Here is a 57,502-nt window from a genome sequence, read left to right on the forward strand (position 1 = left end):
GGCTCGTTGCTGAAATCGCGGTAGATTTCCTCCACGTTGGTGCGCAGCGAGGCGGTGTCGCCCTCTTTTTGGTAGGCGTAAAGCAGGTCGATACGAGCGCGGGCGTTGCGGGGATTGGCGAGGGTGCGTACGAAGCTCTCCCGACGGGCCTCGTTGTCACGGCCAAGATCGCGCAGGTAGGTGATGGTGAGTGCGTAGATTTCGCCGTCATCGGGGCGTTCGGTGGCCAGTTTCTTGACCTGATCCAGCGCTAGATCCTTGGCTCCGCGATCCCAGTTGATTCGCGCCAGCAGTAGGCGACCATCACGGGATGAGTCGACTTGGTAGCGGCGCAGAATCGTCTCGGCCTCGTCGAAATTGCCGCGAAAGTAACAGGAGGAGGCGGCCGCCAGCGCGACCAATTGATTGCGCGGGGTCAGGGCTTCGTTGTTACCGAGAAGCTCGTGGTAGAACGTCAGGACTTGTTTGTCCTCTTGTTGTTGAAGAAGGAATGCAAAGAGGGTTTTGAGGTACTCGGAGTCTTCTTTGTGGTAGGTGAAGCCTTCGAGCAGAGTGGTGCGACTTAGGTCGGGGCGCTTCCTGAGGGCGTAAATCTGTGCGAGTAGCAGGCGGCCTTCTTTGTTGGCCGGGGATTTGATAAGACCTAGGCGTAGGCCGTCATAGGCTTCGCGGTAGTTTTGTTTTTTTAGATCGGCTTGGGCCTTGGCGATAAGGAAGTCGCCCCGTGAGACCTCGTAGGCATGCCAACGGGCGGGTAAAAGGAGCATGTCGGTAAACCGTACGTCAGTGAAGCCGCGGTTGTATTTCACGAAAAAGTAGGCGGCCGAGGCGGTTCCTATCCAGCCCAGCAGGCCGACGATTACCGTAAAAAGTGCGAAGCGCTTCCAGTAAATTTGAATCTGCCAGCCACGGTCATGGCGCCGGAACGAAAAGGGCGTAAAGCGGCGCATACCCTGCGCTTTGCTCGAGCTGGGTGATGAGGACAGCTTCAAACTGGAGGAGGATGTATCTTTTACGGACATGAGTGTGCGAGCTAGAAGCGAGCCTTCAACGGAGGCAATCGGGATATTGGGCTGATTTTTTGGGGGCTGCACGTCGGGGATAAACCGGATGCCGAAAAAGTTTCAGTACAAGACTTGCATTCGGCTTATTTTTAGGCTTTCAGCTTGTTTGATTGGTCTGATTCAAGCTGCGGAAGTAGCTCCCATTCAGGGTCTAGCCATTTAAGTTCTTAATTGCTTTAGTTTAAATATTATACATGAAAAAAACAGTACAACACCTTGTTATTCTTGGAGGTATGGGATCTGCTGTGTTTGCAGCTCCATTTTTGGCGATTGGTGACAACGCCGAACTTTTTGCCACCGCAAACTCCAGCGTCGCCTATAACGACAACTTGCTTCTGGGCCGTGATGGCTCTGAGCTCACCGACACCGTTTTTGTAGTCACTCCTGGTTTTGATCTGAAGTACGGCAAGGATTCCGCCGTGAGTGGCGATGTGTTCGCTAACTCCACGCTCTCCAGCTATGCCGACAACGTTAAGCTCAATAACCAGTTGTTCGCAACCGGTGCCACCGCCGCCTACGCTTCCGAGCGTGCTAAACTGAACGCCAATCTTTCGTTTGCCGAACTGGACCAGCCCACAGCCGATAACGCAGCCGCTACCGCGACTCAGGGTACGCTGCTTGAGCACCACGACACTGCCGCCGGCATCAATGGCGAGCTGCGTTACTCCGAGAAGATCAGCTTCGGCTCTGGCGTCAGCTACGCGAGCAACGATTACAAATCGAGCACTTCAACTGAGCAGAAGAGCTACTCGGTTCCGGTTAATGTCTATTACGAACTGACCCCCAAGGTGGACGTCAGCACCGGTCTGACCTACACCCATACCGAATTGTCAGGCAACATCGGTGCCGGTAATCCCGATCTCTTCGACGCCTACTACTATAACGTCGGTACTCGCGGTACCTTCACCCCCAAGCTGTCCGGTTCGTTCAGCGTCGGTTACAATACCCGCAACGGTAACGTCGGTCAGGATGAGGATGGTTCGGTCGGTAGCAAAGCCTCATTGGCCTACGCCTACTCGGAAAAAACCCAACTCACCCTGGGTTTTAACCGTGACTTCGCTAATTCAACCTCGGGCGGTAACTCTTACGAGACGACCGACCTCACCCTCGGTGCCAGCAGCGCGATCACGGTGGACTGGCGCCTGAGCGCTGGACTGACTTACCGCACCATGGAGTTTACCGACAGAACTAACGACTATGTCGAGGGTAAGCTCGGTGCTACCTACACGATTAACGAGTATCTTAGCGCTGGCATCGACTACGTGAAGCGCGCGCAGACCTCGGATAATGCGGCTTTTGAGTTCGCTGGTAACGTGGTCTCATTGTCCCTGTCCGCTCGTTACTAAGGAGAGTAGCTTGACCATTTACAAAGACGGAGGAGGATCGAATGATCTTCTTCCGTCTTTTTTTTTAAGCCCGAGCCTATGTTGTCCAATATCAAAATCACCCTTCTTGCAGGGTTTTCCCTGCTGATAGTATTTCCTGCGCAGGCTGAAGAGCCAAAGCCTTCAGCTGTTCCCGCCGCAGCGCTACTCGATTACTTGCTGCAGCCGTCGGATCTCCTTGATGTTCAGATTTTTCAGGAGGAAAACCTGAAGCGTGCAGTGCGGGTTTCGCAGGAGTATTCCATCACGTTGCCGCTCATCGGTAAGGTCGACGTCAAGGGCAAGTCCCTGCGCCAAGCCGAGGATCTCATTCGCGAGCTCTACGCCCGTGATTATCTGGTCAACCCGCAGATCAACGTGGTGGTGATCGAATACGCGAAGCGCTCGGTCAACGTGATCGGCCAAGTCAATCAACCCGGAGCGGTCTTGTTTCCCCAGGAGCAGGGTCTGACTCTGTTGGACGCGGTGTCGCGTGCGGGCGGATTTAGCCGTCTGGCTAACCGTACTCAAGTGAAGCTCACGCGGACGAATGCGGACGGTAAGTCCGATACGTACGTCATCGATGCGGACGACCTGATCAAAGGACGTTCCAGCAACACCTGGCCACTACTCGTTAACGACATTGTTTTTGTACCGGAGCGCATTCTCTAAAGTTAAAGTTTTTTTCCATGGATTCACATTCTAAGCAATCGTCAGGGCAACCAGGTGGCGGTTCGGGCGAACAGGGTTATGGCGGCGGGTACGGGGGCTACGACGCAGTCGGCTACGGTGGCGAAAGTTCGATGCAGCGCGGTTTTCAGGACTATGCTCTGATTCTGCGTGAGCGCATGTGGTACATCATCGTGGTGTTCCTCGTCGTGTTTTCTTCGGCGCTGGTTTACACGTTCAGCCAGACCAAGATTTATCAGTCTTCGGCCAGCGTACAGATCTTCCGCAGCGACCCGACCGTGATGAAAAACGTCGAGGCCGTGGTGGATAACACGGTTCGTGGTACCGAGGATCTTAATACGGTGGTCGAGGTGCTCAGCAGCGGTGCCATCATCCAGAAGGTGGCTGAACGCATCACTGGTGAAGACATGCGCCAATTCATGGCCCCTTATGAAAAGGGCAAGGGCAGTGATCCGGTTACGCCTTTGGAGGTTTTGGGCGACAATCGTAAAATCGTTCCCAAGCGCCTCAGCTTACTCATCAATGTCGTCTATCGGCACCCCGATCGTCTCATTGCGGCAAAAGTGGCCAATCTGTTCGTAGACGAATTCATCGCCTACAACGCCCGCGTTCGCATCGATGAGTCGATGAAGGCGGTCGAAGAGCTTAAAATTCGTGCCGAGCAGCAGGAGCGCACGGTTAAGGATTTGGCTAACGAGCTTCAGTCCTATCTCGAGCGCAACAACATGGTCTCGCTCGACCAGCGCAAAGACATCGTGACCGAAAAGCTCAAGGCGCTGAATCTTTACGTGACGTCGACGGACGCCAAATTCAAGGACGCAGGCATCCGGTGGAAACAAGTGCAGGAGCGACAAGCCGAAGGCGGCGATCTGACGCAACTATCCTTTATTGCTGCGCAACCGCTTATCAGCCAACTGCTCAATGATGTTTCGTCGAAGAAGATAGTGGTCGCCCAGCTGCGGGATCGTTACCGCGAGAAACACCCCATAATGATGGAGGCAATGAACTCGCTGGCACAGGCCGAGCGCGAGTTGAGCAAGGCCATCATCAATGCGGCCGCGACCATCGAGTCGGACTACCAAAGCGCACGCCGCAATGATGAGCAGGCGAGGGGCTCTTTGGCCACAGCCAGCACGGAGACGATGGCGTTGGATCGTGCCGCCGTTGAATACTCCGAGCGTTCACGCAAACTTGTTATCAACGAGCAGCTTCTCCAAAACATTATCGTGCGTATGCGCGATACCACTATGATCTCCACCATGGAGACGCAGAATGCACGCGTCGTGGACAAGGCGGCTCCCTCACAGGAAAGTGATTACGTTTCACCCAAAATCCCACTTAATCTCGGGCTTGGTTTTGTCGGTGGTCTCGGTCTCGGTTTGGCCTTCGCTTTCTTTGTCTCGTTTATCGATGACCGCGTTAAGAGTTCGTTTGATATCGAGTCGGTTGTCGGCCTTCCGCTGATCGGCATCATTCCGCAGATCAAAAAAATGGAGCAGCCGGATAAGGCGCAGATCGTCATTAACAATGCCGACCGCCAAGTCTGTGAGGCGTTTCTCACCTTGCATTCAAGCCTGCGGCTCAAGGATGAGAGCAAGAATGCCCAGTGTATTCTGGTCACAAGTACCATTCCGGGTGAGGGCAAGTCGTTCACCACAACGAACTTGGCGCTTACTTTTGCCGCGCATGGCGAGCGGGTTGCGATCATTGATTGCGACTTGCGAAAGCCCAACGTTCACAAGTCCTTCCGCTTGGAGAATCGCAAGGGGGTCATCGATATTTGCGCGGGAACGGCGACGATCGATGATGTGGTGGTTCGTGGCGTTCACCCCAATCTCGATGTGATCACGACGGGTGGTCGTGCCAAGAACCCGACCCAGATCCTCAACGGTAAGAATTTCGAGTCGATGATCGCCGATCTGCGTAAACGCTATGACCGCATCTTCTTTGATACGCCTCCGCTGGCTGCGGTGAGCGATGCGTTGATCGTTCTACCCTTGGTCGATGGTTCCGTCTTTACGGTTTTCTTTAATAAAGTCCGTCGTAAGGCAGCTCAGTTTAGCGCCAAGAAGCTGACTGAGTCCAACGTGCCGGTATTTGGTGCGGTCCTTAACGGTCTTAATCTTGCCGTGTCAGGGTATTACTATGCCCAATATTACGACAAGTCGTACAAGGATTACTATGTGGTGATGTCCAAGGAGGACGCCACCCCTGAGCGGTAAAACGCGGGTTTAATTAACCCGTTGGCAGTAAAAAAAGAGGCGGATCGCAATGATCCGCCTTTTTTGTGTCAGGCGAGTGCGCGCTTGGCGGCGGCGCGGCTGAGACGGTCGTTGATGGCAAGCGCCAGCGCGCTGTTGCCGGGCGCAAGTTCAGCATGGATTTGTTTCCATCCACCTGAATCCAGAATGCGCAGCTGATGGAAAAGGTTGTGAGCCGCCGTAATGAGCTCATCTCCATGATTCGCCAACCAGAAGACATTCGGGGCCGTTTGGCTGAGCTTGGGCTGATTGACAAATAGCACGGCCTCGTTGTTGGCCAGTTTACGCAGAAAGCCGGGTGCGAGTTTCTCGACCAATGTCAGCGGCGTACGGGGGCTATAGTGTCTCTCGAGCATCCCTGGTGCGGGGGCTGCGGTGTGGGCGGGCGTTTTCCTCGCATAGGCTGCGACTTTATGAACGAGCACCATTTCCAGTGCCTCTCTTGAAATGGATCCGGGCCGAAGGATGGCCGGTTTGCTGGGGTTACGAAGATCAATGATGGTGGATTCGACGCCGATTTCGGCTGGGCCGCCATCCAGGATGTACCTGATACTCTGGCCAAGCCCATCTCTTACATGGGCAGCCGTGGTGGGGCTGATGTAGCCAAAGGGGTTGGCGCTTGGTGCCGCTAGGGGGCAACCGCTGCGTTCGATGAGCTCGCGAAAAAGCGGGTGTGCGGGCATGCGTATCGCGACGCTATCTAATCCGGAGGTCACGATCGACGGAACTCCGGGCTGTTTGGGGAGCACCAGCGTGAGCGGGCCGGGCCAGAACGCTTTGGCAAGCAAGCGAGCGGCGTCGTTAATCGAGGCGACTTCACCAGCTTGGTCGAGCGAGTTAACGTGGACAATAAGAGGGTCGTTAGCCGGACGGCCCTTGGCGCGGAAAACGGCGCGGCACGCTTTAGCATTCCGGGCATCGGCCGCCAGTCCGTAGACGGTTTCAGTGGGGGCAGCGACGATGCCACCACCTGCGAGCACGTTGGCTAACAGGGCCAAATTGCGAGGGGTAGGGCGGTAGATACGGGCGGCAGGTGACGTGCGCATGGCATGAAAAAGGCCGGAGTGATTAGCTCCGGCCTGCGCTGCGATTTCTCAACAGTTCGCTTAGAGAGCGAGCAAGTTGTTACGAGACTGTTTGATGGTCTTCGTAACCGCGCGCTGCTGCTTGGCGGAAAGGTGAGTGTACTTGCGCGGCAAGATCTTGCCGGTGTCAGTTACGTAGTTGCGCAAAGCCTGCGGCGTGGTGAACGGAATCTGCTCAGGCGTAAGGCTCTGCTGGGTGTTTTCGGTCGTGCTCATTTGAAAAAGAGGATCAGAAAAACCGGTGAAGCCAAAGGTTGTCAACCTACAATCCAATCTCCACGTTGAAGATCGATGCAGGCAAAGGGTTCGTCTCCGTAGCTCAACTGGATAGAGCAGCGCTTTCCTAAAGCGCCTATCCCGGTTCAAGTCCGGGCGGGGGCACCATTTCTTTCGCGTCGCCTTTGCTCGGCCCCCTCGCAACTTGGCTCAGCATTCTTAGTCTTAACGTTTTTCCCATGCGTTCCTCCCTCCACAAATCCCTGCGCGCTTCCCAGCGTGCGTTTACCCTGCTCGAAATACTCGTGGTCCTGGCGATCATCGGCCTCCTTGTCGGCCTCGCCGTCACTAAGGTCGGCGGCATTTTTGGCGCCAAACAGGAGGACATCGCCCGGCTGTTTGTTAACTCCAGCATCAAGACTCCGCTCACCGCCTATCGCATCGACACCGGTGGTTATCCTTCAACCGCTGAGGGCTTGCAGGCGCTCGTCACCGCCCCGGCAACCCGGGCTGACTCATGGAAGGGCCCTTACATCGAAACGCCCGGTGGCAAGCTTCCGCTTGACCCTTGGCAGGAGTCCTACGTTTACCGCTTCCCCGGTGTGAAGAACAAGGACAGCTATGACCTTTTCTCCAAGGGCCCGGACAAAGCCGAGGGCACATCTGACGATATCGGCAACTGGTAGGACCGCCCCGTTCCGGCTAAACGGCGCGAGAACCTATGTCTGTATCCATTCCTCGAATAGCCGCTGGCCGGTCGGGCTTCACGCTGCTCGAAGTGTTGGTGACAATCGCCCTGATCGCCTTGCTCACCGGGGTGTTGGTGGTAGGAACTTCTCGGCTGCTCGGCGATCGCCCCAAGACCCCGGACGAGTTGTTTTGGTCGGCCGCTTCGGCCGCTCGCAAGGAGGCACTGCTCCAGAATCAATCGGTGCGTCTGAGCCTCGATGCGAAGTCGCGAAAATTTATCCTCGCCTCTTCGGCCGCAGAAACCCGCATGCCTTTCGTTCCCACTCAAATCGCGGAGATCGAGTTTCTCCCGCCGAAATCGCCGTCGACGTATTCGGCTATTCTCATCGCCGGTGAGCTCGTCGAAACGCGTACTCAACCCTTCGTGACGTTTTATGGGGACGGGACATGTTCGCCATTTCGGGTGCAATTGAAGAGCCGCACTCAAACTCGGGTGCTTGAAATCGACCCGTGGACATGCGCCCCCATGCTTGCGCCCTTAGCCGACCGATGAACCGCACGCCTCCCTCAGCTTTTACACTTCTGGAGGTACTGGTGGCCTTGGCGCTTTTCGCCATGGCCGCGGTGGTACTGGGGACGGGCTACGTCAACGTGCTCAACGGTTACCAGGTGGCGCGCCGGGCTACGGTGAGCGACCCCGAGGTTCAGTTTGCGAGGGCGCAGTTGCTCGCCCAGGCCGATGTGGAATTGGCGCGGCGGGGTGGGGATTTTGCGGCGGGGGACGGGCGGGCTGTACACTGGACGGCAACCATCGAGCCCACCTCACAGGCCGATCTCTTCGCCGTCACGTTCGATTGTGAAATCGCCGGTCAAGACACAATCAACAGCCAGAAAGTCCGTGAGGTTTTCCGGCTGCTACGGCCGACCTGGTCGGTGGCGACCGACCGCGCCACCCTGCGCACCGCCTCGCGCGATCGAATCCTTAAGCTGCAGGAGCGCGTCAACAAATGAAGCGGCGCGGATTCACTCTTTTGGAGACATTACTCGCGCTCGCCTTGGCCGGGCTGCTGATGGTGGGGCTCAACACGTTTGTTTTTTCGATGGGCGAATTATGGGGACGCAACACCGACCTGCGCCTCTTCGATCAGCACATTCGGGCGGTCACGAGGTTTATGCAGCATGAGCTGCGTGCCGCGGCTCGACCTCCGGCGGCTTCCGCCGATGCCCCCCCGTTTACCATGGCGGAGATTCGCACCCAGGCGGGCGTGACCGAGACGTTGCTCACATTTGAACTCTTCGAGGGCAGCCGCCTGTTCGTCTGGCCGGGGCAACCGCTGCCCGAAGTGGTGTGTTCGCTATCGGTGCGCGAGGGCGCAGGCCTTTTGTTGCTGTGGCATTCGCGGGTGGAAAAGGATTTTGCGGAACAACCCCCGCGCGAGACCGTGGTTTCGCCTTTGGTCACGGGCCTAGGGTACGATTATTACGACGCGGATTTCAAGAATTGGAAAAACGAAACCCAGCCTCGGCGCAACGCTCAGGGTGGGTATGACGCCCCGCAGCGGCTGCGCCTTAAGTTCACCTATCGCACCCGTTCGCAGGAAGTGTTGATTGTCTTGCCCGCAGGAACTCAGGGAATCCCTGCTTTTTAACATGCGTCGCTTCTCTCGATTTCCATCCCCTTGCCGACGCGGTTCCGTATTGCTCATCGTGCTCGTCACGCTGGTGTTCGCCACCTCGGCCCTGCTTCTGTTCATAGAAAAAGCGGGTACCGATCTGCTGGTGGATATCCGGGAAGCCGATGCCGCCCGCTTGCGGCAGGAAGCCTACTCCGCTCTCGAGACGACCCTCGCCGTGCTGGAGGACTTCCGCGTGGTCGGGGACGGGCTTCACGGTCCGGCCGAAGGCTGGGGTGACCCGCTCGGCTTTGCCGGTTACACGCCTGCCGAGGGACGTACGGTGGAGGTTTCACTGGAGGACGAGAGCGCCAAGTTGCCGCTTCCCTCTGTGAAGGCGGAGATGCTCATCGCGGTGTTCAAGTCCTGGCAGGTGCCCCAAACCGATGCCGAGCGCCTCACGGACTCACTGCTGGGTTGGATCAAAAAGGATCACACCGCGACTGCGATTGGCGCACCGACCTTAACGGATTACGAAAATACGGCACTGCCCTTTGTTCCTCCGGGACGGTCACTGCGCTCATTTGCCGAATTGGCTGCGATTGAGGGCGTGCGCCAGGTGTTTTTCGATGAAGTCACCGGTTTTCCGACAGAGATGTATCAACGCTTCACCGACACCTTTTCGCTTTATGATTTCGATTCGCCCAACCTGAACGGCAATCGGCTCGAGCCCCTGCTGGCACTTGAAACCATCGACGCGCAGCAGCAGCAGCGGGTGGCCGAATTCCTATCTGGCGCGGGCTCGTACCAAAGCCAAGGCCCAGGGTTTTTCAAAAGCGGGCGCAGCGTTGCCGCAGTCGCGGGAGGGCAACTCGCGAAACTGGGCTATGGGTACAAAGTGAGTGCGCTGCGGATTACCGTGACGGTTCGGCAGGGCTTGGCTTCTTTCCGCTTGATGGCGGTGGTGGCTCCGGAGGGCGGCGCCAAGGTCGCCCCGGCCAGCTCAGCCAGCAGCGTAGCGACCGAAGCGAGTCCAGCCGCGGTCAGTTCCAACAAAGCCGCCCAGAAGTCCGATCCCAGGCGTGCGCCCCCGGCAGATAAAACCTCCGGCCAGCCCGCCGATCTCAAATACCCGTTTACGTTTCTCGAAATCCGTGAAAACGATAGTGCTGTTCCGCCCCCTGCCTCTACCGCTGAACCGTCTGCATGAGCCTCACTTCGTTTAAACGCTTTTTACCCGCCGCACCACCTCGACACATTGTGCGGGTGGCCGACGCGTTGTTTTTTGTCCGTTCAGTTGCCGTGGCCGAGGGGACAAGCGCAGCCGACGTGGCGGCCCAAGCGGAGTTGGCCATCGAGGCCCTTGCGCCCTTTCCGGTGGCGCAACTTTACTACGGCCATTACTGGAAAGCGGGCGCGACGAGCGTGTTGATCTATGCCGCTTACCGGAAGCGTTTCACCGCCGACGAGGTTTCGACGTGGGCTGATGCCGAGGCGGTTTTACCGAACTTCGTTACGGTTCTTAATGGTAGTCCCGCTCCATTGTCCGCCACTGCAGTGGTGGTGCCGGGTGCGAGCAGTGTGACTGGACTTTATTTTGCCGATGCGAGCGGGGTTCCGTCGCAGGTGCGCGTCGAGCCGTTGCCCGTTGAGGCGACCGAGGCCGACCGTGAAGCGGCTCGTGCGGCCCTTCTAGGGGCGTTTCCCGAGAAACTGCACGTGGTGAAGCTGGAAGCAGAGCCGGTGTTCGACGCGGCGTCAGCACAAGAGCAGTTCGTTTTCCGCACGGGAGCGCAGGAATCGCGTTTTGGCGCCAACGAGGTCGCTCCGCTCGATGTGCGCGACAAGGGCGAGCTGGAATCCCGACGCCGTGCCCACGGCCGCGATGTGATCTTATGGCGCACGTTCTTGGGGTGCGCGGCGGCCATCGCGTTGTCTGCGCTCCTCGAACTGGGACTGGTGGGCACCTCGTTCTGGCAAAGCCGCCGCTTGGTGCTGGAGGCGCGGCAAAAGCCCGTGGTGGAGGCCATCATGACCTCGCAGGCTCTGGCGACGCGCATTGAAGAGCTTTCCAATAAGCGGCTGCTTCCTTTCGAGATGCTGGCGCTGGTTAATGGCGTTCGACCCGATTCGATTCAATTTATGCGTACGGTGACCAGCGGCCTTTATAAGCTGGAGGTCGAGGCTCAGACGAGTGCTTCGGGGGATATCGACGTGTTTCGCTCCGCGCTCAACAGGCTCGCCAGTTGTCAAAAGGCCGAGGTGGTTGACCCGCGCAGCCGTGACGGGGTTTCGACCTTCAAGCTAGTGGTGACCTTTCGTCCTGAGGCATTTAAAGAAACCGCACCGGATCCCGTGCCGGCGCCAACTGTTCCGGAGGTCACATCATGAAAGCTTTTTTCCTTAGTCGCCTCCTGCGCGAAAAAATCCTGCTGCTGGCGTTCACCCTGCTTGGTGCGGCTATCTGGCTGTCCGGAGTGGGCGAACGCGTGGCCGCTCAGGTGCGCGCGATTCGGGTGACCTCGACCGACTTGGATGTGCAGCAGCGCTGGTTATTGCAACGTGACCGTATCGAGAAGGAAGCTACGCTGGCCGTCGAGCATCTCGACCCGTCGCGGAGTTTTGACAGCGTGCGCCTGCAGGGGGAATTGAATATGCTGGCCCGTTCGGCAGGGCTTTCCAACTACGACGTCTCTGACAGTCGCACCGTGCGCTCCAGTCAGTTCGCGGTGCACTCGGTTCAGTTTTCGGCCCGCAATTCCGACATGGGGGCGCTGATTGCGTTTTATCAATCGCTGACTCAACGCGCGCCGTACTTGGGGCTTGAGCAGTTTTCCTTGGCCAGTAACCGGGCCAATGCCTCTCAATTATCCGCCTCGTGGCGCGTGACCTCCGTCGAGATCGCGCGGTGATCGATCTAGGCTTCGCGCCCAACTCACTGAACGGTTCAGGCGCGCAACGCGTATTGGTGGCAAAGCTTTGGCTTCTTGGGCTGATTTTAGTCGCTTAGCGAAGCGGTGAATAGGCGTTGGGCTACGGGTGTGGGGCGCGCAAAAACCGTGGCGCACCCCTCAGTGGCCGCCTTCGAGATCGCCGGGTTTGAGCAGGGCGGCGAAGGGCGGTTTGTTGGCCGCCTTGAGGTAGGCTTCCTTCGGCTCGATGCTGCCGTCTTGCACGCGGGCCAACAGGCTTTGGTCCATGGTAATCATGCCGTCGGCCCCGCCGCCTTCGATCAGGGCGCGGATGTTGTTGATCTGACCGCTGCGGATCGTGTTGGGCAGGGCTTCGTGCTGCATGAGGATCTCATGGACCGCGCAGCGGCCTTTGGGCACGCGTTTACAGAGCAACTGCGCCACCACGCCGGCGAGACAGCCGGCGAGCATCACACGGACCTGGTTTTGCTCCTGCGCGGGGAAGGCGTTGATGATGCGGTCGATGGTTTTTGGAGCGTTGTTGGTGTGTAGCGTGCCGAAGACGAGCATGCCCATGCTGGCGCAACTTAGTGCGAGCTTGATCGTTTCCAGCTCGCGCATCTCGCCGACGAGGATGATGTCGGGGTCGTGGCGCATCGCGCCTTTGAGGGCCGCACCGAAGGAGCGGGTGTGGTCGCCGACCTCGCGGTGGACGATGACCGACTTTTTGTTTTGGTGCACGAACTCGACTGGGTCCTCGATCGTGATGATGTGCCGCGCCGAGGTGTCGTTAATATAATCGATCATCGCGGCCAGCGTAGTGGATTTACCACTGCCGGTCGGGCCGGTCACCACCACCAGACCCTCGTTGAGATTACAGAGTTTTTTGAGCGCCGGGGGCAGCTTGAGGTCGTCGAAGGAGAGGATTTTCGAGGGGATCTGGCGGAAGACGGCGGCTTGCCCCCAGTGGTTATAGAGAAAATTGCCGCGGAAACGGGCCAGGCCGGGGATTTCGTGGGCGAGGTCGAGGTCGCGTTTTTCCAAAAACTGGGCCCAGCGTGCCGGCGGACAGATGCCTTGCAGCAGTTCGGTCATGTAAGCTGCGGTGACGGGCGTGTCGGCGAGCGGGATGAGGTTGCCGGAGATGCGGGATTTGGGGGGCAGTCCGACCGTGAGGTGCAGGTCGGAGCCGCCCTTTTCGAGCATGGTGCGGAGGAGTGAGTCGATGACGGCCATTTAAAAAAAAGATGAGGGGGCGGGGGCTTTAACTCGTTCTCTTACTCTTACTCCTACTCGTTCTCGATGTTGTGGCGCTTGGGCCAAAGAAGGAGAACTGAAAGGAGAACGAGTAAGATTAAGAGAACGAGAACGAGTTGGCGGAGGGGGAGGGCGCGAGGCTCAGGTGATTTTGGCCTGGAGCATGCGGGTGCTGATGTTTTTGCGGGCGGTTTCGGCGGTGATCTTGCCCTGTTCCCAGAGCTCGAAGACGACGTTTTCCATCAAATACATGCCTTCGCGTTTGCCGGTTTCGAGGACGTTGCGCAGGCCCTGCGTCTTGCCGTCGCGGATGAGCGCGATCACCGCGGAGTTGGCCACGAGGAGTTCGCCGGCCAGCACGAGGCCGCCGTCGGTTGTGGGCAGGAGGCGTTGGCAGAGGATGCCGCGCAGGCTCTCGGCCACGCTGGCGCGGATTTGCGCCTGCTGGGCGGGAGGGAAGACGTCGAGCAGGCGGTTGAGTGTGGTGGCGGCGTCACTGGTGTGCATGGTGCCGATCACTAAGTGGCCGGTTTCACTCGCCGTGATGGCCATCTCGATGGTTTCCAGGTCGCGCAGTTCGCCGATCACGATGACGTCGGGGTCTTCGCGCAGGGCTCCTTTAAGGGCAGAGGCGAAGCTGGCGGTGTGCGCGCCGACTTCGCGCTGGGTGAGGTTGCACTGCTGGGCGGGCTGGACCACCTCGATGGGGTCTTCGACGGTTATGATGTGGTCCTGCCGGCTGGCATTGAGCTCTGCAACGAGGGCGGCGAGGGTGGTGGTTTTGCCGGAGCCTACGGGGCCGGTGACCAGGATCAGGCCGTTGTGATAATTGAGCAGCTTTTTGACGTCGTCGAGGTTGCGCAGGCCGAGCTCTTCGAGGCGTGGGATGCGGGCGGGCACCATCCGGTACGAACCGGAGGCGCCACCTTTGTGAAACATCAGATTCACCCGGTAGCGGTTGCTGGCGTCGAGGGCCAGGGCGTAGTCGAAGTCGCGGATCTCCTGATACAGGGCGCGTTGTTCGGGGGTGAGCAGGGCGAGGTTGAGCCGCAGGGCTTCCTCGGCGGTGAGCCGGTGCTGGCCGAGCGTAACCAGTGCGCGGTTACGCCGCATAAACGGAACCATACCGGCGGAAAGGTGCAGGTCGCTGGCACCGTAGCGGGCGCAGTCGCGCAGGAGTTTATTCAACGCGGCGGCGAGGGCGGGTGCGTCCATCGAGCCAAGTTGCTCCCAGGCGAGCACGGGGAGTGACGCGGGGCCTGAGGCAGGGGGGGCGTCGGCAGGAGCCGGTGCGGCGGTTGCTGGCGGCGGCGTGGTTTTACGCAAGCTGAGGGTGGGCCCGGGTGCGGCGGCTGCCACCGTTGTGGCGAACGGGTCGTCGGCGGGCGGGCCGTCCTTTCCCTTGGTGAAAGCAAGGTCAAGGACCCGCTCCAGGGAGTCGAGCTGCTCGTCCGCCACATGGCCGTCGTCGATGAGTTTTTGGGCGAAATCCATCAACTCGACCTCGGTGCCGAGGGCCGCCTTAACGGCGAGGGCGTGGGCGCGGGTAAACAGGTTTTGATCGAGACCGATACGAACAAGCCAACGAATCTGATTTTGCATGGGGTGGGGCGGTGCCAGAGGCGGATCGTGAGTGTGTGAAGCGCAAGGACCGAGCCAAGCGCCAAAACCAAGCCCCACCGCCGATTCATTGAACAGCTAAACACCTGAATACTAACAAAGGAGCGGAATAAGCGGGACAAGCCCCAGGAAATCATTTTGGCTGGGTGAATGATGCCGGCCGAAACGAACCCGTCGAACCCCCAAGGGGAGGTGATTTCGCTGCGCCACTTGCAGGTGCAGGTGCTAGACAGCCCCGAGTTAAACGCCCGAGCGCAGGGGCTGCTTGAGGAGCATCACTATCTGGGCGCGGTGAAACCGGTGGGCGAGCGGCTGCTGTACGCGGTGAGCGATGCGCAGGGCACCTGGGTGGCGGTGCTGGTGTTTGCGGCGGCGGCGCTGCACCTGCGCGGCCGGGAGGCGTGGATTGGCTGGAGTGGAGAACAGCGCCGACGCCGATTGGCGCTGGTGGTCAACAACGTGCGGTTCCTGCTGCTGCCCAAGCCGGCGGTGCCCAACTTGGGCTCGGCGGTTTTGAGCCGGGTGCTCGGCCGGCTCAGTGCCGACTGGCAGTCGCGTTACGAGCACCCCGTGCTCGTCGGGGAAACCTTCGTCGACCCCGAGCGTTTTACGGGAAGTGTATACAAGGCATCCGGGTGGACCGAGTTGGGCCTGACCAAGGGCAACACGCGTAAGTCGCGCGATTACTACGAGCACCACGCCAAGCCCAAGCGCTTGTTTGTGCGCGAGCTGGAGCCCCGGGCCCGGAGAGCTCTTCAGGCAGGGCAGATCAAACCCTCGCTGGCTGCGGTGGAGGCGAAAGTTCCGGTGCGAAGTACCCTGAAGGCCCCCGATTTAATCAGCCTGGCGGAGGCCTTCCGGCAAGTGCCTGAATACCGCGCCTACATCGGGGCCTATCCCTTGCACGCGCTGCTGGCGATCACGGCGGCGGCCTATCTGGCCGGAGCACCCCGCGGCCAACGTGACCTGGCCGCTTTCGCCCGCCGGCTCTCCCCGGTCCAACGCCAAGCCCTCGGGGTGATCCGCCGCCGCGGCAAATACGGCGCTCCCAGCCAGCCCACCTTCAGCCGTCTGTTCGCCCGTGTGCAGGCCGCGCGCATCGAGGAGGTTTTACTCGCCCACCAACGCCAGGTGCGAGGCGAGCCTCCCGCCACCGAGATCGTGGTCATCGACGGCAAAGTCCCCAAGCACAGCGGCGGACAAAACGTCGTGACCGCGGTTACCTCGCCGAGCTTGTTTTATCTCGGCAGCGAGGTCGTCGCCGAAAAAAGTAACGAGATTCCCGCCGCCCGCGCCCTGTGTGAGAGACTCGATTTGGTCGATAAACTCGTGAGCCTTGATGCCCTGCATACCCAGGCGGACACCGCGCGGGCGATCGTACTGGAGCATGGCGGCGACTACCTGTTCACCGTCAAAGGCAATCAGCCCGGCTTGCAGAAAATCGTAGCAGCGCAAGTGCCCGATCCGGGCGCCCCTTTTTTGACCCGTTAAAAGATCCCGCTGCCGAGCAACGTACCACCCAGGAAAAGAAGCACCCCGTGACGCGCACCCTGGTGGCGCGCGAGTTGAGCGCGGAAAGCGCCTGCTTCCCCCTGGTGGCGCAAGCCGCGAGAATCTGCCGAAAACGCCACGGCAAGCCCACCGAGACCGTGGCGCTGATCACCAGTCGCCCCGCCGCCGAGTTGACTCCCGCCCAATGGCTGGAGGTCAACATTGCGCACTGGGGAATCAAGACCGGTTTGCATGCCCGCCTCGACGCCTCGCGCCAGGATGATCGCTGCCGATTACGCCGCCCGAACGCGGTGCGCATCCACGGCATGTTCAACCGCTGGGCCAACAGCCTGTTCATGCACTGGCGCGGTCAACGAACTAAAAAACGCCACCTTTATACCTCCGACTTTATCGCCCACATGTCCGAAAATCATGACCGTCGCGCGCTCCGCGCACTTACCTCGGTAAACTTCCCGCTATGAATCGGCGCTGACCAAGCCCGGGGCGGCCACATCGAAGGTTGCAAAGCCGGGGGTTTCGCTGACGCTGGCCGCTTCAACCCGTTCATTCATGTTAAGAAAGATCATCTCGAAGCTGCGCGCCACGTTCGCTCCTTCGGCCAAGGCCAAGCCCGAACTCAAGGGCGGCCATCCCGCTTACGACGTTAAACCCCGTCCCTCCAAACCTCACGCTCGCAGCGATAAGTCGCCTCACGAGCGCGGGCCTAAGTCCGAATTCAAGCCAGCGCACGCCAAGCCCAAACCCCAGGGCCAGCCTAACGCGCCTGCGCGCCTCGCCCGCGACGCCAACGAGAGTGCTTCTCGCCGCAACGCTCCCCGCCAGCCCGAGCGCGGTGAAAAACGCGAGCGTCCCGCCATCGACCAGTCCTTCGACGGTCCGACTCGCGCCCCGATCAAACCGGTCGCGCCCATCGAGATTCCCAAGCAGGACACCTCTTTCACCCAGCTCGGGCTAAACGACGCCATCGCCTTTGCGGTGGCCGAGATGGGGTATACCGAGCCGACTCCGATCCAGGCCCAGGCCGTCCCCGTGGTCCTCGCCGGCCAGGATGTGATCGGTTCGGCGCAAACCGGCACGGGTAAAACCGCCGCCTTTGCCCTGCCGCTCATGCACCGCCTCGGTTCGCATCAGAAAAAAACACGCTGCCTCGTGCTCGAGCCCACCCGCGAACTCGCGCTGCAAGTCGAAGAAGCGTTTCAGAAATACGCCAAGTACACCGACCTGACCGTGACTGTCGTTTATGGTGGAGTGGGTTATGGTAAACAACGCGATGACTTGGCCCGTGGCGTGGACGTGATCGCTGCCACCCCCGGCCGTCTGCTCGACCATATTGAGCAGGGCACCGCCAGCCTGGCCGACGTGGAAATTCTCGTGCTCGACGAGGTCGACCGCATGCTCGACATGGGCTTTTTGCCCGATGTGAAGCGTATCATCCAGCGCTGCCCGCAGGTGCGCCAGACCCTCTTTTTTAGCGCCACCATGCCGCCCGAACTGGCCCAGCTGGCTGGTTGGGCGCTCAAAGATCCGGTCGAAATCAAGATCGGCCAGCGCCGCTCGGCCGCCGAAACCGTTTCGCACGCGTTTTACCCGGTCGTCGCCAACCAGAAGTTCGACTTGCTCATCGAGCTGCTGCGCCGCACGGAGTTCAAGAGCATCATTATCTTCACGCGCACCAAGATGGGCGCCGACCGCATCGCCCACCGTCTGCTGGCCGAGAAACACACCGTCGGGGTGATCCACTCAGACCGCAGCCAACGCGAACGCGTCGAGGCGCTGCAGGGCTTTAAGGACGGCCGTTTCGAGGTGCTGGTCGCCACCGACATCGCCGCCCGCGGTTTGGACATCGCCGGCGTGTCGCATGTGATCAACTACGATGTGCCCGAGAACGCCGAGGATTACGTGCACCGCATCGGCCGCACCGGCCGCGCCCAGGCCACCGGCGACGCCTTTACCTTGGTGACCGAGGAAGACGTGCGCGACGCGCGGTCGATCGAGCGCTTCATCGGCGCGACCATTGAGCGCAAAAAACTGGAAGGATTCCCCTACGTTTATTCAGCCCTGTTTGACGAGAAGGCGATCGCCGAGGCCGCACCGCTGGCCAAGCCGAAGAGCCGCTTGATGCGCGGCTCGCGTTGAAGGGTGGATATGAAAAAGGCCGGACGAATTTCGTCCGGCCTTTTTTTGTTTCCTGAAGCTTGTAGCCCCGACCAGACGTCGAGGTGTTTCAGGATCGGTTTATTCGCCCTTGTCGTGGGTGGCCTTGAACGCCAAGGCCGCAACCGCGCCGCCGGCGAGATCGGCTGCCAGGTAGATCCATAGCTGGCTGATTTTCTCCAAGCCCATCACCACGACGCCCAGGCCCACCGCCGGGTTGAACGCGCCGCCCGAAACGCCACCGACAGCGACTGCGCCGGTCAGCACCGTGAAGCCGATGGCCAGGCCGTAGAACGAGTTACCCGAAGTGCCCTTGGCGGTGGCGGCGTTGAGCACCACCCAGGCCAGCGCGAAGGTGAAGAGGAATTCGACGATCAGCGAGGGGACGACCTCATGCGAGGCGGCGCCGAGCGTAGGCTGGCCCTTGAGGGCAACCACGATGAAACCGGCAGCCACGCCGGCGGCGAGCTGGGCCAGCCAGTAGGGGACGACGTCCTTGGTTTCGCACTTGCCGCGCAGCCAAACGGCGAGCGTGACCGCCGGGTTGAAGTGGCCGCCGGAAACGTGGCCGCCGGCAAAGATCATGACCATGAGGGCCGAGCCGATGGCCAGCGGGGCCAAGGGGCTGCCGCTCTGGACCGCCATGCCGACGGTGAACACGAGGAAGAAGGTGCCGATGAACTCGACGATGTATTTTTTCATAAGGGAAGGTAGCGAAGTGGGAGATTCGCCGAAGTTTGGCAATGCTCCACTCCGCCTTGTGACAATCAGGTGACGCCGTGGTTCGGGGCTTGATCTGTATTCCTTGGAAGGAATGTACTCGCGGAGTGAAACTCGTGGAGATTTACCAGTGCCTGTGCGACGAGACGAGGTTGCGTCTGTTGCACCTACTGCTCCGCGGCCCTCTGTGCGTGTGCCATTTTCAGGCCGTGCTCGGCGAGCCGCAGGTTAAAATCTCCAAACACCTCGGCTACCTTAAGGTCCGCGGATTGGTCACGGCGAGTCGGCAAGGCAGCTGGATGATTTACGCCCTCCCGCCCGCGGCGGAGCGCACGCCGGAGCTGGCGGCCAACCTGGCCTGTTTGCTGGACTGTGTGGCGGCGAACGAGGTGTTTAAGCGTGACCTGGCCAAGCTCGCCAAACAGGACCTCGCGTGCAGTCCCCTGGGCGGCGGGCGGGGTGCGGTAAAAAAACGCGGCTGCTCGTGTTAGCCCATTTTTAAGAAGGAAAAATCATGAAAAAGACACGTATTGCTATCAATGGATTCGGGCGCATCGGGCGCCTCACGTTTCGCGCGGCCGCCTTGTGGCCCGAGTTTGATTGGGTGTTAGTGAATGACCCCAAAGCTGACGCCGAGACCTGTGCGCATCTGTTGAACTTTGACTCGGTTCAGGGGCGTTGGGCACAGGAAGCGATCGCCGAGGGCGAGGGCTTTCGTGTTGGCGAAAACCGCGTGGTCTGCACCGCCCACAGCAAGCCGGGTGACGTGGATTGGGCAGCCCACGGCATCGACGTGGTGCTGGAGTGCTCGGGGAAGTTCCGCACCCCGGAGTCCCTCGCGCCGTATTTTGATCGAGGCGTGAAGAAAGTCATCGTTGCCGCGCCGGTGAAAGGTGGCGACGCGCTTAACATCGTGATGGGCGTGAACGACGGTCTCTATGAGCCGGCCAAACACCGCCTCCTCACCGCAGCCTCCTGCACGACCAACTGCCTGGCGCCGGTGGTCAAAGTGATCCATGAGCAACTCGGCATTGAGCACGGTGCGATCACCACGGTGCACGACGCCACCAACACCCAGACGATCATCGATGCGCCGCACAAAGACCTGCGCCGCGCCCGGGCCGCCGGCTTATCGCTGATACCCACGACGACCGGTTCGGCCACCGCGATTGCACTCATTTACCCTGAACTGGCCGGAAAACTCAACGGCCACGCCGTACGCGTTCCACTGCTCACCGGCTCGCTTACCGACTGCGTTTTTCAGGTCAAACGCGACACCACCGTGGAGGAGGTGAATGCGCTGCTCAAGGCCGCCAGCGAGACTGCGCCGCTAAAAGGTATCCTCGGTTTCGAGACGCGCCCGCTGGTGTCGATCGATTTCAAGGGCAACCCGGCATCGAGCACCATCGACGCTCTTTCCACGATGGTGGTGAACAAACGCATGGTGAAGCTCTACGCTTGGTATGACAACGAGTGGGGTTACTCCAATCGCATGGCCGAGCTGGCGCGCAAAGTGGCGGACAGCCTAAGCCGTCAGTAGGGGATCAGGAATAAGCCAAAATGCCGGTTGGGCTCTCAGGCCTTGAACCGTGCTTCAGCACGGACGACACGGAGGTCGTCCCGCCGAGGGAGGGGGCTCCGCGGTGGGGACTTACCCGCGCACAGGCTTTGACAGCCACGGGTGGGTTACTTCTTGCTGCTGGTTTTCGCGCTTCGGCCCGAGCCCATTTTTTAAACCACCATGTCCAACGTTCGCGTTCGTTTTGCTCCCAGTCCCACCGGTTTTTTCCACATCGGCAGCGCCCGCACCGCGCTGTTTAACTGGCTTTATGCCCGTCACACCGGCGGCACGTTTATCCTCCGCATCGAGGACACGGATCAGGCCCGTAACAGCGAGGAATTCCTCAACGTTATCTACGACAGCCTGACCTGGCTGGGCATGACCTGGGACGAGGGCCCTAAGGTCGGCGGCGCCTTTGGCCCCTATCGCCAAAGCGAGCGCGGCGAAATCTATAAGGAGTATCTGGCCAAGCTCACCGCCGCCGGCCGCACCTACGAAAAAGACGGCGCCATCTGGTTCAAGCTGCTCGGCGAACGCTCCGAGGTGTTTGACGACCACCGCAAGAAAACCGTCACCAAAGTCGCCACCGCGCCCACGGTGATCGACGACCAGATCCGCGGCCGCGTCGAGCGCGTCGAGGACGAGGACTTCGTGATCTTCCGCTCCGACGGCAACCCGGTGTTCCACTTCGTCAACGTGGTCGATGACATCGCCATGCAGATCACCCACGTGATCCGCGGCGAGGATCACCTTTCCAACACCAGCAAGCACGTCGAGTTGTTCAAAGCCTTCGGCGCGCCGGTGCCGGCCTTTGCCCACATCCCGTTGATTTTAAAACAAAACGGGCCAGGCAAGATGTCCAAACGCGACCAAGGCGCGCTGATCGAAGAGTATCAGAAACGCGGTTACCTGCCCGAGGCGCTGGTCAATTTTCTCTCGCTGCTCGGCTGGTCGCCCAAGGACGACCGCGAAAAGATGCCCATCGCCGACATCATTGCGCTGTTCGATTTCCCCGGGGTCAACCAGAGCAACGCGCGCTTCGACGACAAGAAACTCGCGCACATGAACATGGCCTACCTGCTGGAGTTGCCCGCCGACGACTTCGTGGCGCGGGCGCGCGTGTATTTCGAAAAACAGGCCAACCCGGTGACGGCGGCGGCGCTGGCGGCCGAGCCCGGTTACCTGCGCGAGGTGCTGTTGCTCAGCCAGCCGAAGATCAAATCACTGGAAGAGTTGCCCGCGTACACGGCGTACTTTTTCACCGATGATTTCGCGGTCGACGCCAAGGTGCGCGACAAAGTCATGGGCAAGGGCGAGCCCAAGCTGCGCCTGGCCGAGTTGAGCGAACTGCTGAGGACGGCCGATTTCTCCAGCGACACGGCGATTGAGGAAGCGATCAAGGCGCTGGCGGCGGAAAAGGGGCTGGGTTTTGGCGATTACCAGTCGGTAGCGCGCCTTGCGGTGAGCGGCACCAACGTGGGCCCGAGCTTGACCGGCCTGTTCCGCGTTCTCGGCCGCGAGCGCGTGCTGGCGCGTTTCGCCCGTCTGGCTGCGGCCTAGGCACTGACCGCGTGCTGACGCCCTACAGCTCGGGCACGGGCGAAGTGTTGGATCTGCCAGTTCTTAAAAAAACTTCGATCCTTTTAGCCGCGAAAGAACGCATAGAACGCATAGCAATACAGGTCCTATTCTTTGCGTTCCTTGCGTTCTTTTGCGGCTAAATTGCAGTGGTTTGATCCGACAAATTGAAGGGTACGGCCTACTCGAGCCAATATCCGTAAATTTTGGGCATGCTTCAGATTACCGCCTGAACGCAGGTTTGTTTAGCAAAGTGTTGCCAGCGGCGTGTGAGGCGTCTCCTTCTACGCGCATTATGGCATGGCATTACGCAATTGGCGGCCAACAAAACGGCCCGGTTTCCGATGATGAGTTTAACCGTCTGGTGAGCACGGGAACCGTGCAACCGGACACCCTAGTCTGGACGGAGGGTTGGCCTGACTGGCGTGCGTATCGAACCGTCACTTCGGGGAATTCAGGGGCAGTCGTGGCCAGCTCTGCCGATGCAGAGATGGCGGTTTGCGCCGTAAGCGGGAAACGTCTGCCTAAAAAAGACATGCTGGAGTTCGAAGGCCGCTGGGTGGGCTCCGAGCACAAAGAGGAGTTTTTCCAGCGTTTACGTGAAGGGGTAAGCCTCCCCCGCGACGTGGTCTATGCCAGTTTCGGACGGCGTTTTATGGCCAAGTTTGTCGACGGGGTAATCGTTGGGCTGATCAACCTCGGACTGACGCTGCTGATTACCGCAGCCTTCGCTGCGCTGTTCTCAGGGGCCGCGGCAGGTGAAAAAAGTGCCTCGGCGATCCTCCTCCAGGTTGTCGTGCAACTTTCGGGTATCGGTTTCGCCCTGTGTTATGCGCTGTTTTTTATCCGTAAAAACGACGCCACCCCGGGTAAAAAGCTGCTTGGTTTGCGTCTGGTGCGAGCAGACGGCTCCAAGCTGAGCAAGGGGCGGATCGTGGGGCGTCATTTCGCCGAATATTTGAGCTCAATTACGTTACTGATCGGCTATCTGATGGCCGCTTTCGACAAGGAACAGCGGCGGGCTCTACATGATCGCGTGTGCGATACGCGGGTGCTCGACGTGCGCGGGCAATAAGACTTTTCGGAAATGTCCGCTTTCGTGCCTCCAGCGCTTCATCCCGTTGCGCCACCCTGCCCGAAATGCAAGGTGCCGCTCATCGGGATTGCCGGGCACGGCGAGGGCCTTTGCGACTCCTGTGCTACGCCGCTGGAGTTCGTTCTTTTTCCCGCGATGCACCGCCCAAGAACGGTGGCGCGGGTGGTGCGCTCCGTGGACGGCGACGCGACGTGTTTTTTTCATGCACAGAACCAGGCGGCGGCGGTGTGCGACGGCTGCGGACGCTATGTCTGCGCCGTGTGCGAGGTCACTGGCGACGAGGGCCGTAAGCTGTGCCCGCCGTGCGTTTCGGCCGGCCGCAAAAAAACGACGGTGAAAGCCGATCAGTTGGTGGCTTACGATGCGATGGCGATGAGCCTGGCGATTCTGCCGATACTGGTCTGGCCGGTCACTCTGGTAACGGCCCCCATGGCGATGGTCGTGGCGATCTACGGCTGGCGAAAACCGCGCAGCTTGGTGCGCCCGGGCTGCGCGCGCTTGGTTTGGGCGATCCTGATCGCGGCGTTGCAGATGAGCGCGTGGCTGGCGCTGGGCATCGCCCTGTGGTTGAAAAAATGAGACGGTTACCCGGAGCAACCTGACGACATGGCCCGCCAACCCAGACTTTACCAAAAACTCGTGCGACGTCGCGGCGGCGTGGGCACCTATTTCAGCCTTTGGCTGGCCTCCGACCATGTGTTGCAGATCGAGGCGACTATGGTGACGGAGCAATATCAACGCGTGTGGTTGCGCGATGTGCAGGGATTTTTCATTCGCCCCAGCCGGCAGGCGCGCTGGGTCACCCGGGTGAGTCTCGGCTTAGCACTTCTTTTTGGCGGACTGATTCTACTCGGCGACACGGCGGCCGTGGTGTTTTCCATTCTCACGGGATTGGCGGTGATGGTGCTCCTTTACGGCTTATTTTTGGCGCGCAATTGCCACTTTCACGTGGTCACGGCGGTGCAGAAGTCGGAATGGGTGAACGTTGCCCGCCACCGCCAAGCCCGCAAGTTGCTCGCACGACTGGTGCCGATGATTCACGAGTCGCAACGTGACGAGGCGGCTGCCCGTACCGCTGCCACGGTTCAAGCCGCTGCGAGCGGAATCGTAGCGGATGAGGCGCTACCGACATGACCCGGGGCGCGGTCATTCCGGCGGTTGCAACAGGGATTCCTGCCGCGCTGCGACGTCGGTGTGCGCGGCATGAGGAACGGGAAGCCGTGGGACGTTGCTCGGTGTGCGCGGGAGGCTTCTGCCGCGAGTGTGTCACGGAACACGAAGACCGGTTGTATTGCGGGCCGTGTTTTACCTTGCAGGTGGCTGGGGTGCGACGGGTCGCAGCCCCGAGCAAATTCAACGGGCGCTTCTGGCGTCGCTTGGCCCTGACGCTCGGCTCGTTGGTTTGCCTGGTGGCCGGGGCCTATGCGCTGGGACGGTTACTGGCGGCGATTCCGGTGGATTTTCATGACGGCCAGGTGTGGAAAAAGACCTTTGGGCAGTGATGAAGGCCGTTAAAAAAAACACGGATCCGAGTGCCACCAAATTGATCGAGGAGGCGGTGCACCTCCTGCGGACGGCACCGCCTGCGGCGTGGGTGATCTACCTTGCGGGCGCGGTTCCCTGGGTGCTTGGGCTGGGGCATTTCTGGGCGACGGCCAGCTGGTTTGCGCCGCGACCGGAGACGATTTTGTGGCGAGCCGTGGGTCTGGCGGCGCTTTTTTTATGGCTGAAGGTCGCGCAGGCGGAGTTTTGCCGAAAACTGCGGGCGGTGCGATTTGGGGAGGCTGCGGCTCCGCTGTCGTGGCGCGGTCTGAGGCGCACGGCGGGCAGGCAGGCGCAGGTGCAGGGGTGGGCGTTGCCGCTGTTGCCCATTGCCGGCGTGCTGACGCTTCCTGCGGCGGCGACCTGGATGTTTTTCGAGAATGTCACGGCGCTGGCGGCCTCGCCGGATGCGGGCAACGAAAGTCTGGCGCGGCGGGCGTGGCGGGAGGCGTTGCGCTGGCCGGGGCCCCCGCACGTCGCGTTGCTGCTCTTCAGCGGCGTATGGCTGTGCGTGTGGATCAATATCGCGACCGTCTTTTACGCTGTTCCCTGGTTGGCGCGTGCGCTCTTGGGGCTGGATAATATGTTCGGCCTCAGCGGTTGGTCGGTGGTGAACAGCACCTTGCTGGCTCTGGTCACGATCCTGACTTGGCTGGCGGTGGATCCCCTGGTGAAGGCGTATCACGTGTTAAGGACCTTTTACGGTGAAGCGCGGCACACGGGGGAAGATTTGAGTCTGGAGCTGCGCCGTCCGGCGGGTAACGCGGGCGTCGCGAAGGCGGCGCGGCTGCTAGTGCTCGCGATGGGATTGAACCTGTTCACCGGAATGAGCTTGGCCCCGGGAGGCTTGCGGGCGGAGGAAGCGGTGCAGACCTCGCCTGCTCAAGTGGACAAGGCGTTGGACGAAGCGCTAAAAGGCCGTGATTTCCGCTGGAGCCTGCAGCCGCTGCCTGGCGTCGAGGACTCGGATGGCGCGGGAGTTGAGGATGGTTTGATCAAGGGCTTCATTCGCCAAGGTTTTGAGGTGGTCGTGCAGGTGGTGAAGGATGTTTACGACGCCATCACCAAGCTCGTCGATTGGCTCAAGGATTTCGGTGGAAAAAACAAGGACTCGCCCAAGCCCAAGGAAACCAATGCGCAGGGGCCGGACCTGGGGGCGATCATGCGCGGCGTGCTCTACGTTTTACTGGGGCTGTGCCTGCTGACGCTGATTTGGATTTTGTGGGTGAGCTGGAGAAAAAAGACGGTTGCACGGCGCCTCCTGTCGCCGATGTCGGCGGTGCCAGCAGCGCCCGATTTGAACGACGAGAAGCTGGAGGCGTCGCGGCTGCCTTCGCACGAGTGGCTGGAGCTGGCGCGGGCCCAGTTGGCGCGTGGTGAGTGGCGGCTGGCGCTGCGCGCGCTTTACCTGTGCTCGCTGGCCAATCTGGCGGCGCAAGGGCTGGTCAGCCTCGCGCGGGCCAAAACCAATCTCGACTACGAGCACGAGCTCGCGCGACGCGCGGCGGGGCGCACCGAGGTGGTAACGGGGTTTCGCGCGCGCAGGCTTTCGTTTGAATGCGTGTGGTATGGGCGTGCATACGCCGAGGAGGACCGGGTGCGGGCGTGGCTGGCTGAATTGGAACGTGAGGAGGGGCAAAAGCGATGAAACGAGGCGGACTTTGGCTGGTGGTCTTCGTGCTGACGTTGGGTCTCTTTTTTGGGGTTGCGGCGCTTTACCGGCTGCGGATTTCGCGTGGAGACGTGTTTCCCGAATATTCGAGCTTACGGGCTGATCCGCTCGGGCTTCGCGCCTTGCACGATGCGGCCCTGCTGTTGCCCGAGCGCGACGTGGTGCGGTGGATGCGACCAATCGAACGCTTGCAGGCAGGCCCAGGGTCGCTGGTGTTCGTGGTCGGTCTTCAGGAAAACTCCGAGGCGGGGCTCAATGAAGAGGACTGGACCGCGTTGGACCGGTTGGCGATCGAAGGGGCCCGCGTGGTCGTGGCGTGGCATGCGGAAGCGGCGCAGCCGAATGACAACCGGCGTATGCTGGAAATTCGCGCCGATCCGTGGCTGCTTCCCGATGAAAAAACGACAGGGGAAAAGTCCGCGAAACCCGACGCCAGCCAAAAGTCCTCCAAAGCGTCGGCCGAGCCCCCGGCGCGGTCACCGCACTTGGCGACCCAGCACGAGCGTCGTTGGGGTTTTCGTCTGGGCCGCCGCGAGCTCGTCCAGCACAACGGGGAGGCCGATGCGGTCAAAGGCGGGCAGGCGCACGCCACGTGGCCGGCCAAGTTGACGAGCTGGCGCTCGGATTTGTTTTTTATGCCCCGTTCCGGTGATGGCTGGCGGGTGCTTTACCGGCGGGGCACGGAGCCGGTGATGATGGACTGTGCGCGGGGGAAAGGCTCGGTGACGGTGTTGGCGGACAGTTTTGTGCTCAGCAACGAGGCGGTGCAACGCGAGCGGGCGACCCCTGTGCTTGCGGCCCTGTTCGGAGACTCGAAGCGGATCGTTTTCGTTGAAACCCATCTTGGCATCGAGGTTGAGTCCGGCGTGGCCGTGCTGGCGCGGCGTTACGGTTTAGGCGGGGCGGCATTGATCGCGCTGGTGCTTGCGGGGTTGTGGATATGGCGCAGCGCGACGCCGCTGACACCGATCCTTGAGGAGGACGAAGAGGTGCGGATAACCGTCGCGCCCACGGCAGGCCTTGAGGCGCTGCTGCGCCGCGCGGTTGCACCGGAAAAACTATTCTCCTCTTGCGTCGATGCCTGGCGACCGAGCGCGACGGCGGGCGACCAACGCCGACTTGTCGGGGCGCCACCACCCGAAAACGAGACCGACCCGGTCGCGGCCTACAACACGACGACACGCACCCTTTCACCTAAACGAATCCCATGAACGAAGAACTCCAGTCAGCGACCCAGACTCTCAACGAAGCCCGTGCCGAAATCGCCAAGGTGATCATTGGCCAAGACGCGGTCGTGGAGCTTGCGCTGATTACCCTGCTCACCCGCCAGCATGCGCTGATCGAGGGCGTGCCGGGCGTCGCTAAGACGCTGCTCGTGCGCACGCTCGGCCATGTGCTGGGCGTGCCTTCGGGCCGCGTGCAGTTCACCCCGGACCTGATGCCCGCGGACATCACGGGCACGAACGTGTTTAACCTTCAGGCCAACACGTTCACGCTGGTGCGCGGACCGGTGTTCACGAGCTTCCTGCTAGCGGACGAAATCAACCGCGCGCCGGCCAAAACGCAGGCAGCCTTGCTGCAGGCGATGCAGGAGCGCGTGGTGACCATCGACCGTGAAACGCACGCGCTCGACGAGTCGTTCACCGTGTTTGCGACGCAAAACCCGGCCGACTCCGAGGGGACCTATCCGTTGCCCGAGGCGCAGAAGGACCGGTTCATGGTCAAGATCCGCATGGATACGCCCGGGCGTGACGACGAACTGGAGCTCGCCCGCCGGGTGCTTGCCGGCGAGAGCCCCGAGCAACGCCTGCTCGGGGGCGCGGTGCGGCCGTTACTCGGCGCGGGCGAATTCAAGCGGCTGCGGGCGACTCTGGAGCAAGTGCTGCTACGGGAGGAACTGGTGGCCTACGCAGTCGATCTGGTGCGCGCCACGCGCACCCACGAAAGCGTGCTGACAGGCGCGGGACCGCGCGCGACCCAAGCGTTGCTGCTTGGCGCGCGCGCACGGGCGGCGCTCGCCGGACGTGATTTCACCACGCCGGATGACGTTCGCGGCCTGGCCATCGCGGTGCTGGCGCACCGCATCGTGCTGCGGCCGGAGTTTGAAATCGAAGGGGTGACGGTTGAGGAAGTGCTGGCGCGCATCCTCGAACAGGTGGCGGTCCCTCGTTGAACCGACGACCTTGCGATGACCCCATCCGGCCCCCAGGCGCAGCGGGAGACGCACGACGGCGCGACGATTCGCCCCGTTGCGGGTGTCGTCGTGCCGTCACCCGGGAAACTCCATGTCGTGCCCGCGCCGCGCCTACTCGCGTGGACTCTCGGCTTGCTGGGACTCGCTGTGCTGACGGGGCCGTTGCCGGAGCTGGCGCCGCTGGGGTTGATCGCAAGCGGCGCACTCGGGCTGGTGGTGTTGCTCGACCTTGCCATGGGTCTGCGGCGGGATGATTGGCAGCAGGTGGAAGGCCCTGCGGTCCTGCGTTTGACCAAGGACCGCCCAGGCACCTTGACGTTGGTTTTTTTCGGTATCCAGGGGAGTCGGACAGGCATTCGAATCGCGCTGGCAACGCCGTCGGTCTTTACCGTTGAGGATGCGGAGCGCGACGTGGTGTTTCCGCCGGAAGCGGCGAGGGCAACGGGGCAGTGGCGAATCACCCCGGCAAGGCGGGGACGCTTCGGCGGCCTGTTGGTTTGCTTAGCTCGCCCCAGTCCGTGGGGATTTTGGGAACTGCGGCGGCGCACCGCGCTGGCGACCGAGGTGCGGGTGATGCCGAACTTACTCTCCGAGCGGCGTGCCTTGTCGGTTCTGTTCCTTGATCGCGGACCGTGGGGCATGCGTGCGCGCAGGCAGGTGGGACGCGGGCGGGATTTCGAGAAATTGCGCGAGTACATGCCGGGCGACGGGTTCGATGAGATCGATTGGAAGGCGACGGCCAAACGGGGGAAGCCGATCACCAAGGTTTTTCAGGTCGAGCGAACCCAGGAAATTCATGTCGTGATCGACGCCTCGCGGCTGAGCGCCCGCACGGTGGTGCATGAGGGCAAAGAGGTGACGGCGCTGGAGCGGAGCATCACGGCGGCGCTGGTTTTGTTGTTGGCGGCGCAACGGCAAGGCGACCGGTTCGGTCTGGTGGTCTATGATGACCGCGTGCGGGTGTTCCTGCCGTCGGGCGGCGGCACGCGCCACTATGGGGCGTGCAGGGACGCGGTGCATGCGCTGCAACCGGGGCAGGCGAGTCCCGATGCGGCGGAGGTGGTGCGATCACTGCGGCAGCGGCTGCGGCGGCGCGCGCTGGTGTTTATCCTGACTGATCTGAGCGATCCGGTGGTGGCGGAGGACTTTTCAAAACACCTGCCCCTGCTGGCGCGGCAGCACCTCGTGCATGTTAACCAATTATGTCCACGGGAGGTGGCGCCGTTATTCACCGGGGCGGAGGCGGGCTCGGCCGACGAGGTCTATCGCCGGCTCGCCGGGCACCTGCGCTGGACGGAGGCGCGCGCGCTGGCGCAACGGCTGAAGCCGACCGGCGTGGCGGTGCAGTTGTTGCGCAACGAGTCGTTTGCGGCGGAGTTGCTGACCCAATATTTGAAAGTGAAACAAAGGCAGGCGCTGTGATCATTAATCTTGAGCGATTTATCCAGGCGGAACGGCCCAGGTGGGAGCGACTGGATGGCATGCTTCGCCAGTTGGCGGAGGACCCTTGGCGGGTGCTACCGGTGGACGAGGCGCGCGAACTGGACGGTCTTTATCAACGCGCCTGCGCGGATCTAGCGCGCCTGCGCACGTATGCGGCCGACCCGGGCGTGCGGGGATATCTCGAGGGATTGGTGGCGAGCGGATATGCGGAGATCCACGGGCAACGTTCACGTGGGGTACGGGTTCAGCCCTGGACATGGCTGGCGAGGGGGTTTCCGCAGGCCGTGAGACGCCGGGCGGCAGCGTTTTGGTTTGCGCTGGCGTTAATGGTGGCGGGTTCGGTTTTTGGCGGGCTGGCGCTGGCTTTTGATGCGGAGGCGAAGGAGGTCATCATGCCGTTTTCGCATCTCCACGGGGATCCTGCGAAGCGAGTCGAGGATGAGGAGAAGCGCGAGAATGGGGCTGAAGCGAAGAGCGCGCGGGCGACCTTTGCCGGACAGCTCATGGTGCATAACACGCAGGTGACGCTCAGTGCGATGGCACTGGGGTTGAGCGCGGGCGTGGGAACGGTGGTGCTGATGTTTTACAACGGCGTAATCCTCGGTGCGGTCGTGTTCGATTACGTGAATGCGGGCCAATCGGTGTTTTTGGCCGGCTGGCTGCTCCCGCATGGCTCGGTGGAGATACCGGCGATGTTGATCGGCGGGCAGGCGGGCTTCGTGATCGCGGGCGCCCTGATCGGGCGGCGGGAACGCAAGCCGCTCGGGGCGCGGTTGCGCGCGGTGGTGCCGGATGTGGCGACGCTTTGCGGCGGAACCGCGCTGCTGCTGGTGTGGGCGGGGATTATCGAGTCGTTTTTATCCCAGCACCATGAGCCTGCGCTGCCCTATGCGGCCAAGATCGCTTTCGGGGCGGCTCAACTGGTGGCCTTGATCTGGTGGCTAACGCGCTCGGGTGCGGCAACCCAAGCAAACCCGCCGGCCATTAAAACAGACAGCAAGGAGGAGCGGTTATGAGAACAAGCGGGAGACGGTTGCGGGTGACGACGCCGGAGGGCGTTTCATTTGCGTTTCGCATTGCCAGTCCGGTGCTGCGTCTTGGGGCCTTGATGATCGACTGGGCACTGATCTCAAGCGCATGGAGTCTGCTCGCACTGATCCTCGCGCCGCTGAAGTTGATCAGCCATGACGCGAGCCAAGGGGTGATGATCGTGATGTATTTCGTGTTATCGCGCTCTTACGACGTGGTCATGGACTATTTTTGGCGCGGACAGACCCTGGGCAAGCGGGTGATGCGCTTGAGAGTGGTGGATGCGCAAGGGCTGCGGCTCACGTTTGCGCAGTGTGTGGTGAGAAACCTGATGCGTTTTGTTGATTGTCTACCCTTTGCCTATGCGGTGGGCGGAATTGCCTCGCTGGTGAGCGTGCGCGGGCAGCGCTTGGGTGATCTCGCGGCGGGCACGATCGTGGTGCATGAAGCGCTGGAGCCCGCCCCGGATGCCGCAGTGATGGGCGAGCAGCGCTATAATTCATTGCGTGGACAGGCTGGGCTGGTGGCCCGCTTGCGACGCGAGGCCTCACCCGAGGCGGCCCGGGCGGCATGGCAGGCGTTGGCGCGCAGAGAACAGATCGAGCCCGCCCCGCGCCTGAAACTCTACGCGGAACTGGCGGCCCATTTTCGCCGCTGCGGACAGATCCCCGATGCGCTGCTGGACGGGCTGACCGACGAGCAGCAAATCCGAAACGTGGTCGACGTGCTGTATCGGGAGAAATCCTAGGGGGCTGTGATCACTTCTTGGTCCAGGCGTCCTTGAGCGAGATTGTGCGGTTAAACACCAGCTTGCCGGGGGCGTTGTCCTTGCTGTCCAACGCGAAGTAGCCCACGCGTTCAAACTGGAAGCGGTCGTCGGGCGTCGCCGTTGCCAGCGAGGATTCCAAACGGGCGGTGATCACTTCCAATGACTGCGGGTTGACCACTTTCATGAAGTCTTCCTCCGCGCCTGGCTCGGGCACGGTGAACAACCGGTCATAGACGCGCACTTCTGCGGCGATGCTGTGGCTGGCGCTTACCCAGTGAATCGTGCCTTTGACCTTTTTGTCCGAGTTGGGGCCGCCGGCGCGGGTGGTCAGGTCGGCGGTGCAGCGCAGCTCGGTGATGGCTCCGGCGGCGTCTTTGACGATTTCGTCGAGCTTGATGATGCAGGCGTATTTGAGGCGAACCTCGCCGCCTGGCTTGAGGCGGAAATATTTGGGCGGGGGCACCTCGGCGAAGTCATCACTCTCGATGAACACCTCGCGGGTCAGGGCGACCTTGCGCGTGGTCGGGGTTTCGTCCTGGGGGTTGTTGGTGGCGTCGCACTCGATGACTTCACCTTCGGCGAGGTTGGTCAGGACGATCTTGATCGGGCGGAGCACGCCGAGGCGGCGGACCGCCAGGCCGTTCAGCTCCTCGCGGACCACGTGCTCCATCACGGCGATGTCGGTGAGGGCGTCGAACTTGGTGACGCCGGCGCCGATCACGAACTTGCGTAGGGCGGAGGCGGGGATGCCGCGGCGGCGCAGGCCGGAAATCGTCGGCATGCGCGGGTCGTCCCAGCCGGTGACCACGTTACCGGTCACGAGGTGGAGCAGCTTGCGCTTTGACACGATCATGTAGCCGGGGATGAGTTTGGAAAACTCGTACTGGTGGGGCAGGGCGCGGGGGAGATCGAGGCTCTCCAGAACCCAGTCGTAGAGCGGGCGGTGGTCGACGAATTCGAGGGTGCAGATGCTGTGGGTGATTCCTTCGAGGTAATCGCTCAGGCAGTGGGCGTAGTCGTAGAGCGGATAAATGCACCACTTGTCGCCGGCGTGGTGGTGGGCAACGTGGCGGATGCGGTAGAGCAGGGGATCGCGCAGCCACATGTTGGGCGCGGTCATGTCGATCTTGGCGCGCAGCGAGCGGGCGCCGTTGGGGAACTCGCCGGCGCGCATGCGCTGGAACAGGTCGAGGTTTTCCGCCACCGAGCGGTTGCGGAAAGGGCTGTCCTGGCCGGGCTTTTCCGGGGAGCCGCGATAGGCCTCGGTGTCCTCGGCGCTGAGGTCGCAGACGTAGGCTTTACCCTTTTCGATGAGGGTGAGCGCGTAGGCGTAGAGTTGTTCAAAGTAGTCGCTGGCGAAGAACGGCTCGACGGCGGAAGCTGGGAGCTGGGAGCTGGGAGCTGGGAGCGAGACAGGAGCCAGGTAGTGGTCGGGGCGGCCGTTGACGGTCTGGGCGGCGGGGTGGGCGCCCTTGGCTTTGACGCCGAGGCAGTGTTCGGCCCAGCCGGCGATCAGCCAGTTGACGTCCGTGGTGATGGAATCGACGTACTCGAGCTCCTCCTTGGCGGGGTTGGTGTCGTCGAAGCGCAGGTTGCAGGTGCCGTTGTTTTCGCGGGCGATGCCGAAGTTCAGGCAGATCGACTTGGCGTGGCCGATGTGCAGGTAGCCGTTGGGCTCGGGGGGGAAACGCGTAACGATCTTCTGGTGACGACCTGCGGCGAGATCGGCGGCGACGATGTCGCGGATGAAGTCACTGGGGGTGGCGGGAGCGGGCGTGGCGTTGGTCTCAACGGTCATAAAGGCGCAACTTGCAGGGCGCGGAGGCCGTCGGCAACGCTACATTTAGAGTTCCTTACGGGGACGTATCCGGTTCAGGGCGGACTTCGGCGCGGGTTGTGAATAAGGTCCCGAAATTTGCGTTTGCCGCAGGCGGGGGCGGCGTCTCAATGCCCGTCTCTTTTCATGTATCTCAAGGCCCTCAAGCTCCACGGTTTCAAGTCCTTTGCCGACCCCTCGACTCTGCGTTTCGAACCCGGCGTCACCGCTATCGTCGGGCCCAACGGTTGCGGTAAATCCAACGTGGCCGACGCCATCCGTTGGGTGCTGGGTGAGCAGTCCGCCAAGGCCCTGCGCGGCGGCAAAATGCAGGATGTCATTTTCGAGGGTGCCGACACCCGTAAACCCGCCCAAATGTGCGAGGTTTCGCTGCTGCTCACCGATTGCGAAAAACAGCTCGGCAGCGAGTTTCACGAGATCGAAATCATGCGCCGCGTCCACCGCGACGGCCAGGGCGAGTACTTTTTCAACGGTCAGCCGTGCCGCCTTAAGGACATCCAAAAGCTGTTCATGGATACCGGCATCGGCCGCACGTCCTATTCGATCATGGCCCAGGGTCAGATCGACCAGATTTTGTCCTCCAAACCCGAGGAGCGACGCGCCGTGTTCGAAGAGGCCGCTGGTATCACCAAGTACAAATCTCAGCGCAAGGAGGCCCTGTCCAAGCTCACGCTCACCGACGCCAATCTCGTCCGCGTGGCCGACGTGGTGACGGAAATCGCCCGCCAGATCGGCTCGCTGCGGCGTCAGGCGACCAAGGCCCTGCGCTATAAAAAACTCATCTGGCGCCTGCGTCACCTCGCGCTGGCTCATCACGGTTGCAACTACGCTCAGGTCAGCACGACCTTGGCGCATTTGGAGGAGCAGGTCATTCAGTTGCGCGCCGCCGCCGAGACTCGTCGCACCCACCTGCACCAGCAGCAGTCCGCCCTCGAGGGGCAGAAGGCCCGTCGTACCCAGCTCAACCAGCGCGTGCAGGAGGCCCAGCAGGCGGTCTTCGATCTACGCTCGGAAAAGGAACAGGCTGAGAATGCCGCTAACCTTTCCATGATCAAACGCTCCGGGCTTTCCGATCGCTTGGAGGCTTCGCGCGCCAACTTGGGCGAGCTCGATATGCAACTCCACGAACTGTCGTCGCAGGTCGACACCGGTGCGCAGGATAAACAGATGCAGTTGGCCTTGCTCGGCGGCTCCGACGCCGTTTTCCAAGACCGCAACCGCGAGCTCGCGGTGGTCGAGGCTGAAGCCACCAAGCTCGAGCAGGAGTTGCAGCAAACCAAGTTCCAGATCCTCCAGTTTGAGAGCAATGTGGCCCGCTTGCGTACCGATTGTTCCAGCTACGAGGTAGACCAAAAAACCTCCGCGCACCGGCACGAATCCGTCGCCAACGAACTGGAAAGTCTGCGCCAGCAGCAGTCATCTGCCGCGCAACAACTCTCCGAGCTCAGTGCTCGCGTGGAGGAGGCCACGGTCGCCAAAGCCCGCGCCCACCAAGAGGCGCAGGACGTGCAGATCCAAATAGGTGATCTCACTCGCGAATTCCGCGACGGGCAGAAGAAACTCCAGGATATCGACCGCCAACTCGCCCAGCGTACCGCGCGCTTGAACCTGCTCAAACAGTTGGCGGAAAAGTTCGAGGGCTTCGGCGAGGGCGCGAAAGCGATTCTCCAAGGCCGCCTCGCGCCTGCCTTGGGCGAATCCAAGGCGACCCCGATCACCCACGGCTTGGAAATCCAGCCCGTTCATGCCAAGGCGGTGGAAGCGCTGCTCGGGTCCGCCGTTGAGGCGATTAACGTGGCCGATGTCGGCACTGCCCAGAAAATCCTCGCCCAGCTTGAGGTCGAGCAGATCGGCGCCGCCGTCCTGCAAATTTCCACGCTCAAGTCCGAGATTTCCAATGTCACCGCGCTGCCGCCGGGGCTCACTCCGGCCACCGCCGCACTGGTTAACTACGACCCGGCGCATCCTGCGACCGCGCTTCTTGGCGCCTGTTATGTGGCGGAAAACCTTCACGCATTCCTCGATTTCTGGCGCGATAATCCGACCTTCCAATTCCTCGCTGTGGCCACCGCCAAGGGCGAAGTGGTCGACCGGCGCGGACTTATTTTTGGCGGGTTCGCCAAAAAATCCAACAACAGCATCGTCCAGCGCGAGATCGATATGCGGGAGACCGCGCGGCTACTCGCCGACGACCAACTCGCCCACGATAGTCAAAAGGCGGTCATCGAAAGTCTCAGCACGCGTCTGGCTGAAGCCGAGTCCACGCTCGAAGAAAAACGCGCCGAGGTGCTCGAGGCCTCGCAGAACGTTGCCACCGTGCAGTCCGAGGAGCGCAACGCCCAGCGTTCACTCGACGAGCTCGGCACCAAGGCCAACCGCATGGAATCGGAGCTGCAGGGACTCGAAGCCCAGCGCAACGAGACCCAGACCCGCTTCGAGCGCGCCCGCACCGCGCTCACTGATGCCAACGCCGCAGTTGAGGCCGGTCGCGCCCGCATCAACGAAATGGAGACGCGCCTCACCGAGTTGCGTGCCGATCGTGACATGAAGCGTGAAAACCTCGGTCAGGCCCGGCTTGATCTGGCTGATTGCCGCCAGAAGGTCGAAGTGCTCGACCGCGGTATCGCCGACATGGAACGCCGCCGCAACCAGCTCTCGGCGATTCTTGTGCAGCGCCAGCAAGAGGTGGAGGTGTGGACCGACCAGATTGCCTCGCTGGAAGTGGAAAGCGGCAACCAGAAGTCGCGCGCCGCGCAGATCGCCGAAACCCTCGTGGTTGCCCAGCAGCAGGTGGAGCATATCCGCATCGAACTCGGGGATGTTGAGCGCGAAATCGGTGGGGTGGAAAACTCGCAGGACGGCATCCGCACGGACGCGGAGAAGGCGCAGGCCGATTTCAGCCGTTGCGAAGTGGCGCTGGCCCAGAACAAGTCGCGCGCCCAGTTCCTTGAGGAGGACGTGCAACGCGAGTTCCAGATCCGCGTCGGCCAGTACGACTGGCGGGCGATTTTGTGGCGCTCCGAAGATGATCCCCCCGACCTCAAGATGCTCGATCTCGACGACGACGAGGATGAGGATGCCGAGCCGGCTGCAAAGAGCTCTGAGCTAAGAGCTGTGAGCTTGGAGTCCAAAGCCTTGAGTATTCAATCGGTACCATCTGGGCCGGAAGGCGAAGTTTCTGCCACGCCTTCCGATCAACCGTCCTCCGACTCCGCACCCGCTTCCGCCGAGGCTGCGCCGGTTAAACGTCGCAAGAAGAAGGGGCCCAAGCCCGATCCCACCGAGGATGATCTCGTCGCGTTGGAGAAATCCGCCGACTGGAGTTCGATCAAAGTCGAGGTGGACGCCCTGCGTCAGCGGCTGGCGAGCATGGGTGCGGTGAACACCGGTGCCATCGAGGAATACGCGGAGCTCAAGCAGCGCTACGACTTCTTGAAGGGGCAAAGCGACGACTTGAACAACGCCAAGGCCGATTTGATTAAGACGATCGACGAGATCAATCAGACCTCGATGACGCAGTTCCAGATCACCTTTGACCAGATCAAGAAGAACTTCGTTTACACCTTCCAGACGCTCTTTGGCGGCGGTATCGCAAACTTGGAGTTGGTTATGACCGACGATATTCTGGAGAGCGGCATCGAGATCACCGCTCAACCGCCCGGCACCAAGTTAAAGGGCATCACGCTGCTTTCCGGTGGCCAAAAAACCCTGACGGCGGTGGCGCTGCTCTTCGCGCTCTACATGGTGAAACCTTCGCCGTTCTGCTTGCTCGACGAATTGGACGCTCCGCTCGACGAATCGAACATCGGGCGTTTCACCAACCTGCTGGGCAAGTTCGTGGATAATTCCCAGTTCATCATCATCACGCACAACAAGCGCACGGTCTCGGCCGCGCAGGCGATTTACGGCGTGACGATGGAGGAACGCGGCGTCTCCAAGACCGTTTCGATGAAGTTCAGCGCCAACAAGGGCGACCTTGAAACCCATCAGGAAAACATCGCCGAGTCGGTGCGCGGCGCGAAAAGCACGATTGGCGGCTGAAGCTGAAGTCGAGCCGTTATGAAGTTACCCAAGATCAAACTGTGCTGGAACGGATCGATGGTAGCGGCCGATTGGCGATTCGGGCTTTTTGGCGGTTATGCGCGCAGTCCCGGCGGCCGCAGGATCGGCTGGGTAATCAGCCTGCGTGGCGTCGTGGCCTGGTTATCGGTCCTGTTGGTGTTGGGGTATTTCTCCGGGGCGCTCGCGTTGTGGGTTTTGTTGGAACGGCGTCCGTATAACTACGTCACGTACACGGATCTGATTTTGCCGACGCGCTGGAGTGGGATTGGGAAACTCCGTGGACAGGCCCAGATCGCGGAAGGGCTGGACGATATAAAGTCCAAGCGCTGGGGTGCGGGTGTGGCCAAGTTGCGAGTCGGCATTGCCCGTAACCCAGATGAAATCAAGGGGCGTTTGGTGCTCGCCGAACTCTACTTGGCCATGAAGGCGAGCAAGCAGGCGATGGCGGTGTACGACGGAGGATTGCAGGCGGTTTATCCTGGCCGCGATTACGTTGAGGCGATGATCAAGGTCGCGGCACAATCCGAGGATTTTGAGTGGTGGTTGCGCACCTGCGATCAGGCGCTCGCAAAGCTTTCCAATAATCCGGCGCTGGCCGGAGATCGCCGGTGGTTAATTCAAGAAAAGCTCCGTGCGCTCATCGCCGCCGAGCGCCCTGCCGAGGCCCTCGCCTTGGCGGAGGCTGAAGGTGAGAGCCGCAATCCGGCGATCAGCGAACTCCGTGTGTTGGCGCTGTTGTCCGCCCATAAACCGGGCGAGGCGGTGAGTTTTCTGCGCGATTGGGCCGAGCGAGTTGGGCCCAATCCCGACGCGCAAATTCTGCGGTTGCAAGTGCGGGCGTCACGGGAGGCCGGGGATTTGGCCGCGATGGGGCAGGCGTTGGAAACCCTGCGCCAATTAGCTCCAACCGATCCTCGTCCGTATGTTTATGGCATCGTGCAACGCGTCTTGGCCGGCCAACACGACGAAGCACGGCGGGTTCTCGATTCGTTCTTTCTGCGGTTTGGAAGTACCGCCCAATACTTGCAGATGCTGGCCGCGCCCTTGGCTGAAATTGCCGAGCGGGATTTGATCGAGCAGGTGATCGTCTTTGCGCGCCAACAGGGCTTTGAGCTGACTGCGCTGCGGCGCTCGTTGGTGCAGTCGCTGATTTCCCGGGGGGATTGGCGGGACGCTTCGGGAGTGCTCAGTGAACTGGCTGCAACGTCCAAAAAAGACCCGGCCTCGAATGCGTGGTATGAACTGATGAACGCGCAAATCCAAGCCGCGCTCGATCCCTCCGAGGGTACGCAATCGAACCTGGTGAGTTTGGTGCGGGGGCGGCAGTTCCCGCTTAGTTTATACAAAAGCCTGGTCGGTAATCTGCAGCGAGCTGGAAGGCTGACCACGGCGCGGGAGCTCATCACCTTTGCCCAAGGAGTTTACCCCAAAAACACGGTTTTGGAGTCGATGCGCAAGGAATTGGATACACGCATCGCCTCCGATGTCGTCACCAAGGAGCGTGAGACCACGCTCGCCACCGCGTCGCGCCGCAGGGAGTTGGATACCGCCCTGGCTGCGGCGGTGGCACGCCCACCGAGTCCGCCAAAATTGCCCCCGCTGAAAGCCGCTGCGGGCATTCCTTCGACGACGGCGGCAACCGCAGTGCGGGAGGTACTGGGCGAGGCGGACTTCTTCAAGCGCCTGGACGTGTTATCCCAGGAAAAAGACTTCGCCGGTGCGTTGCAGTCGATTCGTGATTTGCGCCGGGCAAAGCCGGCCTGGTTGAGCTCAAGGGAAGAGGATCTTTCGCTGGCCGAAGTGCGCCTCAACGGCCGCGCAGGGGACTCGCTTGCGCTGCGCTCGGTGGTGCGCCGTTACTTGACGGGTGATCGCCTGCGGGGGGCGCAGGTCATTGAGGTCGCCCGCGAATTGCACACCAGTGGACTCAAGGACGAAGCGTTGCTGGTGCTGCGCGAGTTGGTCGCCAAAATGCCGGATTACCGGGTTGCCCAAAATCTTCTGGCAGAGTGGGGCGCCAAGCCCCCAGCGCAGCAATAGCACCGCCGATTAAAGGGGGGCTTCCTTCATCCAAATTTGGCCATTCCCATTCGCCGTTCAGTCGGTCGTCGGAACTCGTCGTCAGGTTCGCTAAAGTTTGGTTGAAAACCCCGACCGCGTTCCCAACGTTGGCCCTTTGTGGAAGCCAAAACCAAGTCCGTCCCGTCCTTCGAGGTCGCCCTCGCCCGTCTTGAAACCATTGTTGAATCCATGGAATCAGGCGACGTGCCACTGGCTGAACTCCTGGCTAAGTTTGAAGAGGGCAACGGCTTGCTGAAAACCTGCGAGGCTCGCCTCAAGGAGGCTGAGCTGAAGATCGACCAGCTTAAAAAAGCCAAGGATGGAGCCGCTTCCCTGCTGCCCTTCGAGACCAAACGCGAAAGCTGAGCCTGCCTTGCCGAACCAATCGCCTCCCACCGGCTTCATTGCCCCTCCCGTTTTTTCGTTGATGAACACGCTTCCTGCCGTTTCGGCCCTGGCACCTCATTCGCCCCGTCTGCTGGACGGCATTCGCGGTCCCGCCGACGTCAAGGCCCTTGCGCCCGAGCAGCTCGCCCAGCTCGCCGCTGAACTGCGCAGTGAGATCATCGCGGTCACCTCCAACAGGGGCGGCCATGTCGGCCCTAATCTGGGCGTCGTCGAGCTGAGCATCGCGTTGCACCGGGTATTCACCACGCCTGACGACCAATTTGTTTTCGACGTCTCCCACCAGGGCTATGTCCACAAACTGCTCACCGGACGCGGCGGTGATTTTTTTAAAAATTTGCGCACGACGGGTGGCGCCAGTGGGTTTCTTTACCGCGCCGAGAGTCCACATGACTCTTTCGGTGCGGGCCATGCCGGCACCGCGCTCTCCGCAGCGTTGGGCATGGCCACTGCGCGCGATTTGCGCGGCTCCAGTGAGCATGTGGTCGCATTGTGCGGTGACGCGGCGTTTACCTGCGGAATCACCATGGAGGCGCTCAACAACGTGGTGAGCTCGACCAAGCGCCTGGTCGTTATCCTCAACGACAACGAGTGGTCGATCGCCAAGAATGTCGGTGCGCTTTCCAAGTACCTTAACCGCCTCTCCACCCACCCGACCTACAACAAGGTTCATCACGATTTGGAGAAGTTTTTCACCGGCCTGCCCGGCGGCGTGGACATGCACCGCATGTGGGTAAAGTGGAAGCGCGAGACTAAGGACTTCATCGTCGAGTCTTCGCTGTTTGAAAAATTCGGCCTGCGTTACCTAGGGCCGATCGACGGCCACAACATCGACGAGTTGGTCAAAAACCTGGAGTTCGCCAAACAGAGCGACACGCCGGTGATCCTGCACGTGCTCACTAAGAAGGGCAAAGGCCTCGACGCCGCCATCGCCCATCCGGAGAAATTCCATGGCGCCAGCCCCTACGATCCGCTGACCGGGGAGAGCCTCAAACCCTCGGTTGCCCCCGCCACGCCGCCCGCTCCCAATTATCAGGATGTCATGGGCAAGGCCCTGGTGCGTTTCGCCCAGGCCGATCCGCTGATCGTCGGCATCACCGGTGCCATGCCGAGCGGCACCGGGTTGTCGCACCTCGCCACGGCGTGCCCGAAGCAGTTTTTTGACGTCGGCATCGCCGAGGAACACGCGGTGTTGTTCGCCGCCGGTCTGGCGACCAAGGGCATCAAACCGGTGGTGGCGATTTACTCCACGTTTATGCAGCGCGGTTACGACCAGATTATCCACGACGTCGCGCTACAAAACCTGCCCGTGACCTTTTGTATGGACCGCGCCGGCCTTTCGCCCAACGACGGCCCGACCCATCACGGCCTTTTCGACCTCGCCTACCTGCGCCCCGTGCCCAACGCCACGATCATGCAGCCCAAGGACGAGGACGAGCTCGTGGACATGTTGCACACCAGTTTACACCTGCCCGGGCCCGGCTTCATCCGCTACCCGCGCGGGGCCAGTATCGGGGTTAAAATCAAAACTCAGCCCGCCCTGCTTCCGGTGGGCCAAGCCGAGTTATTAAAGCCCGGTTCCAATATCATGATTTGGGCGTTGGGCAGTATGGTGCACGATGCGCTAAAACTTGCTGCCCGGATAGAAGCAGCCGAGGGGCTCTCGGTGGGCGTGGTCAACGCCCGCTTCGTCAAACCCCTGGACCGCACGCTCCTGCTCAGCCACGCGGCCTGTATTCCACTGATCGTTACGATGGAGGATCACGTCCTGGCGGGTGGCTTTGGCAGCGCGGTTCTGGAGGCGCTGCAAGACGCCGACTGTCCTGCGGCGGTCGAACGCATCGGCTGGCCGGACAGCTTTGTCGAGCACGGCACAAACCAGGAAATCTTGCGGGCTGCCTACGGGCTTGCGCCCGACGATATTTACCGGCGCGTGCTGGACCGCTGGCGCAATCAAGCGGCGAGCCGTCTTGATGCCAGCGCCTGAGTGTAACCAAAGTCTGCGTACGTCCGGCGTTTTCCGGCGTCCGTTGCGGGAAGTTTGCGTTTTGGTGGAGGCCTGTTTGCGTGCGGGGCCAATTCTTATGATCAACGCCTTCGCTCCCAATCTCACTCAACATGCCCCGCGTAGTGCCCGCGTCCGCCTTGGCGGCTACGCCCACTTGCCACGCCTGCTCGACAAGGCCCGCGCAGTGCTCGCCGGCACTGGCGGCGAATATCACTACAACTGTTCGCTCGACCGGCGCTTCTTCGATTTCACCGGCATTGACCACGAGGCCATGCTGGCCGCCATCAAGAGCGGACTTACCGACTCCCAGATGCTCGCCTGGGTTAATGAAAAAGCCCGTAAATCCCCGGTCGAAGTCGTCGCCTGGTCGGCTTGGCTTGAGCAGAATGGGCCTGGTTCGGCGGATATGCACATGTGGATGGCTGGTCGCATCACGGAAACCGCCCCGGGTCGTGAGGACATCAAGACCTTCTTCGAGCTGCTCGATCTGGACGATTACGTCAGCTTCGGCGGCAAAGCCTAAGAGCTCCTTAAAATACTGCGCTGCTATCGCCGGAAACTCCCGGTGAGAGTAGCTGCGGCGAGCAACAGGATGGGTGGGTAGCTATCGGCACGACGTTCATAGCGAACTCGAAGACGGCGAAAGCGAATAACCCAACTGATCGTCCGCTCAATCACCCATCGATTTCGGCCAAGACGCTCTGAGCTCTCGATGCCGCTTCGGATTATCCGAGGCACACTCCCATGTTTTCCCGGTTCGCGCCGGTTACCAGCGGAGTCATAGCCCTTGTCGGCATCAAGCTTTCTGGAATGACGACAAGGGCGATCAGGCGGACCATGAATTGAAGTGATTTTTTTCTATCGTATCAGAGGGCTGGGCTCTAGCGCAGCAACGCGGCGCTGCGCCATTGGGCTTTTGGGATGTACGCCATGCTAATCAAGATGAGCTGGGAGGCGACAAACACCACCAGGGCAACGAAGGCCTGATCCATGAAGCCGTAACTGTGCAGGCCGACGCCGAGCATGTTCGTGCCAAACCAGCTCCAACTGGTGACGATGTTGCCAAAAATCGCCAGGGCCATGATCCCGCGGGTACGAGCCAGACCGCCCCAGCGCGCGTGCAGGATGATGGCGTTCCAAATCACGATGATCAGCGCGCCGTTTTCCTTCGGATCCCAGCCCCAGAAGCGCCCCCAAGACTGGTCAGCCCAGATTCCGCCCAGGATCGTTCCCACCAGGCTGAACAGGGTGGCAAAACAGGTGATGCCGTAGACCATCCGGTTCAGCGAATCGGCCGTGGCCTGATCAAGCGAGCGGGTGAACACACCGCGCCCCACGTAAATGATCGCCAGGAACCCGGCCAGATAAGTGGCCGAGTAGCCGATGGTGATCACCACGACGTGCGTGGCCAACCAGAAGTTGGAATCGAGCACCGCGCGCATCATTTCCAGTGTGTCGCCAGTGAGCGAGAGGTGATGGGCGATTACCAGGGTGCAAAACCCGGTGAGCGCCGCCGCCACCGAACCGATGCCGTTGCGGAAGATTTTCTCCAAAATCAGGCAAAGCCCTACGCTGCCCCAACCCACGAACAGCGCCGAAGAATACAGGTTGGTCACGGGCGGACGGCCCTCGATCCACATGCGCAAAAGGATGCCCGTGGTCGTAGCCACCCAAGCCAGCAACACCAAGTAATACGCGCTGCGCTGCAGGGCATCGGGCCACTTCAGCCACGAGAAGACCGCCAGCAAGAAGGCCAGCACGTAGAGCGTCATGCTGGTGTAAAACGGCTCGGCTTGGTTAAAGCGCACCTCGGCGTCGGTCTTTTTTAAAACATCCGCGTACGAGCTTTCGGCCTCGGCGCGCTGCTTGGCGAGCAGGGTGTTAAACTGCTCGGCGTTCTGTTGGGTCCACGTGCGCTGCAGCCCGGCGAAGGTCAGCGCGTGGACGTTAACTGAAGTGTTTTTGAACGTGCCGAGGAGCGCTTGGCCGGCCTTCGACCAGTGCGTGTCGGCGGCACCCGCTGCGGGCGGCACCACTAGCAGGCTGCCGATTTGGTCCATGCGCAGGAATTTGGATCCCATTTGCATAACGAAACTGGCCAGTTCGGGGTTGGTCGACTTGCCGGTTTCACGACTCCGCACCGCCTCGATTCCCGCCTCAAGGTTGTCTTGCAGGCGCAGCAGTTCAGCGAGGAAATCCGAGCCGTCGGGCATGACCACGCTGTGTTTGAGCTGCTGGTAAAAGATGACGTGGTTGCGCAGGTTGACCACCGCGCGCTGGTACGGGGTGCGCACCGCTGACTCGACGCCCTCGGCCAGTCCGGCTTGGCGATCGAGCTCTTCGAGTTTGGGTGTTAGCTGGCGGTAGGAAAAACGCTTCTTGCCGTCACCGTCTTCGATCTTGAGGCCGAAGACATCGAGCAGGCCGGGGTTGACGATTTCAAAGTGCTGGTAGGTGTCGGCACGATCCGGGCGGAAAAACACGTCGAGCAACCAGGCCGAGGGCGTGAGGCTGGTGCCGTCGGGGGTGACGACCCGCTGGCGGCCTTGGAGGAGCAGCAGGGTGTTGCGCGCGACGCTGTCGAGCGGCTTGGTGCGGCCATTGGCGACAACGGGAATGCGGCCAAAGCCGTCGAGGTTGAAGTCTGATTTGGTCGGCCGCAGTAGCGGGCTGGCGAGGTAAAGCGCACCGAGCAGGAGAACGAGAGCAGGAATGAGGCGTTTGAAGGACATCGGGACGGGTGGAGAGAAACTGATTTTTTAACGCAAAGATCGCAAAGGACGCAAAGTAGAGAGGCCTTAGGGTTGGTCGGCACCCTTTAGTATGATCCGCGCCATACCGTTTTTAATGGTGGCTTCATGGAAGTTGAAGATGAGTCCAATGGGCGCGTTGAGAAGTCGCATGTAGCTTAGGAGTTGGGCACGGTGGACGGGCAGGATTTTTTCCACGACTTTGTTTTCGACGATGACACAGCCTTCGGCGTAAACATCCAGACGTAGGGGTTCTTCAAAAATGAAGCCTTTGTATTCAATCGGAACGACCAATTGGCTGACTGCAGTGATCCCGCGCAGTTGGAGTTCACGCATGAGGCATTTTTCATAAATGCTCTCGATCAGGCCGGGACCTTTATGCCTGTGAACCTCAATAGCCGCACCGATTATTTCGGAGCTGAGTGCTTGGGCTTTCTGGTAGTTCGGGTGCATGGCCTTTGCGTCCTTTGCGATCTTTGCGTTAAAAATGCCGTTCTTTCCTCAGGCGGTTTTGCGGCGCTTGTTGGCGAAGGCGAAGAGGTGGATGCTGAATTGGACGCTTAGGCCCAGGCCCATCAGGATGCAGGCAATGTAGGGGAGCAGCCAGCTGGGGTTGCGCACCACTTGGAGGATCGTGGTGGTGTCGTTGTTATCAAACCCCGCCTGATAAAAGGTCAGGCCGTCGTAGCGCAGCGGGTTGTTCATGTAGATGAGCGTCTCGCGGTCGGTGCTGCCGTCGGCAGAGTGCAGGCGCACTTTGCTGGCGAAGTTCTTGGGGATCTCGGTGCCCATGTAGCGGTCATGGGAAAATTTCAGCAGGGTGAGCGAGTAGGGCTTGTAGGCGCGGGTGGGGCGCAGCGCCATGCGGAAGGTCCGGCCGGCGTAGTCAAAGACCTGCGGCTGTGCCAGCATGCTCGAAACCACCCAGGTGCCCAGCGAGGCGTTGCCCGGGCCGATCAACTCAACGACCGCCGTGGGCAGGTTGCGCTCGTTCTGCTTATAGGTCATCGCCATCGGCATAACCACCAGCTTGGCCCCGATGTCGCGGGTGGCCGGCGGGGGCGTGCTGACGTTGCCCAATTGTTCGCGCATCTGAATCGTTGCATTCGGGTAGTAGCTGCGGGAGACCACTCGGAAGGGCAGGCGCTCGTGCTGGATCGGCTCGTTTTTAAGCAGGTGTTCGGCGGGGATGGCGACCACTTGGTCCCACTGCGGATCGGTGACGTCGGTGATGGCCAGCTCGTTGTCACGGTAGCTTTCCGAGTAGTTGCGCGTCTGACCTTGATCGAGGCGCAGCTGGAACTCTTCCTGCCACAGGCCGGTGAGCAGTTCGCCCACGAGCAAAATGATCAGGCCGGCGTGGGTGAGGAAAATACCGGATTTTTTCCAGCTAAACTTGAATCGGTACAGGTGCGAGGCGACCAGGTTGAGCAGGAGCAGGCCGCCGATGAAGTAGCCGCCCGGAAACACCGGCACGGGGAAACCTTTGATGTCCCAGAGCACAAAAAAGGTGCGGAAATATTTCTCCTGCACCGCCCAAATGCCCAGGTTCACTTGGTCGAGGGTGGCCGCGAAGATCAGCACGATCGACAGCGCCAGCAGGACGACCGTCACTTGCAACGAGGTGAAAAACTTCACGAACGAATTCCAGATGTCGCACATGGCTCAGTTGGTTTTGAGGGTTTGAAGAAAGCCGATGAAGTCGGTTTTTTTGGCGGCCACAAAGGCGTCGGGACCGGTTAACTTAAAGAACCAGGTCGAGCCCTTGACCGGCACGATGGCGCCGAGGACGCGTTTGCGCTCGGGGGCCTCGGGGCCGACGAGTTCGACCAGTTCCACGTGAAGGGTGTTGATGTCGAGGTGGGTCAAGGTGCTGTGCAAGGCTGCGGCATCGACGGGGGCGAGTTGGAGCTGGCCGCGCCAGCGGTTCACGTTGGCGAGCAGGCCGCCGACGTCGCCGGGGAATGCGGTGACGGCGAGTTCAGCCTGTTCGCCGGCCGAGGCGCCTGTGAGGATGAAGGTGGCCTTGCGCATGGCGGAGGCGGGGCGGGTTTGCCAGGCGGCGGGGGCAGTCCACGAGAGATCGGCGCCGCTGGCGGTGGGGACGGCCGTGGAGGCCATGTCGGTGCCGCCGGGAGCGGTGGCAGGGCCGGAGCCGGGAGCCGGGGCAGCACTGGAGTTAACCGGCGGAATGCCCAGGCCGGCGTGGGGATCGTTCGCCGGCGCGGGAGTGGCGGCAGCTGCAGGGGGGCCGGCCTCCTTGGGGGTTTTATAGGTGACGATCTTGGCTTCGCGGCAGGCCGGGGCGGTCAGGAGCACCACGCAGACCGGTATAAAGTGGAGGAGACGTGACGACATAAGTATCGCGATTCCGATAGGCGTTAAAAAAACTGCAACCCAAACTGGTCGGATATTTTTCCCCAGCCTTGAGCTTTGCAGGTGGAGCCGCACAGTCGGCCGCCATGCAATTGTTACCCCTAGGAGATTGCGCCATTTTGGTGGTGCTCACAGCGAAAACCCATGCCGCCGCGTTGGATGCGGTTGAGCGTTTGGCTTGGGCCTTGAATAACGACCCGCTTGTGGGTGTTTCCGACATCGTGCCTGCGTACACCACGGTGGTGGTGCATTATGATCCGGTTAAAGTGCCCCCCGGGCAGGGCGCCCCCTTTGAACGAGTGGAACGGTGGATCCAGGCCGCGCCCTCCGTGCCCTTGGCGACCAAACGACCGGCTGCGCGCGAGGTGGTCATTCCCGTGTGTTATGGCGGCGAATACGGGCCGGATTTGGCGGGCGTGGCGCAACATACCCGGTTAACCGAAGACGAGGTCATCCGGCTCCACTCCAAGGGCGTTTACCGGGTCGCTGCGGTGGGCTTTTCGCCCGGTTTTCCCTACCTGTTGGGCATGGCCCAAAAACTGGCGACGCCACGTTTGCCCACGCCGCGTATGGCGGTGCCGGCGGGCAGTGTGGGTATCGGCGGGGTGCAAACCGGCGTTTATCCCTCGGCCACTCCAGGCGGTTGGGTGCTGATCGGGCGCACCCCGGTTCGCCTATTCCGGCCCGAGGACGAGGCCGAGCCCACGTTGTTGAAACAGGGCGATACGGTTAAATTCACCGCTATCACGCCCCAGCAGGCAGCGAAACAGATGGAGCGCGTCGCGCCCTTGATTACCCCGAAGGTTTCCAAACAATCCGCCGCCTTCGAGGTGATCAAGGCAGGTATGTTGACCACGGTGCAAGATCTCGGCCGCCCCGGACGTCAGCATCAGGGCATCTCGGTTGGCGGGCCGATGGATCGTACGGCCGCCCGCGTGGCGAACGTGCTGCTCGGTAATGACGAAAATGAGCCGTTGCTCGAACTCACGGTCAACGGGCCTGAGTTGCTGTTTTTACGCGACAGCTGGATCGCGGTCACCGGCGCCGAAGTCCGCGGTGTGCCGGGCTGGCGGCCGTGGAAGGTGGACGCGGGGCAAATCGTCGCGTTAACCGAATTGGTGCGCGGGGCCCGCGCCTACCTGGCGATTGCGGGCGGGTTGGAGGTGGCGCGGGTGTTGGGCGGCACGGGCACTATGCTAAGCACGGGCGTGGGTGGCTGGAATGGGCGGGCGCTGAAAACCGGCGACCGACTTGGTGTGCGGCCGGGCTTATTGGAAATGGAAGGACGTTGGAGCGCGTCGGCGGAGTTTCGCGCCACGAGCGCAGGCGAGGTTACGGTGCGCTTCATTGCCGGGCCGCAGTGGGAGTGGTTTTCGGCGCCTAGCCGTCGGGCGCTGTTGGCCGAGCCCTTTAAAATTACCGCCAAGTCGGATCGTATGGGGCTGCGCTTGAATGGTCCTGAATTGGGTTTGGAGTCACCGTCACGGGAATTGTTGTCGGAGGGCATCGCTTTTGGCTCGGTGCAAGTGCCTCCCGATGGCCGGCCCATCGTGCTCATGGCCGACCGGCAGACGGTCGGCGGTTACCCCAAAATCGCGCAGGTGATCGCCGTGGACTTGGCCAAGTTGGCGCAGGCGCGCACGGGCGACACGGTGCGGTTTGAAGAAGTGACGCTGGAGGAGGCGCAGGCGCTGTACCTTGAGCAGGAGCATTCGCTCGCGATGCTGGCGTCGGGGGTTCGCGCCAAGGTCAAACGGTCCTGACGATGGCTTCGGTGGTCGACCTGAATTGCGATCTCGGTGAAGGCGGGGGCGATGACGCGGCGCTGCTGCCGTTGATCACTTCGGCCAACATCGCGTGCGGCGCCCACGCGGGCGACACCGCCATGATGCGGGCGACGGTGCGCGCGGCGCGGCAGCACGGCTTGGCCATCGGTGCGCATCCCGGGTTTGCCGATCGGGAGTTTTTTGGCCGCCGTGAGCTGGCGTTACCTCCCGCCGAAATCGACGCTCTGGTGTACGCGCAAGTCGTGGAATTGCGTGCGATCGCCATTAATGAGGGTGCTAAGCTCACGCACGTGAAGCCGCATGGGGCTTTGTATAATTTAGCTGCGCGGGATGTCGCCGTAGCGCATGCTGTGGCCGCTGCGGTGGCGCGGGTGGATGCGGGTCTATGGCTGTACGGACTGGCGGGCGGGCAACTGCTCGCGGCGGGACGTTCGCACGGCCTACGGGTGGCGGCCGAGGTGTTTGCCGACCGCACGTATCTGGCCGATGGCTCGCTCACGCCCCGCGATCGTCCGGGCGCGGTGATCGTAAATAGAGATGACGCGGTGACTCAGGTGCTGCGCCTGCTCTGGGAGGGGCGGGTGCGAGCGGTTACGGGCGAGGATGTGATCATCGCTGCCGACACCGTTTGCCTACATGGCGACGGGGCGGGCGCTGCGGTATTCGCCCGTGGGTTACGCGCGGGGTTGCTTGGAGCAGGCGTGCAGTTGCACGCTTTGGGTTAGGCACAATGCCTATACGTCATAACCAAAATAGAACTGATGATGAATTACGCTCGACTGCGGAGTTCAGCATTAAGGCCGTCGATCGATTCAACTAAGGCACGCGCCAAGTCAGGCGGGTGTGCGCACTCAACGGGTTTTTGCCGTGGTGATGGCCAAGCCATAGGCGCGAACGCCTTGGGCCAAAGCCTCAGCCAAAGCGGCGCGGTAGGCGGGAGCGGCGATCCGGCGGGCTTCGTCGTTGTTGGACAAATAACCGGCTTCGATCAGAACCCCTGGACTATCGACCATTCTTAGCACGGCGAAACGGGCCCGCTTAAATCCACGGTCTTCTGCGTGGAGCGCGTCGATGACCTGGTTGTGCATGTGATAACCCAGAAGAGCATTCCAGGGGTCGTAGCGATTGCCTGGGTTCCGGACGTTGTCGCTGGCATCGCGTTTCGCGCTACTGGTGGATCGCTGGTATTGCGGGGTCATCACATAAGTCTCTGAACCACGCACGGTGGGTGAGCCGGCAACTGCGTTAAAATGAATGCTGATGAAGAGGTCGGCGCCTGCCTTGTTGGCGATCTCGGCGCGTCGGGGCAGCTCGATAAAGCGGTCGTCGGTGCGCGTCATGACTACCTTGTAGCCTTGTTGAACCAAGAGCGCGCGTAAGCGCATGGCTACGTCGAGAGTGAAAATTTTCTCGTCCAGTTTAAATGCCTTGTTTTGGGTCCCGGTATCCTGGCCGCCATGACCAGCATCAATCGCGATTACGCGCAGCGCCGGCGGTGCTGGGCTGGCCACTGAGGACGGACTGAGAAGCGGAAGGAAGAGCTTTTCGGCGTCAATACGGCTGATGTAAATCGTGCCGTCACGCTCCACCGCAGGTTCACCCATGAGCACGCGCAGTCCGTTGATGTTAACATCGCGTTTATCGTCCTCGAGTTCGATACGGGACACGCTGGATTGCATGCGCATCGATTGGCCTCGCTCGATCCACGTCGCTTTTAAGCCGAGACGGGCGAAAAAGGCGCGGGCGTCCAGATAGCTGACACCTGCAACCTGGATGGTGTTTCCGCTGCCGCTGATGGTCGTTTTGCTCGCTGCGTTGCCAGCCAGAGCGGATGAGCCCATCAACAAAATGAGCGCGGCAAAAGCCGCGCTCATGAGGGAAGTATGCCGTAACCGAACCATGCCCGGCTACTGGCTCAGGCCTTTGCCGGAACCTCGTCGTCGTTGGACTCTTCGTGTCCGTGGTCGGAACCGGTGTCGTCGATCGCTTGTTCGTCGGTCTCGAGGGTGTATTTCCGCTTGCGCTTATTTGCGGGTAAGGGAGTCAACATGACGTTGATCTGCTTGCCCATCAGGCGCGGGGTGGAATCGGGATGGCCCATGCCTTCGAGTTCGGCGAGTGCCTTCATCATGACGCCAAAGCCAATCTCGGTGTGCGCCATTTCGCGGCCGCGGAACTTCAGGCGAAGCTTCACCTTGTTGCCGTGATCGAGGAATTCCTCGGCGTGACGGATTTTGGTGAGGAAATCACCGCCTGCGATACGCGGCGTGAACTCGATTTCCTTGAGCTTGGTGGCGGTTGTCTTGGCGTGGCTCGCCTTCTTTTGCTCTTCGTAAATGTATTTGCCGAAATCCATGATGCGGCAGACAGGAGGCTTGGCGGTCGCCGCCATCTCGACGAGGTCGAGATTGAACTGCTGCGCCAAGGCCAAGGCACGCTCAGTCTGCATAATGCCGAGCTGTTTGCCTTCAGGGCTGATGACGCGAATTTCGGGCTCTTTGATCCGCGAGTTACGGCGGATGTGTGCAAAAGGGTCGTTGTTACGACGCTGAAAGTAACCGGGGCGGTTGCCGCCCGAGGAGGGGAACGAGTTGGCCATCAATAAGGAGGTTGCAGGATTAAAGCGGGTGCAGGTTTCTCCCAAGCTTGGATGGAAGACAATCACGAAGTGATTTTATCGGGCAAAGACCCCAGCGGTCCTTTTCCGCCGGAGGTTCACCGCAGCCAAGCAACGACCAGGGAATCTGCGCCATCCACACGCCTTTTGCTTACCATACCAGCAGGCCGCCGGCGAAGGTCAGGCCGGCGCCGACCGAGCAGAAAATGATTTTATCGTCCGGCTTAAAAATCCCCTCTTCAGCCGCCCAACCCAGCGCCATCGAAACGGACGCGCCCGAGGTGTTGCCATACTTGGCAATGGTCACGACAAACTTCTCGAAGGGAATTCCCACGCGCTTGCCCACGGCGCGCAGGATGCGCTCGTTGGCCTGGTGCGGTACGATCCATGAAATATCCGCCGGCGTGAGGCCGTGACGCGTCATGGCGTTTTCGATCTCGTTGGCGAACGCGATCACTGCGCTCTTGAAGACAGCTCCGCCGTCCATCTGAAGGAAAAAGTCCCCGCGGTCACTGCCGTCGGCGTTGGGCATGAGCTGGCGAGCCCCGCCGCCGGGACGTTGAATGGCTTCGAACGCCGCCGCATCACCGGAAAGCGCCATGCGATGCAGTCGGTGGCCACCGGGCGCATCAGTGAGGATGGCCGCACCCGCGCCGTCGCCAAATAGGAAGGCGGTTTCGTGGTCGTTGGGGTTGGTGATTCGCGAAAGCAGCTCGGCGGTGACAACAATGACGTTTTTGGCGGTGCCGCCACGGATAAAGGCGCGGCCGACTTCCAGGGCGTAGAGCCATCCGGAGCAGGCGGCGTTGACGTCAAAGGCGAGCGCCTTGTTGCAGCCGAGGTGCTTGGCCAACGCACTCGCCATCGAGGGCACGGGCTGGTCGGGAATAATGGTGGCGAGAATAATGCCGTCGATCTGCGCCGCAGTCATGCCGGCCTGCGTCAGCGCGTGGTTGACGGCGATGGCGGCCAGACTGGTCGCCGAGGCGTCGGCGTCGGCGTAGCGGCGCTCTTTGATGCCGGTGAGTTTAAGCATCTCCGCCTCGGTGCGGCCGGGGAACGCCTTTAAAATCTCGCTGGTGGCGCGGACGTTCTTGGGCACCGCATAACCGATGCCGGCGATGCAAACGGTCTCGGCGGGGGCCGATGTCGGTGCGCAGCTTTGGGCGCTGAGCGCTGCGAGTCCCGAAGCGGAAGCTGCGGGGCGGTTGGCGAGATAACGGGTGATGTCGTCGCCTGAGACGCGCCCGCCGGGGCCGGTGGCCTCGATACCGACGATGCTGGCGGGGTCGAGTCCGGCCTCTTGGGCGAGCTTGGCGGCGCGAGGCGTCCATTGGATGCCTGCTGCCGGGGAGGCGTCTTTTTGGACGGGCGTAGCAATAACTGCGGGAGACGCAACGGGTGCGACTGCTGCTGCAGGAGCGGACTTCGTGGCGGAAACCGCAGTGGCAACGGGCGTGGCGGCCCCCGCTTTGACCTGAAGATTTTTAAGTGAAATGTCCGTCGTGCTGATGCGCAGGAACGGCGAGCCGCTGGGCAGGATATCTCCCGCTCGGGCTTGCACCACCTCGATCACGCCGTCGCAAGGCGCCTCGAACTCGAAAACCGATTTGTCGCTCTCCAACTCAGCGATTTTATCACCCTTGGAAATACGCGCGCCGGCGGCGACCTTGATATCGATAACAGTGAGTTCGCTGACGGTCGCGCCCATGGAGGGAATCGGCACGTCGATGAGGAAGGTGTCCATCAAAGTTTTGGTTTTAGGGTGAGGTTGGCGACGGTCTTGAGACGGTCAAAGGAAGGGCCGGTGCAGACCGCTTAAGCGCGGGCGAGTTTCCAGAAGGCGAGGCACTTTGCGAGGAGCGCTTCGAGTTCGGGGAGCGGCACCATGTTGGGACCGTCTGAGAGGGCGTTGTCTGGATCGGGGTGGGTTTCGAGAAAAAGGCCGTCGGCCCCGGCCGCGAGGGCGGCGAAAGCGAGCGTGGGCACGAACTCGCGCTGACCACCGCTCTTGCCGCCGGCGGCACCGGGAAGTTGAACGCTGTGGGTGGCGTCGAGAATCGTTGGATACCCGTTGCGCGCCATGATCGGGAAGGTGCGCATGTCCACCACCAGATTGTTGTAACCGAAGGTGGCGCCGCGCTCGCATTGCCAGATTTCGGCGGCACCGCCGTGCTTCAATTTTCCAACCACATGCACCATGTCGTTGGGCGAGAGGAATTGGCCCTTCTTCACGTTGACCACCTTGCCGGTGGCAGCGGCGGCGAGGAGCAAATCGGTCTGGCGGCAAAGGTAGGCGGGGATCTGAAGGACGTCGCAAACCTCGGCGACCGGGGCGCATTGACCGGCGTCATGGACGTCGGTCACACAGGGCAGCCCGTAGTCTTTTTTAACCAACGCGTGCAGGGCGAGCCCCTCCTCGAGCCCGGTGCCGCGACCACCGGCGATCGACGTGCGGTTGGCTTTGTCGAAGGAGCCCTTGAACACCAAGTTGAGCTCGGGGTAACGGACGCGCAGCTCGACGAGTTTCTCGGCCACCGAGCGCACGACCTTCTCGTTTTCGAGTGAGCAAGGACCGGCGAGAACAAGGAGGCGCTTAGGATCGAAAAGTGGCATGGGGGGAGCGGAAGTAGCGAGTAGTGAGTAGCGATTAGTGGGGCAGTAGCGATTGGAGAGTAGCAGGTAGACGGAATCGGAAGCTAAACCGAGTAGTCGGAGTCCGAGCCTATTCGCTACCCGCTAGTCACTACGCGCTACTTCTTCTTTTTCTTTGCCTTGGGGGCGGCTTTGGCCGGCTTGGCCTTGGCAGCGGGTTTCATTTTGAGTGCGGCGCCGATGAAGGCGGCGAAGAGCGGGTGAGCCTTGTTGGGCTTGGACTGGAACTCAGGGTGGAACTGCACCGCGACGAACCACGGGTGATCCTTGAGTTCGACGATCTCGACCAGATTGCGGCGCGGGTTTATGCCGCTGATGATCATGCCGCCGCGCTGGAGTTGGCCGACGTAGGCGTTGTTAACCTCAAAGCGGTGACGGTGACGCTCGCGCACGTGGGTGGCTTTGTAGGCCTTGGCGGCGTGGGAACCGGGGGTGAGCGCACACTCGTAGCTGCCCAGTCGCATCGTCGCACCCTTATCGATGACGTTTTTTTGTTCCTCCATGATGTTGATCACCGGATGGGGCGCGTTGGCGTCGAACTCGGTGGAGTTGGCCCCCTTCAACTTGAGGACATTGCGGCAGTATTCGATGACCGCGATTTGCAGGCCGAGGCAGAGACCGTAGTAGGGAATCTTGTTTTCGCGGGCGTATTTAGCCGCCGCGATTTTGCCCTCGGTGCCACGGTCGCCGAAGCCGCCCGGGACGAGAATGCCGTCGAGCCCCTTGAGAATGTTAAGCCCGTTTTTCTTTTCCAGGTCCTCGGCGTCAATGCGCACGATGTTAACGCGGGTGTTGTTGGCGATGCCGGCGTGGGTGATGGACTCGTAAACAGATTTGTAGGCGTCCTGGAGCTCGATGTATTTGCCGACTACGCCGATCTTAACCTCGTGGGCGGGGGTTTTGATGCGGCGCACGATCTCGGTCCAGATGTTCTTCTCGGGGGCGGGATTTTTGAGCCCGAATAGGTCAACCACCAGATCGTCCATGCGCTCTTTTTGCAGCGCGAGGGGCAGTTCGTAGATCGAGTCCACATCGCCGCACTCGATCACGGCCTTGACTGGTACGTTGCAGAACATGGAAATTTTGTCGCGCAGGCCGGCCTCAAGCGGGTGGTCGCAACGGCAGACGAGGATGTCGGGTTGGATGCCGATTTCGCGCAGCTTGGCGACGGACTGCTGGGTGGGCTTAGTCTTAAGTTCCCCTGCCGCCTTGAGGTAAGGCACGAGGGTAACGTGGATAAAAATGCAGTCGTCCGGCCCGATTTCGAGGGCGAACTGGCGCATCGCTTCGAGAAACGGGAGCCCCTCGATGTCGCCCGTGGTCCCACCGATCTCAGTGATGAGGATGTCGACATCCTTGCCGCCGGCGTAGATGCGCTCTTTAATCTCGTTGGTGACGTGCGGGATGACCTGCACGGTCTTGCCCAAGTAAACGCCGCGACGCTCCTTGGAAATGACGCTCTCATAGACCTGACCTGAGCTCAGGGAGTTGAGTTTGGAGAGTTTACCGCTGGTGAAGCGCTCATAGTGGCCGAGGTCGAGATCGGTCTCGGCACCGTCCTCCAGCACATAGACTTCACCGTGCTGAAACGGGCTCATGGTGCCCGGATCGACGTTAAGGTAAGGGTCGAACTTCTGGATACGCACGGTTAGACCGCGCAGCTCCAAAAGCGCACCGAGTGCGGCAGCCGTGAGGCCTTTGCCCAACGACGAGACCACTCCGCCCGTCACGAAGATGTATTTCATCGGTGAGAAATAGGCGGCGCCGGGAAAGCCTGACAAGCAAAAGCTCACTCCATGTTGAACACAGGCCGCATCTTGGTTTTGGGATACCCCTGGTTGTAGCGGCTGTTAGGCGTGGATACCGTCGGGTAAACACCCTGAGCCCAGCTCAAGGCTTCAGGGAGTAATTTCACAAAGAGTCTGTTCGCAAAGCGTGTGGCCTTGAGCGTGAGCTCAAGGATTTCGTAAACCTCACCTTGAACGCTAATGAGTATTACCAAGGCTCTTCGCCGCCATTGACTCGTAAGCCAGTACGGCAAGCGCCGCAGTCGCCGCCGTATCACAGCGCAGCACCAGCGGGCCGAGTGTTACTGGGATAAACCCTGCCGCCAGCGCGTCCTTTACTTCCGTCGCAGAAAAATCCCCCTCAGGGCCGACCAACCACACGGCCGATTCAGGCGTTTGTAAGTGCTTATCTTTAAACCCAGCCAGTGCGGCCTTCAGCGACTGCGCGCCCGGATGCAGGCTGGCGATCAACTTGAATTGAGCCGTCCGCACGGTGCTACTGGAGAGGAATTCACCCAGCGATTGTACTCCGGTGATCTCCGGCAAAAACGGATTCCCGCACTGCTTGGCGGCCTCAAGGGCACCGATGCGCCATTTTTCAACCTTCTTGTCGGAGCGCTCGCCGTCGAGGTGGACCTGCGTGCGTTCTGTGGTCAGCGGCACGATGCGGGCTGCCCCCAGTTCGGTGGCGTGGCGAATAATGTCCTCCATGACCCCGCCCTTGGGCAGCGACTGGGCGAGTGTGATAGCACAGGGCAGGGGAGTGCGGGTGTGCGTAGCCGTGACGCGCAGGCTGACGCCGGACTTGCGGGCGTCGGTGAGTTCGCACGTCCACTCGGTGCCGTAACCGTCGAAGGCGATGACGGTATCGCCCGTGCGGGCACGGTTAACGGTGACCAAGTGATGCGATTCGCCCGCAGGCAGAATGATGGTGCCGTGGACGGACGCAGGAGCGAAAACACGGAAGTCGGACATGGCCGCGAGTGGATCGTTAGAGTTTTCCATTTACAAGCCCGAGGGTATTCCTAAGTTGCTGCCTCCTTCACGTCCTGCCCGGATGGCGAAATTGGTATACGCAGCAGACTCAAAATCTGCCGCCCTCTAAAGGCTTGTCG

The 57,502-nt window shown here is 61.1% G+C and carries 50 protein-coding genes, 2 tRNA genes and 1 pseudogene (2 of these 53 cut by a window edge); 35 read left to right on the forward strand and 18 right to left on the reverse strand.

All coding sequences use genetic code 11. From position 1 onward, the window contains the following. Window positions 1–1,022: the 5' portion of a hypothetical protein gene (locus H2170_02445; protein MCS6298951.1), read on the reverse strand. 646 nt of this gene lie to the left of the window's left edge; 1,022 of the gene's 1,668 nt are visible here — the first part of the coding sequence; it begins with the start codon at window positions 1,020–1,022; its stop codon lies off the left edge, out of view. Between the two features lie 236 nt (window positions 1,023–1,258). Between H2170_02445 and H2170_02450 the strand changes: the two genes are divergently transcribed. The 3 genes from H2170_02450 (at window position 1,259) to H2170_02460 (ending at window position 5,340) form a co-directional block, all read left to right on the forward strand. Continuing rightward, window positions 1,259–2,410 carry an outer membrane beta-barrel protein gene (locus H2170_02450; protein MCS6298952.1) on the forward strand — a complete coding sequence of 384 codons (1,152 nt, stop codon included), beginning with the start codon at window positions 1,259–1,261 and terminating at the stop codon, window positions 2,408–2,410. Between the two features lie 78 nt (window positions 2,411–2,488). Continuing rightward, window positions 2,489–3,100 (forward strand): polysaccharide export protein, encoded by a 612-nt coding sequence (locus H2170_02455; protein ID MCS6298953.1) that lies wholly within the window; start codon window positions 2,489–2,491, stop codon window positions 3,098–3,100. A 17-nt stretch (window positions 3,101–3,117) separates the two neighbouring features. Further along, window positions 3,118–5,340 (forward strand): polysaccharide biosynthesis tyrosine autokinase, encoded by a 2,223-nt coding sequence (locus tag H2170_02460; protein MCS6298954.1) that lies wholly within the window; start codon window positions 3,118–3,120, stop codon window positions 5,338–5,340. Between the two features lie 68 nt (window positions 5,341–5,408). Here H2170_02460 and H2170_02465 read toward each other — a convergent pair whose 3' ends face one another. Then, complete coding sequence (locus H2170_02465) at window positions 5,409–6,425, reverse strand: threonylcarbamoyl-AMP synthase (GenBank protein ID MCS6298955.1); 1,017 nt, start codon at window positions 6,423–6,425, stop codon at window positions 5,409–5,411. Between the two features lie 60 nt (window positions 6,426–6,485). After that, on the reverse strand, window positions 6,486–6,680 hold the full coding sequence (gene rpsR, locus H2170_02470; protein ID MCS6298956.1) for a 30S ribosomal protein S18: 195 nt from the start codon (window positions 6,678–6,680) through the stop codon (window positions 6,486–6,488). A 92-nt stretch (window positions 6,681–6,772) separates the two neighbouring features. Here rpsR and H2170_02475 point away from each other — a divergent pair. From H2170_02475 to H2170_02510, 8 genes are all read left to right on the forward strand, one after another. After that, window positions 6,773–6,848: transfer RNA gene (locus tag H2170_02475), tRNA-Arg, on the forward strand. Window positions 6,849–6,919: 71 nt separating this feature from the next. Beyond that, window positions 6,920–7,366 carry a type II secretion system major pseudopilin GspG gene (gene gspG / locus H2170_02480; protein MCS6298957.1) on the forward strand — a complete coding sequence of 149 codons (447 nt, stop codon included), beginning with the start codon at window positions 6,920–6,922 and terminating at the stop codon, window positions 7,364–7,366. A 35-nt stretch (window positions 7,367–7,401) separates the two neighbouring features. After that, window positions 7,402–7,923: a prepilin-type N-terminal cleavage/methylation domain-containing protein gene (locus tag H2170_02485; GenBank protein MCS6298958.1), complete on the forward strand. Its 522-nt coding sequence runs from the start codon at window positions 7,402–7,404 to the stop codon at window positions 7,921–7,923. Then, entirely contained in the window at window positions 7,920–8,381 is a 462-nt protein-coding gene (locus H2170_02490) for a prepilin-type N-terminal cleavage/methylation domain-containing protein (GenBank protein MCS6298959.1), read from the forward strand. Before H2170_02485 ends, H2170_02490 begins: the two co-directional genes overlap by 4 nt. After that, window positions 8,378–9,019 carry a prepilin-type N-terminal cleavage/methylation domain-containing protein gene (locus H2170_02495; protein MCS6298960.1) on the forward strand — a complete coding sequence of 214 codons (642 nt, stop codon included), beginning with the start codon at window positions 8,378–8,380 and terminating at the stop codon, window positions 9,017–9,019. Before H2170_02490 ends, H2170_02495 begins: the two co-directional genes overlap by 4 nt. A 58-nt stretch (window positions 9,020–9,077) precedes the next feature. Continuing rightward, complete coding sequence (locus H2170_02500; GenBank protein ID MCS6298961.1) at window positions 9,078–10,193, forward strand: general secretion pathway protein GspK; 1,116 nt, start codon at window positions 9,078–9,080, stop codon at window positions 10,191–10,193. Between the two features lie 56 nt (window positions 10,194–10,249). After that, the gene (locus tag H2170_02505) at window positions 10,250–11,374 is read left to right on the forward strand and encodes a hypothetical protein (protein MCS6298962.1); all 1,125 of its coding nucleotides are present in this window, start codon (window positions 10,250–10,252) and stop codon (window positions 11,372–11,374) included. Beyond that, complete coding sequence (locus H2170_02510; protein MCS6298963.1) at window positions 11,371–11,895, forward strand: general secretion pathway protein GspM; 525 nt, start codon at window positions 11,371–11,373, stop codon at window positions 11,893–11,895. The genes H2170_02505 and H2170_02510 overlap by 4 nt, the downstream gene beginning before the upstream one ends. A 159-nt stretch (window positions 11,896–12,054) precedes the next feature. Here the strand turns inward: H2170_02510 and H2170_02515 are convergent, their stop codons facing one another. Continuing rightward, complete coding sequence (locus H2170_02515) at window positions 12,055–13,131, reverse strand: PilT/PilU family type 4a pilus ATPase (protein ID MCS6298964.1); 1,077 nt, start codon at window positions 13,129–13,131, stop codon at window positions 12,055–12,057. Between the two features lie 162 nt (window positions 13,132–13,293). Next, window positions 13,294–14,754, reverse strand: coding sequence for a PilT/PilU family type 4a pilus ATPase (locus tag H2170_02520; GenBank protein MCS6298965.1), 1,461 nt, complete (start codon window positions 14,752–14,754; stop codon window positions 13,294–13,296). Between the two features lie 168 nt (window positions 14,755–14,922). Between H2170_02520 and H2170_02525 the strand changes: the two genes are divergently transcribed. From H2170_02525 to H2170_02535, 3 genes are all read left to right on the forward strand, one after another. After that, on the forward strand, window positions 14,923–16,263 hold the full coding sequence (locus tag H2170_02525) for an ISAs1 family transposase (GenBank protein MCS6298966.1): 1,341 nt from the start codon (window positions 14,923–14,925) through the stop codon (window positions 16,261–16,263). A gap of 47 nt (window positions 16,264–16,310) precedes the next feature. After that, the gene (locus H2170_02530; protein MCS6298967.1) at window positions 16,311–16,745 is read left to right on the forward strand and encodes a hypothetical protein; all 435 of its coding nucleotides are present in this window, start codon (window positions 16,311–16,313) and stop codon (window positions 16,743–16,745) included. Between the two features lie 88 nt (window positions 16,746–16,833). Further along, on the forward strand, window positions 16,834–18,420 hold the full coding sequence (locus H2170_02535; protein ID MCS6298968.1) for a DEAD/DEAH box helicase: 1,587 nt from the start codon (window positions 16,834–16,836) through the stop codon (window positions 18,418–18,420). A gap of 99 nt (window positions 18,421–18,519) precedes the next feature. Here H2170_02535 and H2170_02540 read toward each other — a convergent pair whose 3' ends face one another. Then, a complete protein-coding gene (locus H2170_02540) occupies window positions 18,520–19,140 on the reverse strand; it encodes an aquaporin (protein ID MCS6298969.1) in 621 nt (206 codons plus the stop codon). Window positions 19,141–19,265: 125 nt separating this feature from the next. Here H2170_02540 and H2170_02545 point away from each other — a divergent pair, with 125 nt between their 5' ends. From H2170_02545 to H2170_02605, 13 genes are all read left to right on the forward strand, one after another. Further along, a complete protein-coding gene (locus tag H2170_02545) occupies window positions 19,266–19,649 on the forward strand; it encodes a metalloregulator ArsR/SmtB family transcription factor (GenBank protein MCS6298970.1) in 384 nt (127 codons plus the stop codon). A 23-nt stretch (window positions 19,650–19,672) separates the two neighbouring features. Beyond that, entirely contained in the window at window positions 19,673–20,698 is a 1,026-nt protein-coding gene (locus H2170_02550) for an ArsJ-associated glyceraldehyde-3-phosphate dehydrogenase (GenBank protein MCS6298971.1), read from the forward strand. A 201-nt stretch (window positions 20,699–20,899) separates the two neighbouring features. Further along, complete coding sequence (locus tag H2170_02555) at window positions 20,900–22,279, forward strand: glutamate--tRNA ligase (GenBank protein MCS6298972.1); 1,380 nt, start codon at window positions 20,900–20,902, stop codon at window positions 22,277–22,279. A gap of 313 nt (window positions 22,280–22,592) precedes the next feature. Then, window positions 22,593–23,372 (forward strand): RDD family protein, encoded by a 780-nt coding sequence (locus H2170_02560; protein ID MCS6298973.1) that lies wholly within the window; start codon window positions 22,593–22,595, stop codon window positions 23,370–23,372. Between the two features lie 156 nt (window positions 23,373–23,528). Next, entirely contained in the window at window positions 23,529–23,972 is a 444-nt protein-coding gene (locus H2170_02565) for a hypothetical protein (GenBank protein MCS6298974.1), read from the forward strand. A gap of 27 nt (window positions 23,973–23,999) precedes the next feature. Beyond that, window positions 24,000–24,527, forward strand: coding sequence for a hypothetical protein (locus H2170_02570; GenBank protein MCS6298975.1), 528 nt, complete (start codon window positions 24,000–24,002; stop codon window positions 24,525–24,527). Beyond that, the gene (locus H2170_02575; protein ID MCS6298976.1) at window positions 24,524–24,895 is read left to right on the forward strand and encodes a rhomboid family protein; all 372 of its coding nucleotides are present in this window, start codon (window positions 24,524–24,526) and stop codon (window positions 24,893–24,895) included. Before H2170_02570 ends, H2170_02575 begins: the two co-directional genes overlap by 4 nt. Before the next feature lie 41 nt (window positions 24,896–24,936). Continuing rightward, window positions 24,937–26,583, forward strand: coding sequence for a hypothetical protein (locus H2170_02580; GenBank protein MCS6298977.1), 1,647 nt, complete (start codon window positions 24,937–24,939; stop codon window positions 26,581–26,583). After that, the gene (locus tag H2170_02585; protein ID MCS6298978.1) at window positions 26,580–27,818 is read left to right on the forward strand and encodes a DUF4350 domain-containing protein; all 1,239 of its coding nucleotides are present in this window, start codon (window positions 26,580–26,582) and stop codon (window positions 27,816–27,818) included. Before H2170_02580 ends, H2170_02585 begins: the two co-directional genes overlap by 4 nt. Next, window positions 27,815–28,780: a MoxR family ATPase gene (locus H2170_02590; GenBank protein ID MCS6298979.1), complete on the forward strand. Its 966-nt coding sequence runs from the start codon at window positions 27,815–27,817 to the stop codon at window positions 28,778–28,780. The genes H2170_02585 and H2170_02590 overlap by 4 nt, the downstream gene beginning before the upstream one ends. 15 nt (window positions 28,781–28,795) lie before the next feature. Then, window positions 28,796–30,223: a DUF58 domain-containing protein gene (locus H2170_02595; GenBank protein ID MCS6298980.1), complete on the forward strand. Its 1,428-nt coding sequence runs from the start codon at window positions 28,796–28,798 to the stop codon at window positions 30,221–30,223. Beyond that, entirely contained in the window at window positions 30,220–31,260 is a 1,041-nt protein-coding gene (locus tag H2170_02600) for a stage II sporulation protein M (protein ID MCS6298981.1), read from the forward strand. The genes H2170_02595 and H2170_02600 overlap by 4 nt, the downstream gene beginning before the upstream one ends. Beyond that, complete coding sequence (locus tag H2170_02605) at window positions 31,257–32,021, forward strand: RDD family protein (GenBank protein MCS6298982.1); 765 nt, start codon at window positions 31,257–31,259, stop codon at window positions 32,019–32,021. The genes H2170_02600 and H2170_02605 overlap by 4 nt, the downstream gene beginning before the upstream one ends. Before the next feature lie 10 nt (window positions 32,022–32,031). Here H2170_02605 and glnS read toward each other — a convergent pair whose 3' ends face one another. Next, window positions 32,032–33,840: a glutamine--tRNA ligase gene (glnS, locus tag H2170_02610; protein ID MCS6298983.1), complete on the reverse strand. Its 1,809-nt coding sequence runs from the start codon at window positions 33,838–33,840 to the stop codon at window positions 32,032–32,034. Window positions 33,841–34,005: 165 nt separating this feature from the next. Here glnS and smc point away from each other — a divergent pair, with 165 nt between their 5' ends. The 5 genes from smc to H2170_02635 all read left to right on the forward strand — a co-directional run bounded on the left by smc (window position 34,006) and on the right by H2170_02635 (window position 42,938). Continuing rightward, the gene (smc, locus tag H2170_02615) at window positions 34,006–37,920 is read left to right on the forward strand and encodes a chromosome segregation protein SMC (GenBank protein MCS6298984.1); all 3,915 of its coding nucleotides are present in this window, start codon (window positions 34,006–34,008) and stop codon (window positions 37,918–37,920) included. An 18-nt stretch (window positions 37,921–37,938) separates the two neighbouring features. Continuing rightward, window positions 37,939–39,981: a hypothetical protein gene (locus H2170_02620; GenBank protein ID MCS6298985.1), complete on the forward strand. Its 2,043-nt coding sequence runs from the start codon at window positions 37,939–37,941 to the stop codon at window positions 39,979–39,981. Between the two features lie 138 nt (window positions 39,982–40,119). Then, on the forward strand, window positions 40,120–40,368 hold the full coding sequence (xseB, locus tag H2170_02625) for an exodeoxyribonuclease VII small subunit (protein MCS6298986.1): 249 nt from the start codon (window positions 40,120–40,122) through the stop codon (window positions 40,366–40,368). Window positions 40,369–40,429: 61 nt separating this feature from the next. Further along, complete coding sequence (locus tag H2170_02630) at window positions 40,430–42,394, forward strand: 1-deoxy-D-xylulose-5-phosphate synthase (protein MCS6298987.1); 1,965 nt, start codon at window positions 40,430–40,432, stop codon at window positions 42,392–42,394. 97 nt (window positions 42,395–42,491) lie between these two features. Then, window positions 42,492–42,938: a DUF5069 domain-containing protein gene (locus tag H2170_02635; GenBank protein MCS6298988.1), complete on the forward strand. Its 447-nt coding sequence runs from the start codon at window positions 42,492–42,494 to the stop codon at window positions 42,936–42,938. A gap of 23 nt (window positions 42,939–42,961) precedes the next feature. Here H2170_02635 and H2170_02640 read toward each other — a convergent pair. The 5 genes and pseudogenes from H2170_02640 to H2170_02660 all read right to left on the reverse strand — a co-directional run bounded on the left by H2170_02640 (window position 42,962) and on the right by H2170_02660 (window position 47,523). Then, window positions 42,962–43,150 (reverse strand): annotated as a pseudogene (locus H2170_02640) (transposase). Window positions 43,151–43,296: 146 nt separating this feature from the next. Next, a complete protein-coding gene (gene ccsA, locus H2170_02645) occupies window positions 43,297–45,147 on the reverse strand; it encodes a cytochrome c biogenesis protein CcsA (protein ID MCS6298989.1) in 1,851 nt (616 codons plus the stop codon). 66 nt (window positions 45,148–45,213) lie between these two features. Continuing rightward, window positions 45,214–45,618, reverse strand: coding sequence for a GxxExxY protein (locus tag H2170_02650; GenBank protein ID MCS6298990.1), 405 nt, complete (start codon window positions 45,616–45,618; stop codon window positions 45,214–45,216). Window positions 45,619–45,666: 48 nt separating this feature from the next. Next, on the reverse strand, window positions 45,667–46,827 hold the full coding sequence (locus tag H2170_02655) for a cytochrome c biogenesis protein ResB (GenBank protein ID MCS6298991.1): 1,161 nt from the start codon (window positions 46,825–46,827) through the stop codon (window positions 45,667–45,669). Window positions 46,828–46,830: 3 nt separating this feature from the next. Then, window positions 46,831–47,523 (reverse strand): hypothetical protein, encoded by a 693-nt coding sequence (locus H2170_02660; GenBank protein ID MCS6298992.1) that lies wholly within the window; start codon window positions 47,521–47,523, stop codon window positions 46,831–46,833. Window positions 47,524–47,627: 104 nt separating this feature from the next. On the opposite strand from H2170_02660, the gene pxpB reads away from it, so the two are divergent. Beyond that, window positions 47,628–49,304, forward strand: coding sequence for a 5-oxoprolinase subunit PxpB (pxpB, locus tag H2170_02665; protein ID MCS6298993.1), 1,677 nt, complete (start codon window positions 47,628–47,630; stop codon window positions 49,302–49,304). A 2-nt stretch (window positions 49,305–49,306) separates the two neighbouring features. Then, window positions 49,307–50,053, forward strand: a complete 747-nt coding sequence (locus H2170_02670; protein MCS6298994.1) for a LamB/YcsF family protein — start codon at window positions 49,307–49,309, stop codon at window positions 50,051–50,053. Between the two features lie 126 nt (window positions 50,054–50,179). Here the strand turns inward: H2170_02670 and H2170_02675 are convergent, their stop codons facing one another. From H2170_02675 to H2170_02700, 6 genes are all read right to left on the reverse strand, one after another. After that, the gene (locus H2170_02675; GenBank protein ID MCS6298995.1) at window positions 50,180–51,202 is read right to left on the reverse strand and encodes an N-acetylmuramoyl-L-alanine amidase; all 1,023 of its coding nucleotides are present in this window, start codon (window positions 51,200–51,202) and stop codon (window positions 50,180–50,182) included. Between the two features lie 41 nt (window positions 51,203–51,243). Next, on the reverse strand, window positions 51,244–51,927 hold the full coding sequence (locus tag H2170_02680; protein MCS6298996.1) for a translation initiation factor IF-3: 684 nt from the start codon (window positions 51,925–51,927) through the stop codon (window positions 51,244–51,246). A 169-nt stretch (window positions 51,928–52,096) separates the two neighbouring features. Then, window positions 52,097–53,692, reverse strand: coding sequence for a beta-ketoacyl-ACP synthase 3 (locus H2170_02685; protein ID MCS6298997.1), 1,596 nt, complete (start codon window positions 53,690–53,692; stop codon window positions 52,097–52,099). A 71-nt stretch (window positions 53,693–53,763) separates the two neighbouring features. Beyond that, entirely contained in the window at window positions 53,764–54,561 is a 798-nt protein-coding gene (gene kdsA / locus H2170_02690; protein ID MCS6298998.1) for a 3-deoxy-8-phosphooctulonate synthase, read from the reverse strand. A 137-nt stretch (window positions 54,562–54,698) separates the two neighbouring features. Beyond that, window positions 54,699–56,345 carry a CTP synthase gene (locus H2170_02695; protein MCS6298999.1) on the reverse strand — a complete coding sequence of 549 codons (1,647 nt, stop codon included), beginning with the start codon at window positions 56,343–56,345 and terminating at the stop codon, window positions 54,699–54,701. A gap of 240 nt (window positions 56,346–56,585) precedes the next feature. Next, window positions 56,586–57,362 carry a 16S rRNA (uracil(1498)-N(3))-methyltransferase gene (locus H2170_02700; protein ID MCS6299000.1) on the reverse strand — a complete coding sequence of 259 codons (777 nt, stop codon included), beginning with the start codon at window positions 57,360–57,362 and terminating at the stop codon, window positions 56,586–56,588. 76 nt (window positions 57,363–57,438) lie between these two features. On the opposite strand from H2170_02700, the gene H2170_02705 reads away from it, so the two are divergent. Next, window positions 57,439–57,502: transfer RNA gene (locus H2170_02705), tRNA-Leu, on the forward strand (it continues 24 nt past the right edge of the window).

This window comes from Opitutus sp., assembly GCA_024998815.1.
Lineage (GTDB): Bacteria > Verrucomicrobiota > Verrucomicrobiia > Opitutales > Opitutaceae > Rariglobus.

Bases quoted from the DNA above. Each gene is read 5' to 3' on its own strand.
- H2170_02450 (MCS6298952.1), top strand. From the start codon at position 1,259: ATGAAAAAAACAGTACAACACCTTGTTATTCTTGGAGGTATGGGATCT.
- H2170_02455 (MCS6298953.1), top strand. From the start codon at position 2,489: ATGTTGTCCAATATCAAAATCACCCTTCTTGCAGGGTTTTCCCTGCTG.
- H2170_02460 (MCS6298954.1), top strand. From the start codon at position 3,118: ATGGATTCACATTCTAAGCAATCGTCAGGGCAACCAGGTGGCGGTTCG.
- H2170_02465 (MCS6298955.1), bottom strand. From the start codon at position 6,425: ATGCGCACGTCACCTGCCGCCCGTATCTACCGCCCTACCCCTCGCAAT.
- rpsR (MCS6298956.1), bottom strand. From the start codon at position 6,680: ATGAGCACGACCGAAAACACCCAGCAGAGCCTTACGCCTGAGCAGATT.
- gspG (MCS6298957.1), top strand. From the start codon at position 6,920: ATGCGTTCCTCCCTCCACAAATCCCTGCGCGCTTCCCAGCGTGCGTTT.
- H2170_02485 (MCS6298958.1), top strand. From the start codon at position 7,402: ATGTCTGTATCCATTCCTCGAATAGCCGCTGGCCGGTCGGGCTTCACG.
- H2170_02490 (MCS6298959.1), top strand. From the start codon at position 7,920: ATGAACCGCACGCCTCCCTCAGCTTTTACACTTCTGGAGGTACTGGTG.
- H2170_02495 (MCS6298960.1), top strand. From the start codon at position 8,378: ATGAAGCGGCGCGGATTCACTCTTTTGGAGACATTACTCGCGCTCGCC.
- H2170_02510 (MCS6298963.1), top strand. From the start codon at position 11,371: ATGAAAGCTTTTTTCCTTAGTCGCCTCCTGCGCGAAAAAATCCTGCTG.
- H2170_02515 (MCS6298964.1), bottom strand. From the start codon at position 13,131: ATGGCCGTCATCGACTCACTCCTCCGCACCATGCTCGAAAAGGGCGGC.
- H2170_02520 (MCS6298965.1), bottom strand. From the start codon at position 14,754: ATGCAAAATCAGATTCGTTGGCTTGTTCGTATCGGTCTCGATCAAAAC.
- H2170_02525 (MCS6298966.1), top strand. From the start codon at position 14,923: ATGATGCCGGCCGAAACGAACCCGTCGAACCCCCAAGGGGAGGTGATT.
- H2170_02535 (MCS6298968.1), top strand. From the start codon at position 16,834: ATGTTAAGAAAGATCATCTCGAAGCTGCGCGCCACGTTCGCTCCTTCG.
- H2170_02540 (MCS6298969.1), bottom strand. From the start codon at position 19,140: ATGAAAAAATACATCGTCGAGTTCATCGGCACCTTCTTCCTCGTGTTC.
- H2170_02550 (MCS6298971.1), top strand. From the start codon at position 19,673: ATGAAAAAGACACGTATTGCTATCAATGGATTCGGGCGCATCGGGCGC.
- H2170_02555 (MCS6298972.1), top strand. From the start codon at position 20,900: ATGTCCAACGTTCGCGTTCGTTTTGCTCCCAGTCCCACCGGTTTTTTC.
- H2170_02560 (MCS6298973.1), top strand. From the start codon at position 22,593: ATGGCATGGCATTACGCAATTGGCGGCCAACAAAACGGCCCGGTTTCC.
- H2170_02565 (MCS6298974.1), top strand. From the start codon at position 23,529: ATGCACCGCCCAAGAACGGTGGCGCGGGTGGTGCGCTCCGTGGACGGC.
- H2170_02570 (MCS6298975.1), top strand. From the start codon at position 24,000: ATGGCCCGCCAACCCAGACTTTACCAAAAACTCGTGCGACGTCGCGGC.
- H2170_02575 (MCS6298976.1), top strand. From the start codon at position 24,524: ATGACCCGGGGCGCGGTCATTCCGGCGGTTGCAACAGGGATTCCTGCC.
- H2170_02585 (MCS6298978.1), top strand. From the start codon at position 26,580: ATGAAACGAGGCGGACTTTGGCTGGTGGTCTTCGTGCTGACGTTGGGT.
- H2170_02590 (MCS6298979.1), top strand. From the start codon at position 27,815: ATGAACGAAGAACTCCAGTCAGCGACCCAGACTCTCAACGAAGCCCGT.
- H2170_02595 (MCS6298980.1), top strand. From the start codon at position 28,796: ATGACCCCATCCGGCCCCCAGGCGCAGCGGGAGACGCACGACGGCGCG.
- H2170_02605 (MCS6298982.1), top strand. From the start codon at position 31,257: ATGAGAACAAGCGGGAGACGGTTGCGGGTGACGACGCCGGAGGGCGTT.
- glnS (MCS6298983.1), bottom strand. From the start codon at position 33,840: ATGACCGTTGAGACCAACGCCACGCCCGCTCCCGCCACCCCCAGTGAC.
- smc (MCS6298984.1), top strand. From the start codon at position 34,006: ATGTATCTCAAGGCCCTCAAGCTCCACGGTTTCAAGTCCTTTGCCGAC.
- H2170_02620 (MCS6298985.1), top strand. From the start codon at position 37,939: ATGAAGTTACCCAAGATCAAACTGTGCTGGAACGGATCGATGGTAGCG.
- H2170_02630 (MCS6298987.1), top strand. From the start codon at position 40,430: ATGAACACGCTTCCTGCCGTTTCGGCCCTGGCACCTCATTCGCCCCGT.
- H2170_02635 (MCS6298988.1), top strand. From the start codon at position 42,492: ATGATCAACGCCTTCGCTCCCAATCTCACTCAACATGCCCCGCGTAGT.
- ccsA (MCS6298989.1), bottom strand. From the start codon at position 45,147: ATGTCCTTCAAACGCCTCATTCCTGCTCTCGTTCTCCTGCTCGGTGCG.
- H2170_02650 (MCS6298990.1), bottom strand. From the start codon at position 45,618: ATGCACCCGAACTACCAGAAAGCCCAAGCACTCAGCTCCGAAATAATC.
- H2170_02655 (MCS6298991.1), bottom strand. From the start codon at position 46,827: ATGTGCGACATCTGGAATTCGTTCGTGAAGTTTTTCACCTCGTTGCAA.
- H2170_02660 (MCS6298992.1), bottom strand. From the start codon at position 47,523: ATGTCGTCACGTCTCCTCCACTTTATACCGGTCTGCGTGGTGCTCCTG.
- pxpB (MCS6298993.1), top strand. From the start codon at position 47,628: ATGCAATTGTTACCCCTAGGAGATTGCGCCATTTTGGTGGTGCTCACA.
- H2170_02670 (MCS6298994.1), top strand. From the start codon at position 49,307: ATGGCTTCGGTGGTCGACCTGAATTGCGATCTCGGTGAAGGCGGGGGC.
- H2170_02675 (MCS6298995.1), bottom strand. From the start codon at position 51,202: ATGAGCGCGGCTTTTGCCGCGCTCATTTTGTTGATGGGCTCATCCGCT.
- H2170_02680 (MCS6298996.1), bottom strand. From the start codon at position 51,927: ATGGCCAACTCGTTCCCCTCCTCGGGCGGCAACCGCCCCGGTTACTTT.
- H2170_02685 (MCS6298997.1), bottom strand. From the start codon at position 53,692: ATGGACACCTTCCTCATCGACGTGCCGATTCCCTCCATGGGCGCGACC.
- kdsA (MCS6298998.1), bottom strand. From the start codon at position 54,561: ATGCCACTTTTCGATCCTAAGCGCCTCCTTGTTCTCGCCGGTCCTTGC.
- H2170_02695 (MCS6298999.1), bottom strand. From the start codon at position 56,345: ATGAAATACATCTTCGTGACGGGCGGAGTGGTCTCGTCGTTGGGCAAA.
- H2170_02700 (MCS6299000.1), bottom strand. From the start codon at position 57,362: ATGTCCGACTTCCGTGTTTTCGCTCCTGCGTCCGTCCACGGCACCATC.